The organism is Kitasatospora sp. NPDC088346 (assembly GCF_044740765.1).
In the GTDB taxonomy this organism is placed as follows: Bacteria; Actinomycetota; Actinomycetes; order Streptomycetales; family Streptomycetaceae; genus Kitasatospora.
Genome location: NZ_JBIURH010000003.1, coordinates 1 through 54,951 on the forward strand (window position 1 = coordinate 1; position 54,951 = coordinate 54,951).

Annotated in this window: 52 protein-coding genes, 1 tRNA gene and 1 pseudogene (1 of these 54 only partly in view); 22 read left to right on the forward strand and 32 right to left on the reverse strand. The window is 73.3% G+C overall.

The window, feature by feature from the left end; all coding sequences use genetic code 11:
- Window positions 1–218 precede the first annotated feature (218 nt).
- Window positions 219–1,391, reverse strand: a complete 1,173-nt coding sequence (locus tag ACIOFR_RS05925; protein ID WP_400992826.1) for an LCP family protein — start codon at window positions 1,389–1,391, stop codon at window positions 219–221.
- A 216-nt stretch (window positions 1,392–1,607) separates the two neighbouring features.
- On the opposite strand from ACIOFR_RS05925, the gene ACIOFR_RS05930 reads away from it, so the two are divergent.
- Together ACIOFR_RS05930 and ACIOFR_RS05935 are read left to right on the forward strand one after the other, a co-directional pair.
- Window positions 1,608–2,951, forward strand: a complete 1,344-nt coding sequence (locus ACIOFR_RS05930; protein WP_400992827.1) for a UDP-glucose dehydrogenase family protein — start codon at window positions 1,608–1,610, stop codon at window positions 2,949–2,951.
- Window positions 2,952–3,005: 54 nt separating this feature from the next.
- The gene (locus ACIOFR_RS05935) at window positions 3,006–3,413 is read left to right on the forward strand and encodes a CoA-binding protein (RefSeq protein WP_400992828.1); all 408 of its coding nucleotides are present in this window, start codon (window positions 3,006–3,008) and stop codon (window positions 3,411–3,413) included.
- On the opposite strand, the gene ACIOFR_RS05940 is transcribed toward ACIOFR_RS05935, so the two are convergent.
- From ACIOFR_RS05940 to ACIOFR_RS05955, 4 genes are read right to left on the reverse strand one after another with little or no spacing between them, the layout of a single operon-like run.
- The gene (locus ACIOFR_RS05940; RefSeq protein WP_400992829.1) at window positions 3,410–4,276 is read right to left on the reverse strand and encodes a MerR family transcriptional regulator; all 867 of its coding nucleotides are present in this window, start codon (window positions 4,274–4,276) and stop codon (window positions 3,410–3,412) included. The two genes, ACIOFR_RS05935 and ACIOFR_RS05940, sit on opposite strands and share 4 nt — an antisense overlap.
- Window positions 4,277–4,310: 34 nt before the next feature.
- Window positions 4,311–5,510 carry a dipeptidase gene (locus ACIOFR_RS05945; RefSeq protein ID WP_400992830.1) on the reverse strand — a complete coding sequence of 400 codons (1,200 nt, stop codon included), beginning with the start codon at window positions 5,508–5,510 and terminating at the stop codon, window positions 4,311–4,313.
- Window positions 5,511–5,545: 35 nt separating this feature from the next.
- A complete protein-coding gene (gene purE, locus ACIOFR_RS05950) occupies window positions 5,546–6,079 on the reverse strand; it encodes a 5-(carboxyamino)imidazole ribonucleotide mutase (RefSeq protein WP_400992832.1) in 534 nt (177 codons plus the stop codon).
- Window positions 6,076–7,215: a 5-(carboxyamino)imidazole ribonucleotide synthase gene (locus tag ACIOFR_RS05955; protein ID WP_400993248.1), complete on the reverse strand. Its 1,140-nt coding sequence runs from the start codon at window positions 7,213–7,215 to the stop codon at window positions 6,076–6,078. Before ACIOFR_RS05955 ends, purE begins: the two co-directional genes overlap by 4 nt.
- 236 nt (window positions 7,216–7,451) lie before the next feature.
- Between ACIOFR_RS05955 and ACIOFR_RS05960 the strand changes: the two genes are divergently transcribed.
- Window positions 7,452–7,985 carry a GtrA family protein gene (locus tag ACIOFR_RS05960; protein WP_400992833.1) on the forward strand — a complete coding sequence of 178 codons (534 nt, stop codon included), beginning with the start codon at window positions 7,452–7,454 and terminating at the stop codon, window positions 7,983–7,985.
- Between the two features lie 116 nt (window positions 7,986–8,101).
- On the opposite strand, the gene ACIOFR_RS05965 is transcribed toward ACIOFR_RS05960, so the two are convergent.
- Both ACIOFR_RS05965 and ACIOFR_RS05970 read right to left on the reverse strand, forming a co-directional pair.
- On the reverse strand, window positions 8,102–9,346 hold the full coding sequence (locus tag ACIOFR_RS05965; RefSeq protein WP_400992834.1) for an ATP-binding protein: 1,245 nt from the start codon (window positions 9,344–9,346) through the stop codon (window positions 8,102–8,104).
- A 15-nt stretch (window positions 9,347–9,361) separates the two neighbouring features.
- Entirely contained in the window at window positions 9,362–10,036 is a 675-nt protein-coding gene (locus ACIOFR_RS05970; RefSeq protein WP_033818466.1) for a response regulator transcription factor, read from the reverse strand.
- Between the two features lie 397 nt (window positions 10,037–10,433).
- Between ACIOFR_RS05970 and ACIOFR_RS05975 the strand changes: the two genes are divergently transcribed.
- Window positions 10,434–11,939 (forward strand): peptide MFS transporter, encoded by a 1,506-nt coding sequence (locus ACIOFR_RS05975; RefSeq protein ID WP_400992835.1) that lies wholly within the window; start codon window positions 10,434–10,436, stop codon window positions 11,937–11,939.
- A gap of 101 nt (window positions 11,940–12,040) precedes the next feature.
- On the opposite strand, the gene hutI is transcribed toward ACIOFR_RS05975, so the two are convergent.
- From hutI to ACIOFR_RS06005, 6 genes are all read right to left on the reverse strand, one after another.
- Entirely contained in the window at window positions 12,041–13,207 is a 1,167-nt protein-coding gene (gene hutI, locus ACIOFR_RS05980) for an imidazolonepropionase (RefSeq protein WP_400992836.1), read from the reverse strand.
- Between the two features lie 73 nt (window positions 13,208–13,280).
- Window positions 13,281–14,636 (reverse strand): formimidoylglutamate deiminase, encoded by a 1,356-nt coding sequence (locus ACIOFR_RS05985; protein WP_400992838.1) that lies wholly within the window; start codon window positions 14,634–14,636, stop codon window positions 13,281–13,283.
- Window positions 14,621–15,811, reverse strand: coding sequence for an allantoate amidohydrolase (locus ACIOFR_RS05990; RefSeq protein ID WP_400993251.1), 1,191 nt, complete (start codon window positions 15,809–15,811; stop codon window positions 14,621–14,623). Before ACIOFR_RS05990 ends, ACIOFR_RS05985 begins: the two co-directional genes overlap by 16 nt.
- Before the next feature lie 20 nt (window positions 15,812–15,831).
- Window positions 15,832–17,505 (reverse strand): urocanate hydratase, encoded by a 1,674-nt coding sequence (gene hutU / locus ACIOFR_RS05995; RefSeq protein WP_400992840.1) that lies wholly within the window; start codon window positions 17,503–17,505, stop codon window positions 15,832–15,834.
- A 301-nt stretch (window positions 17,506–17,806) separates the two neighbouring features.
- Complete coding sequence (locus ACIOFR_RS06000) at window positions 17,807–18,145, reverse strand: hypothetical protein (protein WP_400992841.1); 339 nt, start codon at window positions 18,143–18,145, stop codon at window positions 17,807–17,809.
- 172 nt (window positions 18,146–18,317) lie between these two features.
- On the reverse strand, window positions 18,318–19,187 hold the full coding sequence (locus ACIOFR_RS06005; protein WP_371497399.1) for a MurR/RpiR family transcriptional regulator: 870 nt from the start codon (window positions 19,185–19,187) through the stop codon (window positions 18,318–18,320).
- A gap of 207 nt (window positions 19,188–19,394) precedes the next feature.
- Between ACIOFR_RS06005 and ACIOFR_RS06010 the strand changes: the two genes are divergently transcribed.
- Window positions 19,395–19,790, forward strand: a complete 396-nt coding sequence (locus tag ACIOFR_RS06010; protein WP_400992843.1) for a hypothetical protein — start codon at window positions 19,395–19,397, stop codon at window positions 19,788–19,790.
- A 30-nt stretch (window positions 19,791–19,820) separates the two neighbouring features.
- Here ACIOFR_RS06010 and hutH read toward each other — a convergent pair whose 3' ends face one another.
- A complete protein-coding gene (gene hutH / locus ACIOFR_RS06015) occupies window positions 19,821–21,401 on the reverse strand; it encodes a histidine ammonia-lyase (protein ID WP_400992844.1) in 1,581 nt (526 codons plus the stop codon).
- Between the two features lie 133 nt (window positions 21,402–21,534).
- On the opposite strand from hutH, the gene fdhD reads away from it, so the two are divergent.
- Window positions 21,535–22,350 (forward strand): formate dehydrogenase accessory sulfurtransferase FdhD, encoded by an 816-nt coding sequence (fdhD, locus tag ACIOFR_RS06020; RefSeq protein WP_400992845.1) that lies wholly within the window; start codon window positions 21,535–21,537, stop codon window positions 22,348–22,350.
- Window positions 22,351–22,395: 45 nt separating this feature from the next.
- Here the strand turns inward: fdhD and ACIOFR_RS06025 are convergent, their stop codons facing one another.
- The 8 genes and pseudogenes from ACIOFR_RS06025 to ACIOFR_RS06060 form a co-directional block, all read right to left on the reverse strand.
- On the reverse strand, window positions 22,396–22,761 hold the full coding sequence (locus ACIOFR_RS06025; protein ID WP_400992846.1) for a hypothetical protein: 366 nt from the start codon (window positions 22,759–22,761) through the stop codon (window positions 22,396–22,398).
- Between the two features lie 135 nt (window positions 22,762–22,896).
- On the reverse strand, window positions 22,897–23,235 hold the full coding sequence (locus ACIOFR_RS06030; protein ID WP_400992847.1) for a hypothetical protein: 339 nt from the start codon (window positions 23,233–23,235) through the stop codon (window positions 22,897–22,899).
- Between the two features lie 127 nt (window positions 23,236–23,362).
- Window positions 23,363–23,629 carry a hypothetical protein gene (locus ACIOFR_RS06035; RefSeq protein ID WP_400992848.1) on the reverse strand — a complete coding sequence of 89 codons (267 nt, stop codon included), beginning with the start codon at window positions 23,627–23,629 and terminating at the stop codon, window positions 23,363–23,365.
- Window positions 23,626–23,802 carry a hypothetical protein gene (locus ACIOFR_RS06040; protein WP_400992849.1) on the reverse strand — a complete coding sequence of 59 codons (177 nt, stop codon included), beginning with the start codon at window positions 23,800–23,802 and terminating at the stop codon, window positions 23,626–23,628. Before ACIOFR_RS06040 ends, ACIOFR_RS06035 begins: the two co-directional genes overlap by 4 nt.
- Before the next feature lie 2 nt (window positions 23,803–23,804).
- Window positions 23,805–24,311 carry a MarR family winged helix-turn-helix transcriptional regulator gene (locus ACIOFR_RS06045; RefSeq protein WP_400992850.1) on the reverse strand — a complete coding sequence of 169 codons (507 nt, stop codon included), beginning with the start codon at window positions 24,309–24,311 and terminating at the stop codon, window positions 23,805–23,807.
- A 754-nt stretch (window positions 24,312–25,065) separates the two neighbouring features.
- A pseudogene (locus ACIOFR_RS06050) lies at window positions 25,066–26,283 on the reverse strand (diguanylate cyclase domain-containing protein); the annotation flags it as partial.
- A gap of 179 nt (window positions 26,284–26,462) precedes the next feature.
- On the reverse strand, window positions 26,463–27,581 hold the full coding sequence (locus ACIOFR_RS06055) for an adenylate/guanylate cyclase domain-containing protein (RefSeq protein WP_400992851.1): 1,119 nt from the start codon (window positions 27,579–27,581) through the stop codon (window positions 26,463–26,465).
- A 163-nt stretch (window positions 27,582–27,744) separates the two neighbouring features.
- Window positions 27,745–28,638 (reverse strand): biotin--[acetyl-CoA-carboxylase] ligase, encoded by an 894-nt coding sequence (locus ACIOFR_RS06060; protein WP_400992852.1) that lies wholly within the window; start codon window positions 28,636–28,638, stop codon window positions 27,745–27,747.
- A 295-nt stretch (window positions 28,639–28,933) separates the two neighbouring features.
- Here ACIOFR_RS06060 and ACIOFR_RS06065 point away from each other — a divergent pair, with 295 nt between their 5' ends.
- Both ACIOFR_RS06065 and ACIOFR_RS06070 read left to right on the forward strand, forming a co-directional pair.
- Window positions 28,934–30,514, forward strand: a complete 1,581-nt coding sequence (locus tag ACIOFR_RS06065) for an acyl-CoA carboxylase subunit beta (protein WP_400992853.1) — start codon at window positions 28,934–28,936, stop codon at window positions 30,512–30,514.
- A 24-nt stretch (window positions 30,515–30,538) separates the two neighbouring features.
- Window positions 30,539–30,757, forward strand: coding sequence for an acyl-CoA carboxylase subunit epsilon (locus tag ACIOFR_RS06070; RefSeq protein ID WP_400992854.1), 219 nt, complete (start codon window positions 30,539–30,541; stop codon window positions 30,755–30,757).
- A gap of 69 nt (window positions 30,758–30,826) precedes the next feature.
- Here the strand turns inward: ACIOFR_RS06070 and ACIOFR_RS06075 are convergent, their stop codons facing one another.
- Window positions 30,827–31,297, reverse strand: a complete 471-nt coding sequence (locus tag ACIOFR_RS06075) for a DoxX family protein (protein ID WP_400992855.1) — start codon at window positions 31,295–31,297, stop codon at window positions 30,827–30,829.
- 221 nt (window positions 31,298–31,518) lie between these two features.
- Here ACIOFR_RS06075 and mmpB point away from each other — a divergent pair, with 221 nt between their 5' ends.
- Together mmpB and ACIOFR_RS06085 are read left to right on the forward strand one after the other, a co-directional pair.
- A complete protein-coding gene (gene mmpB / locus ACIOFR_RS06080; protein ID WP_371497414.1) occupies window positions 31,519–31,644 on the forward strand; it encodes a morphogenic membrane protein MmpB in 126 nt (41 codons plus the stop codon).
- Window positions 31,645–31,686: 42 nt separating this feature from the next.
- A complete protein-coding gene (locus ACIOFR_RS06085; RefSeq protein WP_400992857.1) occupies window positions 31,687–32,286 on the forward strand; it encodes a nucleoside triphosphate pyrophosphatase in 600 nt (199 codons plus the stop codon).
- 36 nt (window positions 32,287–32,322) lie between these two features.
- On the opposite strand, the gene ACIOFR_RS06090 is transcribed toward ACIOFR_RS06085, so the two are convergent.
- Window positions 32,323–33,120, reverse strand: coding sequence for an alpha/beta hydrolase (locus ACIOFR_RS06090; protein WP_400992858.1), 798 nt, complete (start codon window positions 33,118–33,120; stop codon window positions 32,323–32,325).
- A gap of 266 nt (window positions 33,121–33,386) precedes the next feature.
- Here ACIOFR_RS06090 and ACIOFR_RS06095 point away from each other — a divergent pair, with 266 nt between their 5' ends.
- From ACIOFR_RS06095 to ACIOFR_RS06105, 3 genes are all read left to right on the forward strand, one after another.
- Entirely contained in the window at window positions 33,387–34,139 is a 753-nt protein-coding gene (locus tag ACIOFR_RS06095) for a hypothetical protein (protein ID WP_400992860.1), read from the forward strand.
- 228 nt (window positions 34,140–34,367) lie between these two features.
- Complete coding sequence (locus tag ACIOFR_RS06100) at window positions 34,368–36,140, forward strand: acetyl/propionyl/methylcrotonyl-CoA carboxylase subunit alpha (protein WP_400992861.1); 1,773 nt, start codon at window positions 34,368–34,370, stop codon at window positions 36,138–36,140.
- Window positions 36,141–36,424: 284 nt separating this feature from the next.
- Window positions 36,425–37,867, forward strand: a complete 1,443-nt coding sequence (locus tag ACIOFR_RS06105) for an amino acid permease (protein WP_400992862.1) — start codon at window positions 36,425–36,427, stop codon at window positions 37,865–37,867.
- Window positions 37,868–37,949: 82 nt separating this feature from the next.
- Here the strand turns inward: ACIOFR_RS06105 and ACIOFR_RS06110 are convergent, their stop codons facing one another.
- Entirely contained in the window at window positions 37,950–38,891 is a 942-nt protein-coding gene (locus ACIOFR_RS06110; protein ID WP_400993253.1) for a DeoR/GlpR family DNA-binding transcription regulator, read from the reverse strand.
- A 234-nt stretch (window positions 38,892–39,125) separates the two neighbouring features.
- The gene (locus ACIOFR_RS06115; RefSeq protein WP_400992863.1) at window positions 39,126–40,580 is read right to left on the reverse strand and encodes an NAD(P)H-quinone dehydrogenase; all 1,455 of its coding nucleotides are present in this window, start codon (window positions 40,578–40,580) and stop codon (window positions 39,126–39,128) included.
- A gap of 121 nt (window positions 40,581–40,701) precedes the next feature.
- On the opposite strand from ACIOFR_RS06115, the gene ACIOFR_RS06120 reads away from it, so the two are divergent.
- From ACIOFR_RS06120 to ACIOFR_RS06130, 3 genes are all read left to right on the forward strand, one after another.
- Window positions 40,702–41,139 (forward strand): gamma-glutamylcyclotransferase, encoded by a 438-nt coding sequence (locus tag ACIOFR_RS06120; RefSeq protein ID WP_400992864.1) that lies wholly within the window; start codon window positions 40,702–40,704, stop codon window positions 41,137–41,139.
- A gap of 240 nt (window positions 41,140–41,379) precedes the next feature.
- Window positions 41,380–42,219: a purine-nucleoside phosphorylase gene (locus ACIOFR_RS06125; protein WP_400992865.1), complete on the forward strand. Its 840-nt coding sequence runs from the start codon at window positions 41,380–41,382 to the stop codon at window positions 42,217–42,219.
- Between the two features lie 131 nt (window positions 42,220–42,350).
- Window positions 42,351–44,045: a phospho-sugar mutase gene (locus ACIOFR_RS06130; RefSeq protein WP_400992867.1), complete on the forward strand. Its 1,695-nt coding sequence runs from the start codon at window positions 42,351–42,353 to the stop codon at window positions 44,043–44,045.
- A gap of 120 nt (window positions 44,046–44,165) precedes the next feature.
- Here the strand turns inward: ACIOFR_RS06130 and ACIOFR_RS06135 are convergent, their stop codons facing one another.
- The 5 genes from ACIOFR_RS06135 to ACIOFR_RS06155 form a co-directional block, all read right to left on the reverse strand.
- On the reverse strand, window positions 44,166–44,870 hold the full coding sequence (locus ACIOFR_RS06135; protein WP_400992868.1) for a PH domain-containing protein: 705 nt from the start codon (window positions 44,868–44,870) through the stop codon (window positions 44,166–44,168).
- A 121-nt stretch (window positions 44,871–44,991) separates the two neighbouring features.
- Entirely contained in the window at window positions 44,992–45,729 is a 738-nt protein-coding gene (locus ACIOFR_RS06140) for an ABC transporter permease (protein WP_400992869.1), read from the reverse strand.
- Window positions 45,726–46,499 carry an ABC transporter ATP-binding protein gene (locus tag ACIOFR_RS06145; protein WP_400992870.1) on the reverse strand — a complete coding sequence of 258 codons (774 nt, stop codon included), beginning with the start codon at window positions 46,497–46,499 and terminating at the stop codon, window positions 45,726–45,728. Before ACIOFR_RS06145 ends, ACIOFR_RS06140 begins: the two co-directional genes overlap by 4 nt.
- A gap of 50 nt (window positions 46,500–46,549) precedes the next feature.
- A complete protein-coding gene (locus tag ACIOFR_RS06150; protein ID WP_400992872.1) occupies window positions 46,550–47,167 on the reverse strand; it encodes a TetR family transcriptional regulator in 618 nt (205 codons plus the stop codon).
- 104 nt (window positions 47,168–47,271) lie between these two features.
- Window positions 47,272–47,366 (reverse strand) — tRNA-Arg (locus tag ACIOFR_RS06155).
- 258 nt (window positions 47,367–47,624) lie between these two features.
- On the opposite strand from ACIOFR_RS06155, the gene deoC reads away from it, so the two are divergent.
- The 4 genes from deoC to ACIOFR_RS06175 all read left to right on the forward strand — a co-directional run bounded on the left by deoC (window position 47,625) and on the right by ACIOFR_RS06175 (window position 51,912).
- Window positions 47,625–48,611 carry a deoxyribose-phosphate aldolase gene (gene deoC, locus ACIOFR_RS06160; RefSeq protein ID WP_400993255.1) on the forward strand — a complete coding sequence of 329 codons (987 nt, stop codon included), beginning with the start codon at window positions 47,625–47,627 and terminating at the stop codon, window positions 48,609–48,611.
- Between the two features lie 5 nt (window positions 48,612–48,616).
- Window positions 48,617–50,110, forward strand: a complete 1,494-nt coding sequence (locus tag ACIOFR_RS06165; RefSeq protein ID WP_400992873.1) for an aldehyde dehydrogenase family protein — start codon at window positions 48,617–48,619, stop codon at window positions 50,108–50,110.
- The gene (locus ACIOFR_RS06170) at window positions 50,103–51,005 is read left to right on the forward strand and encodes an aldehyde dehydrogenase family protein (RefSeq protein WP_400992875.1); all 903 of its coding nucleotides are present in this window, start codon (window positions 50,103–50,105) and stop codon (window positions 51,003–51,005) included. The genes ACIOFR_RS06165 and ACIOFR_RS06170 overlap by 8 nt, the downstream gene beginning before the upstream one ends.
- A 265-nt stretch (window positions 51,006–51,270) precedes the next feature.
- Window positions 51,271–51,912, forward strand: coding sequence for an ATP-binding protein (locus ACIOFR_RS06175; protein WP_400992876.1), 642 nt, complete (start codon window positions 51,271–51,273; stop codon window positions 51,910–51,912).
- A 195-nt stretch (window positions 51,913–52,107) separates the two neighbouring features.
- On the opposite strand, the gene ACIOFR_RS06180 is transcribed toward ACIOFR_RS06175, so the two are convergent.
- Window positions 52,108–53,022, reverse strand: coding sequence for a SigE family RNA polymerase sigma factor (locus ACIOFR_RS06180; protein ID WP_400992877.1), 915 nt, complete (start codon window positions 53,020–53,022; stop codon window positions 52,108–52,110).
- A gap of 273 nt (window positions 53,023–53,295) precedes the next feature.
- On the opposite strand from ACIOFR_RS06180, the gene ACIOFR_RS06185 reads away from it, so the two are divergent.
- The gene (locus ACIOFR_RS06185; protein ID WP_371497439.1) at window positions 53,296–53,973 is read left to right on the forward strand and encodes a response regulator; all 678 of its coding nucleotides are present in this window, start codon (window positions 53,296–53,298) and stop codon (window positions 53,971–53,973) included.
- A 97-nt stretch (window positions 53,974–54,070) separates the two neighbouring features.
- A protein-coding gene (locus ACIOFR_RS06190; protein ID WP_400993257.1) for an ATP-binding protein crosses the window boundary here: on the forward strand, window positions 54,071–54,951 show its 5' portion. Its footprint extends 568 nt past the window's final position; 881 of the gene's 1,449 nt are visible here — the first part of the coding sequence; it begins with the start codon at window positions 54,071–54,073; the stop codon falls past the right edge of the window.

Here is a 54,951-nt window from a genome sequence, read left to right on the forward strand (position 1 = left end):
CCGCCGCGAACGGAGCGATCTTCGCCTCCGCCAACGAACGCACCGCCTCACGGAGCATCTCGTGCTCCTCGCTGAGCCGGAAGAGGTCGAAGTCCGAGCTGCCCGCCATGTGCCACACCCTTCGCGCGTTAACTACCGTTCAGTAGGGCCATCCTAGGCTCGCCCCGCGCGCGCCGTCGGGTGACGTGCGCGACACGGGCCGGCGCCCGGCGGACGGCTCAGCGGACGCTCTCGCCCAGCGTGTCGCTGGTGGTCCGGTGCTGCGCGAAGTACTCGTCCATCCGGTCGTTGCGGACGGCCTCCCAGAGGGTCGCGGAGGCGGCCTGGTCCAGCTTGACGACGTCCTGGCCGTCGATGCTGTCGAAGCCGCCGAAGGGCGCGTTCATGAACCGGACGTCGTCGGGCCGCACGCCGCGCAGGCTCCAGCCGAGGTCGTAGAGGTCGGTGTTGCTGAGCCGGTCGTCGACGCTCACCACGTCGCCGACGGCCTGGAGCAGGCCGGTGAGACGGCCGGGGTTGCCCAGGGTGCCGGCGTTCATGGTCTGGATCATGAGGGCGCGCAGGAAGTTCTGCTGGCGCTTGGTGCGGTCGAGGTCCCCGTTGGGCAGGCCGTGCCGCTCACGGACGTACAGCAGGGCCTCGTCGCCGCTCATGTGGTGGGTGCCCTTGAGCCACTCGCGGGCGTCGCCCTTGGCCTCGATGGTCTGCGGGATGGTGATGTCGACGCCGCCGACGGCGTCGGTGAGCTTCCGGAAGCCGTTCCAGTCGATCACCGCGACGTGGTCGATCCGGATGCCGGTGAGCTTCTGCACCGTGTCCACCATCAGTGGCGGGCCGCCCCAGGAGTACGCCGCGTTGATCTTCGCCATGCCGTGGCCGGGCACCGCCACCCAGGTGTCCCGGGCTATCGAGACCAGCGAGACGCTCCCGCGGTCCGCCGACAGGTGCATCAGCATCATCGTGTCGCTGCGGCTCGCCCCCTCCCTCCAGGCCGGAGCCTTGGCCTGGCCGCCGGTGGTGGGCACGTCGGAGCGGGCGTCCAGGCCGACCAGCAGGAAGGTCAGGCCCGCGCCCGGTACGGGCTGGGGCTGGGCGGACTCCGGGACGCTCGGGAAGGCGCCGGGGATCCGCTCCACGGACGACGCGTAGTGCTCGGCCGTCCAGTAGATGCCCCCGATGCCCCCGCCGACCAGCACCAGCAGGGCGGTCAGCGTCCAGATCAGCACCCGCCTGGTCCGCCGGCGGCGCCTGCCGCGCCCCTCGTCGGCGGCCTCGTCGGCGGCCCCGTCGGTCCCGTCCCCGGGCCGGCCGTCCACCCCGTCCCGCTCGTCGAACAGGCTCAGCGACTCGGGTCGCCCGCCCGCCCCGTCCTCGTGCTCCCGCGCGTTCATGCGCGCATTCTGTCGTTCCGGCCGCGGGCGCGGGATTGAAACGGGAGTTCCCACCGTGACCGGTACGTGCGGGTGCTCCCCCCGTTACCCACCGCAGTCGCAACCGCTTCGGGGGACCGGCCCACGGGCCGCCGTCCGGCGGATACCATCGGTGCCTGCGGCCCCGGGCTCACCCGACCCGGCACGGCCAGAGTCCCGACCACAAAGGGGAAGCACGTGGCCCTCCGTCTCACGGTGATCGGTACCGGCTACCTCGGTGCAACGCACGCGGCCTGCATGGCCGAGCTGGGCTTCGAGGTCCTCGGGCTGGACATCGACCCGGAGAAGGTGGCGGCGCTCAAGGCCGGCCGGGTGCCGATGTACGAGCCCGGGCTGGCGGAGCTGCTGGTCAAGCACGTGCCCGGGCACGAGGGCTCGACCGGCCGGCTGCGGTTCACCGACTCGCCCCAGGAGGTCGCCGAGTTCGGCGACGTGCACTTCATCTGCGTCAACACCCCGCAGAAGAAGGGCGAGTTCGCGGCCGACATGTCGTACGTGGACGCGGCGCTGGACTCGATCGCCCCGCACCTGACCCGGCCGACCCTGGTGGTCGGCAAGTCCACCGTGCCGGTCGGCAGCGCCAACCGGCTGGCCGAGCGGCTGGCCGCGCTCGCCCCCGCCGGGTCCGACGCCGAGCTGGCGTGGAACCCGGAGTTCCTGCGCGAGGGCTACGCCGTCGGCGACACCCTCCACCCGGACCGGCTGGTGGTCGGCGTACGCAGCGAGCGGGCCGAGCAGCTGCTGCGCGAGGTGTACGCGACGCCGATCGCCGAGGGCGTGCCCTTCGTGGTGACCGACTTCCCGACCGCCGAGCTGGTCAAGGCGGCCGCGAACTCCTTCCTGGCCACCAAGATCTCCTTCATCAACGCGATGGCCGAGGTCTGCGAGAGCGCCGGCGCGGACGTCGTCCAGCTCAGCCGGGCCCTGGCCCACGACGAGCGGATCGGCGGCAAGTTCCTCAACGCCGGCCTCGGCTTCGGCGGCGGCTGCCTGCCCAAGGACATCCGAGCCTTCATGGCCCGCGCCGGGGAGCTGGGCGCCGACCAGGCCCTGACCTTCCTGCGCGAGGTCGACTCGATCAACATGCGGCGCCGCTCCCGGATGGTGGAGCTGGCCCGCGAGCAGTGCGGCGGCGGCTTCCTCGGCCGCCGGGTCGCGGTGCTGGGCGCGGCCTTCAAGCCGAACTCGGACGACATCCGGGACTCCCCCGCGCTCAACGTGGCCGGCCAGATCCAGCTGCAGGGCGCCCAGGTCACGGTCTACGACCCGAAGGCGATGGACAACGCCCGCAAGATGTTCCCCAGCCTGGCGTACGCGGCGACACCGCTGGAGGCCGCGGAGGGCGCGCACGTGGTGCTGCACCTGACGGAGTGGCAGGAGTTCCGCGAGCTGGACCCGGAGGTGCTCGGCACGGTGGTCGCCGAGCGCCGGATACTGGACGGCCGCAACATCCTGGACGTGCCGCGCTGGCGGGCCGCCGGATGGACGTACCGGGCGATGGGCCGCCCCGGCGCGGAGTAGCCCTCCGCGCCCCCGCCCGGAATGCGCCGCCGGCTCGCGCCGTTGGAGTGCGACATGAGCTACGGAGACCGGGAAACGGTTCGCAGGATCCTCCAGGACGCGGGCGACACCTGGGCGGTGGTCGGCCTGTCCACCAACACCCGCCGGGCCGCGTACGGCGTCGCGCAGGTGCTCCAGCGGGCCGGCAAGCGGGTGGTGCCGGTGCACCCCAACGCGGAGACGGTGCTCGGGGAGCAGGGGTACGCCACCCTCGCCGACATCCCGTTCGAGGTCGACGTGGTGGACGTGTTCGTGAACAGCCGCCTGGCCGGCGAGGTCGCCGACCAGGCGGTGGCGGTGGGCGCCAGGGCGGTCTGGTTCCAGCTGGACGTGGTGGACGAGGACGCCTACGCCCGTACCACCGGCGCCGGACTGGACATGGTCATGGACCGCTGCCCGGCGATCGAGCTGCCGCAGCTCTAGGCCTCGCCGGGGACCTGGGCGGAGACCTTCGCCGTGAGCGGGCCGGCGAGTGGGACGGCGATGTCGCAGACCGGGGCGTCCCCGGCGGCCTCGGCCCAGTCCGCGAAGTAGACCTCGCGGGGCGCGCCGGTCACCTCGCGGCCCTGCTCCCGGGCCCACTGGAAGACCGCGTCGTAGGCCGTCAGGATCTGCGGGTAGACCACCTGGGCCTTGGTGACGGTCGTGTAGGCCTGGTGGTGGGCGGGCTCGACCCGGTACGGGACGGTGATCTCCGCGGCCCGGTCCCGGTCGACCGGGACGCAGAGCTCCACCGGCCCGTCGCTGTCCTCGTTGACCTCGCCGTGGTAGACGACGAAGGGGGCCCCGGCCGTCCCGCCGTAGGCCTCGGCCGCCGCGAACAGGCGGTCGCACGCCGCCGGGATCCAGACCGGCAGGTCCTCCGGCCCCGCGTGCCGCTGCTCGGTGAGCACCAGCTGCTCCGGCACCTCTCGCTGCTGGATGTCGAACATGTCCAGAATCCCTTCGCCGCCTGACAGTTGGATGCGGAGGTAGGCCGCCAACTCGCGCTGCGCGGCGATCCGTCGCTCGACCGCGGCCCAGTACTCGGCCACCAGCCGGGCGCCCTCGGCGCCCGGTGCGGCCAGTACCTCGGCGACCGCGGCCAGCGGCATGTCCAGCCCGCGCAGCAGCCTGATCCGCCGGGCGTCGACCAGCCGGCTCTCGCGGTACGAGCGGTAGCCGGTGACCGGGTCCACCCGGTCGGGCCGCAGCACGCCCTGGCTGTCGTACAGCCGCAGGGCCTTCTGCGACAGCCGGGAGCGCCGCGCGAACGCGCCGATGCCGAGGGTTGCGTCCTCCTCCATGTCCTCCACCGTCCTGTCTGCCCCAGGGGGAGGGTCAACCGCGGCCGTCGAGCTGCCCGACGGTGGCCCAGGAGGGGCCGCGGAAGGTGAGCTGGAGGTCGGTGGCGACGTCCTCGGCCTGCCGCAGCACCCGGACGGCGTTGTGCCAGGTGAGCTTGGAGAGGTCGGCCTCCGACCAGCCGCGGCCGAGCAGCTCCGCGATCAGGTTGGGGTAGCCCGCGACGTCGTCCAGCCCCTGCGGCAGGAAGGCGGTGCCGTCGAAGTCGCCGCCGATCCCGAGGTGGTCGATCCCGGCCACCTCCCGCATGTGGTCCAGGTGGTCGGCGACGACGGCGACGGTGGCGACCGGCTGCGGGTGGGCGGCCTCGTACGCGCGCTGGACGGCCATCGCCTCCGGGGTGGTCTCCAGCGGGTGCACGCCGTGCGCGCGCAGGTTCTCGTCCGCGGCGGCGGTCCACTCGATCGCGGCGGGCAGGACGAACTTCGGCACGAAGGTGGCCATCGCCAGGCCGCCGTTGGCGGGCAGCTGGGCCAGGACGTCGTCCGGGACGTTGCGCGGGTGGTCACAGACGGCGCGCGAGGAGGAGTGCGAGAAGATCACCGGCGCCTCGGAGACCCGGAGCGCGGCCCGCATGGTGTCCGGCGAGACGTGCGAGAGGTCGACCAGCATGCCGAGCCGGTTCATCTCCCGGACGACCTCCTCGCCGAACGCGGTCAGCCCGCCGGCGGCCGGGACGTCGGTGGCGGAGTCCGCCCACGGCACGTTGTCGTTGTGGGTCAGCGTCATGTACCGCACGCCCAGCTCGTACATCATCCGCAGGGTGCCGAGCGAGCAGTTGATGGAGTGGCCGCCCTCGGCGCCGATCAGCGAGGCGATCCGGCCCCGGCGCCGGGCGTTCTCCATGTCGTCGGCGGTGAGGGCGAGCTGCAGCACCGCCGGGTAGCGCGCCACCATCGTCCGGACGAAGTCGATCTGTTCCAGGGTGGCGCTGACGGCCTGGTCCCCGGCGTAGTCGGAACGCACGAAGACCGACCAGAACTGCGCACCGACCCCGCCCGCGCGCAGCCGGGCGAAGTCGGTGTGCAGCCGGCCGCTCTGGTCGGCCGTCAGGTCGATGGCGTCGAGGTCGTACCCGGCCTGGGCGCGCATCGCCCAGGGGAGGTCGTTGTGACCGTCCACCACGGGGGTGTCGCGGAGGACGGCACGGGCGCGATCCAGCAGTTCGGGAGTCATCCCCCTGTTGTATCGCGGACGATCCGCCCCAGGTGCTACTTGCCGAAGCCGAACGACGAGGAGCCGGCGACCTTGGCGCGCAGCTTCTTGCCCTTCTCGGTGGCCTGGTTGTTCAGTTCGACCTGGAACTCGACCATCTTCTCGGCCAGTTCGGGATCGAACGCGGCGAGCATCCGGACCGCCAGCAGGCCGGCGTTGCGGGCACCGGCGACCGAGACGGTGGCCACCGGCACGCCGGCCGGCATCTGGACGATCGACAGCAGGCTGTCCATGCCGTCCAGGTAGCGCAGCGGCACCGGCACGCCGATCACCGGCAGCGGGGTGACGGAGGCCAGCATGCCCGGGAGGTGGGCAGCGCCGCCGGCACCGGCGATGATCGCCTTCAGCCCGCGCCCGTGCGCCCGCTCGCCGTAGGCCACCATCTCGCGCGGCATCCGGTGCGCCGAGACCACGTCGACCTCGTACGGGACCTCGAACTCGTCGAGGGCCTGGGCCGCGGCCTCCATCACGGGCCAGTCGGAGTCCGAGCCCATGACGATGCCGACGACGGGACCAGTGGGGTTGGTCATTCGGTGATCGTTCCTCGCAGGTAGGCGGCCGCATGGCGGGCGCGCTCGCGGACGTCGTCGAGGTCGTCCCCGAAGACGTTGACGTGGCCGACCTTGCGGCCGGGCTTGACGTCCTTCCCGTACATGTGGATCTTCAGGCCCGGGTCACGGGCCATGCAGTGCAGGAAGGCGTGGTACATGTCGGGGTAGTCCCCGCCGAGGACGTTGACCATGACCGTCCACCGGGCCCGCGGGCGCGGGTCGCCCAGCGGCAGGTCGAGGACGGCCCGCAGGTGGTTCTCGAACTGCGAGGTGACGGCGCCGTCCTGGGTCCAGTGGCCCGAGTTGTGCGGGCGCATGGCCAGCTCGTTGACCAGGATCCGGCCGTCGCGGGTCTGGAACAGCTCGACCGCGAGGTGGCCGGTGATGTCCAGCTCGCCCGCGATCCGCAGGGCCAGCGCCTGGGCCTCGCCGGCCAGCTCCGGGTCCAGGTCGGGGGCCGGGGCGGTCACCTCGGCGCAGACGCCGTCCTCCTGGACGCTCTCCACCACGGGGTAGGCCACCGCCTGGCCGCTGGGCGAGCGGACCACGTTCGCCGCCAGCTCGCGCAGGAAGTCGACCTTCTCCTCGGCCAGCACGGGCACCCCGGCGAGGAACGGCGCGGCGGCCGCGGACTCGTCGTCGACGACCCAGACGCCCTTCCCGTCGTAGCCGCCGCGGACGGTCTTCAGGACCACCGGGTAGCCGGCGCCCTCCTCGGCGAACGCGGTGACGTCGGCCGGGTCGGCGACCAGCCGGTGACGCGGGCAGGGCACCCCGATGGAGTCCAGCTTCGCCCGCATCACGCCCTTGTCCTGGGCGTTCACCAGCGCGTCGGGGCCCGGGCGGACGGCGATGCCGTCGGCCTGGAGGGCACGCAGGTGCTCGGTGGGCACGTGCTCGTGGTCGAAGGTGACCACGTCGCAGCCCGCCGCGAACCGGCGCAGCGTTTCGAGGTCGCGGTAGTCACCGAGCACCACGTCGGAGACCACCTGCGCGGCGGAGTCCTGGGGGGTGTCGGCGAGGAGCCGGAACCGGATGCCGAGCGGGATGCCCGCCTGGTGCGCCATCCGGGCCAGCTGGCCGCCGCCGATCATGCCGACCACTGGAAAATTCACATTACCCGCGAGAGTCACGCCGCCCAGGATATCCGGGCCGGTCGGGACGGGTGCACAGCCGGGCGCCGGGAGGGCCGGGGCACCGGGGGTGGGGACGGCCGGGTGTGGAGCGAGTAGCCTGGATGGCCGGACCCCGAGAAGCACAATCCGATCATGTGTGTATACGAGGGGACCGCCCGCGTCCGACCGACGCGAGCACGGCACCCTCGCACGCGAGCACATGGAGACAGCCGGGTATGACGATCACCACCGCACCCAAGCCATCCCTGACGCAGCGACTGCAGGGGATCTCGGGCGAGATGATCAAGTTCGGCGTGGTCGGCCTGAGCGGCGTCGCCGTCAACTTCGTCGTGTTCTGGATCTGCATCAACGGTCTCGGCCTGGCCTCGCTGCGCTCCAACATCGCCGCCACCCTGATCGCCATCGCGACCAACTACCTCGGCTACCGCTACTGGCTCTACCGCGACCGCGACGCGGCCTCGCGCAAGCGCGAGATCACGCTCTTCCTGCTGTTCAGCGGCATCGGCATGCTGATCGAGACCGGGATCCTCGGGTTCTCCGTCTACGTCCTCGGCCTCACCACGCACCCGGAGCAGCTCGCCGCGAAGGTCGTCGGCCTCGGCGCCGGCACGGTGTTCCGCTTCATCTCGTACCGCACCTGGGTCTTCAAGGCCCTCCCCGAGCTCACCGAGCCCGAACCGGCCGTGGTCACCGAGGCCGAGCGGCTGCTGACCACCGAGCAGCCCGCGTACGTCGAGCAGCGCTCGTAGCGGCGGTCCGTCAACCCGGAGCCGGGACGCCACCCACCCGTTCGGCTGATAGGCCGGCCACCCGGGCCCCTCCGCACGGCGCCATCCACGCTCGTACGGCTCCGCCCCACACTGCGCTAGTCGGTCGTACGGCTCCGCCCCACGAACAGCGCGAACACCGGCGGCTGGAGGGACAGCAGTTCCAGCCGGCCGCCGTCCGCCTCCGCGAGGTCGCGGGCGACGGCGAGGCCGATGCCGGTGGAGTTGCGGCCGCTGACCGCCCGTTCGAAGACCCGGTTGCCGAGTTCGGCCGGGACGCCCGGGCCCTCGTCCTGGACCTCGGCGACGATCGAGCTGCCGGAGCGGCGGACCCGCAGGGTGATGGTGCCGGCGCCGTGCATCAGGGAGTTCTCGATCAGGGTGGCCAGCACCTGGGCGACGGTGCCGGGGGTGCCGGTGACGTGCGCGCCGCGGATGCCCTCGATGACCAACCGCCGACCGCTGTCCCGCAGCGGCGGCCCCCACTCCTCCAGCTGCTGCTTGACGACCTCGTCGAGCGGGAAGCCGACCGCGGTCGGGCTGCTGCGGTCGCGCTGGTTGGTGAGCAGGCGCTGCACCACGTCGGTGAGCCGTTCGACCTGCTGGAGGCCGATGGCCGCCTCCTCCCGGACGGTGGCGGGTTCCTCGGCGAGCGCGGTGATCTCCTCCAGCCGCATGGAGAGCGCGGTGAGCGGCGTGCGCAGCTGGTGGGAGGCGTCGGCGGCGAGCCGGCGTTCGGCGGTGAGCATCCGGGCGATGCGTTCGGCGCTGGCGTCGAGGACCTCGGCGATCCGGTCGAGCTCGGGGACGCCGTAGCGTCGGTCGCGCGGGCGCGGGTCGCCGGAGCCGAGCCGTTCGGCGGTCTCGGCGAGGTCGGTGAGCGGACGGGCCAGCCGCTTGGCCTGCCAGACGGCGAGCGCGACGGCGGCCTGGACGGCGAGCAGGGCGACCACACCGAGCAGCAGCAGCATGTTGCCGATCTCGTGGTCGACCTCCTCGCGGGACTGCATCACGGTGACCGTCTCGCCGCTGGCCCCGACCTCGGCGGCGCTGAGGGTGGGGCCCTTCACCGGGCGTCCGGCCGCGATGAGCGGCTGGCCCGGGATGTCGACCAGGACGAAGGATCCCTCGGTGACCTGGGCGGCGAACTTCTCGCCGGTCACCGGCTCCCCCGCGGCCAGCCTGCTCTCGACCAGGCCGAGCACCCGGACGGCCTCCGCGTCCACGCGGTCGTTGGCCGCACTGACGATGCTCTGCTTCTCGATCAGTGCCAGCGGTACGCAGAACACCGCGACCACCACCAGGACGACGCCCAGCAGCGAATTGATCATCCTGCGCTTCACGCCGGGCGGCCTCTGTCAGTTCTTCTCGAAGCGGAAGCCCACACCGCGGACGGTGGCGATGTAGCGCGGGTTGGCCGCGTCGTCGCCGAGCTTCTTGCGCAGCCAGGAGATGTGCATGTCGAGGGTCTTGGTCGAGGTCCACCAGGTGGTGTCCCAGACCTGACGCATGATCTCCTCGCGGGTGACCACCCGGCCGGCGTCCCGGACCAGCACCCGGAGCAGTTCGAACTCCTTGGCGGAGAGGGTGAGCTCCTCCTCGCCGAGCCAGGCCCGGTGCGACTCGATGTCGATCTTCACGCCGTGTGCACCGGTGGTGAGCTGGTCCACGTTGCCGCGGCGCAGCAGGGCCCGGACCCGGGCGAGCAGTTCGGCGAGCCGGAACGGCTTGGTGACGTAGTCGTCGGCGCCCGCGTCGAGGCCGACCACGGTGTCCACCTCGTCGGCGCGCGCGGTGAGCACCAGGACCGGGAAGCTCTTGCCGTCGGCGCGCAGCCGGCGGCAGACCTCCAGGCCGTCCATCTCGGGCAGGCCCAGGTCCAGGACGATCAGGTCGACCTCCTCGGTCAGCCCGGCGCCCAGCGCGGCGGGGCCGTCCTCTCGGACCAGCACCTCGTAGCCCTCCCGGCGCAGGGCGCGGGCCAGCGGTTCGGAGATTGCCGGGTCGTCCTCGGCCAGCAGCACACAGGTCATGGGCTGATGGTAGACCGCCGCGGGCCCCTTGATCAGGGTGCGTACGGCCCCTTGACCTCCGCATGACCTGCGAGCGGGACGACCGCGGGCGGGGCCGCGCGGGCGCTGTGAACTAGTTCACAGAGCGTGATCATCGGCTCGGGGCCGCCATGGTTTCGAAGGCTCGGTCAGGCGCCCCCCTTCGGCGAAGATTTCCGCGTGCTACCTTCGCTTCAAAGGACATTTTGCGCTCAGGCCAATGAATTCACACCCAAGAGCCTCTTGCACTTTGCTTGCGCGTTACCCGCCGTGTCATATTTGTCCGTCCATGTCATGGAATACCGCCACGTACAGTGGTTTGGTCCCCGTCCGCCTCCACCCCCCTTGGCGGACGAAGTCAGGCAAGGAACCCCTACACATGGCGTCTACCACCCTGGATGCCGGCATACAGTCGGCCCCTCCCAGCGGCAAGACCTTCCTCGGGCACCCCCGGGGACTCGCCACTCTCTTCATGAGCGAGATGTGGGAGCGCTTCAGCTACTACGGCATGCGCGCCCTGCTGGTCCTCTACATGACGGCCGCCACCACCGACGGCGGCCTGGGCATGAAGGTGGCCGTCGCCGCCGCGGTCTACAGCGTCTACACCGCGATGGTCTACCTGCTGGCCCTGCCCGGCGGCTGGATCGCCGACCGCTTCCTCGGCGCCCGCAAGACCGTCGCCGTCGGCGGCACGATCATCATGGCCGGACACTTCATGCTGGCCGTACCGGCCACCGTGTCCTTCTTCGCGGGCCTCGGCCTGATCGCCATCGGTTCCGGCCTGCTGAAGGCCAACATCTCGACGATGGTCGGCCATCTCTACGACGGGCCGAACGACCCGCGCCGCGACGGTGGCTTCACGATCTTCTACATGGGCATCAACCTCGGTGCCTTCGCCGCGCCGCTGGTCATCGGCACCGTGGGCCAGAGCGTCAACTGGCACCTCGGCTTCGCCCTCGCCGGCGTCGGCATGGCGCTGGGCCTCGGCCAGTTCCTGCTCGGCACCCGTCACCTGAGCGCCCGCAGCGACGTGGTGTCCTCGCCGATCTCGGCCGCCGAGAAGCGCGACGTGTTCCGCAAGGCCGGCCTCTGGCTGGCGCTGGCCGTGGTCTTCTACGCCGTCGTCGCGCTGACCGGCAGCTTCACCATCGACTGGGTGATCTGGCCGCTGTCGATCGCGGGCATCGCGCTCCCGGTCTTCGTCTTCGGCAAGGTGAAGCGGGACAAGGACCTCAGCTCGGACGAGCAGTCCAAGATGAGCGGCTACATCTGGTTCTTCATCGCGGCCGCCGTGTTCTGGATGATCTACGACCAGTCCGGCTCGACGCTGAGCGTCTTCGCGGACGACAGCACCGCCTCCACGCTGTTCGGCTTCGACTTCCCGTCCAGCTGGTTCCAGTCGCTCAACCCGCTCTACATCATGGCGCTGGCCCCGGTCTTCGCCTGGCTGTGGGTGGCCCTGGCCCGCCGGGGCAAGAACCCCAGCACCACGATGAAGTTCGCGATCGGCCTGCTGATGGTCGGCGCGTCCTTCCTGGTGATGATGCTGGCGATGGCGGCCGCCGCGGGCGGCACCAAGGTCACGCCGCTCTGGCTGGCGCTGGTCTACCTGGTGCAGACCGTCGGTGAGCTCACGCTCTCCCCGGTCGGCCTGTCCGTCACCACCAAGCTGGCCCCGGCCAAGTACGCCAGCCAGATGATGGGTGTCTGGTTCCTCGCCGTCACGGCGGGCGACTGCGTGGCCGCGATCTTCCAGCTGGTCCTGGGCGACGCGACCGGCAGCACCTGGTACTTCGCGGTCCAGGGCGTGCTGGCGATCATCGCCGGCATCGGGCTGGCGCTGTACCGCAGGAAGGTCGTCAGGCTCATGGGCGACGTGCACTGACGCACCGCGCGCGACGCGCGACGCACCACGACGAGGGGCCGGTACCCGCCGAGGCGGACACCGGCCCTTCGCCGTACCCGGCCCGAGGGGCCGGACGCCGGTCAGAACTCCCGCGCGCCCGCCCGCCAGACGGCGGCGGTGAGCGGCACGCCCGGCCGGTAGGCCAGGTGGACGTGCGAGGGCGCCTCCAGCAGCAGCAGGTCGGCCCGGGCGCCCAGGGTGATGACGCCCACGTCGCTGCGGCGCAGCGCCTTGGCGCCGCCGGCGGTGGCGGCGTGCACGGCCTCGTCCGGGGTCATCCCCATCTCGCGGACGGCCACCGCGATGCAGAAGGCCATCGAGCTGGTGAAGCTGGAGCCCGGGTTGCAGTCCGTGGACAGCGCAACGGTGGCGCCCGCGTCGAGCAGGCGGCGCGCGTTCGGGTAGGCGGCGCGGGTGGAGAACTCCGCGCCGGGCAGCAGCGTGGCCACCGTCTCCGAGCCGGCCAGCGCGGCGACGTCCTCGTCGGTGAGGTGGGTGCAGTGGTCGGCCGAGGCGGCGCCCAGTTCGACCGCCAGCTGCACGCCCGGCCCGTACGAGAGCTGGTTGGCGTGCACCCGCGGGATCAGTCCGCGCTTGGCTCCGGCGGTGAGGACGGCGCGGGCCTGGTCGCCGTCGAAGGCGCCCCGCTCGCAGAAGACGTCGACCCAGCGGGCGTGCGGCGCGCAGGCGTCCAGCATCTCGCCGGTGACCAGGTCGACGTAGCCGGCCGGGTCGTCGGCGAACTCGGGCGCGACCACGTGGGCGCCGAGGTAGGTGGTCTCGGGGGTGTGCGAGGCGGCGATCCGCAGCGCCCGGGCCTCGTCGGCGACGGTCAGGCCGTAGCCGGACTTGCACTCGACGGTGGTGGTGCCCTGGTGCAGGGCCTCGCGCAGGAAGCGGACCAGGTTGGCGTCCAGTTCCGCGTCGGTGGCCGCACGGGTGGCGGCGACCGTGGTGCGGATGCCGCCGGCACTGTAGGCCTGGCCGGACATCCGGGCGTTGAACTCGGCGGTGCGGTCGCCCGCGAAGACCAGGTGGGCGTGCGAGTCGACGAAGCCCGGCAGCAGCGCGCGGTGCCTGGCGTCGAACCGCTCGTCGGCGGCGGGCGCGGCGGCGGCCGGGCCCACCCAGGCGATCCGGCTGCCCTCGACGACCACGGCGGCGTCCTGGAGCAGGCCCAGCGGGCCCTGTCCGAGCGCGGGGTCGTTGGTCACCAGGGTGCCGACGTCGGTGATCAGGAGGCTCAAGGGGACCCTTTCACTTCGGGACCCGGGAACGGGCCCCACCAGATCAGCCCTGGTGGGGCCCGCTCCCGGGAGTCTATGACTGCAGGGCGTCGATCGAGTCACGCAGGGCGGCCGGAACGTCGGCGACCAGTTGGTGCACGCCGTCCTTGACGATGTGCCGGCCGCCGACCACCACGTGCCGCACGTCGGCGGCGGAGGCCGCGAAGACCGCGGTCTCCGCGCCCAGCGCGGGCCCGGGCCCGGCCGTCCGGACGCTGTCCAGCGCGACGGCGGTGAGGTCAGCGAGCGAGCCGGCCTCGATCCGGCCGGCCTCCGGCCAGCCGAGCGAGGCGTGGCCGTCCTCGGTGCCGGCCCTGAGCAGCGCGTTGGCCGTCCAGTGCCCGCGGGTGCGGGTGCGCAGGCGCTCGTCCAGCTCCAGGGCGCGGGCCTCCTCGAACGGGTCGATGACCGCGTGGCTGTCGCTGCCCAGGCTGATCGGACAGCCCGCGCTCGCCAGCCGGCGGGCCGGCCCGATGCCGTCCGCGAGGTCCCGTTCGGTGGTGGGACACATGCAGATGGTGGTGGTGGAGTCCGAGAGCAGCCGGATGTCGTCGTCGCTCAGGTGGGTGGCGTGCACGGCGGAGGTGCGCGGGCCGAGCACGCCGTGGTCGGCGAGCAGCCGGGTCGGGGTGACGCCGTGCGCCGTGAGGCAGGCGTCGTTCTCGGCGGTCTGCTCGGAGAGGTGGACGTGCAGCGGTGCCTTGCGCATCGCCGCCCAGTGCGCGACGGTGCTCAGCTGCTCGGCCGGGACGGCCCGCACGGAGTGGACGGCGGCGCCGATCCGGGCGTGCTCGGTGGCCTTCAGCGCGTCGGCGCGGGCCGCCCAGGCGTCCGCGTCGCCGTCGCTGAACCGCAGCTGCGGCTTGGTCGGCTCGGCGCCGAAGCCGGCCGAGACGTAGCAGGTGTCCAGCAGGGTGATCCGGATGCCGGCCCGCAGCGCCGCCTCGATGAGCGCGTCGCCCATCGCGTTCGGGTCGTCGTACCGGCCGCCGCCCGGGGCGTGGTGCAGGTAGTGGAACTCACCGACGGCGGTGATGCCGGCCAGCGCCATCTCCGCGTAGACCGCGGTGGCCAGCGCCAGGTAGCTGTCCGGGTCGAGCGCACCGGCGAACCGGTACATGGTGTCCCGCCAGGTCCAGAAGGTGCCGGAGCCGACCTGGACGGTGCCGCGCAGCGCGCGGTGGAAGGCGTGCGAGTGCGCGTTGGCCTGGCCGGGGAGGACCAGTCCGCCGAGCCGCACCGCCCCGGGCGGGCAGGGCCCGCTGTCCGGGGTGACCTTGGCGATCCGCCCGCCCGGACCGACCGTGATCAGCACCTGCTGCTCGACGACCGGTCCGTTGGCGTGCGGCAGCCAGGCGTACTCCGCCCAGTACGTCACCGCTGCTGACATGCGAGGTCCTCCAGTACGTCGGCGAGAGCGGCCACGCCGGCGAGGCAGTCGCGCTCCTCGGCGTGCTCGGCCGGGGAGTGCGAGACGCCGCTCGGGTTACGTACGAACAGCATGGCGGTCGGGATCGCCGATGCCAGGATTCCGGCGTCGTGTCCCGCACCGGTCGGCAGGACGGGTACCCCGCCGAGGCCCTTGGCGAGCCGGTCGCGCAGCGGGCCGTCGAAGTCGACCACCGGCGTGTACGACTCCCGGGTCAGCTCGACCCGGACGCCGTCGTGCGTGCCGCGCGCGTCGGCGGCCTGCCGGATCTCCTCGACCAGCTCGGTCAGGGTCGCCTCGTCGGCGGCCCGGGAGTCCAGCCAGCCGCGGATCAGCGAGGCGATCGCGTTGGTGCCGTTGGGCTCGACGGCGACCTTGCCGAAGGTGGCCAGGGCGCCGGCCAGCTCGGCCTTCTCGCGGGCGGAGAGCACGGTGCTCGCGAAGGTGAGCATCGGGTCCCGGCGGTCCTCGATCCGGGTGGTGCCGGCGTGGTTGGCCTCACCGTGGAAGTCGAAGCGCCAGCGGCCGTGCGGCCAGATCGCGCTGGCCACGCCGACCGGGTGCTCGGCGGTCAGGGAGCGGCCCTGTTCGACGTGCAGTTCGACGTAGGCGCCGACCCGGGCGAGCCGCTCGTGGTCCGAGCCGATCGCGGCCGGGTCGTAGCCGGCCCGCTCCATCGCGTCGGGCAGCCGGACGCCGTCGGCGTCGCGCAGCGCGTACGCCGACTCCTTGGAGAGCACGCCGGCGGTGAGCCGGGAGCCGATGCAGGCCACGCCGAACCGGGCGCCCTCCTCGTCGCCGAAGTTGACGATGGCCAGCGGCTTGTCGAACTCGGCTCCGCGCGCCCGGAGTTCGTCCAGGGCGGCGAAGGCGGAGACCACGCCGAGCGGGCCGTCGAAGGCGCCGCCGTCGGGGACGGAGTCCAGGTGCGAGCCGGTGACGATCGCGCCGCCGGCGCTCGGGTCGCCGAGCCACGCCCACTGGTTGCCGTTGCGGTCCAGCTCGTAGGCCAGGCCGCGGGCGCGGGCCTGCTCCTCGAACCAGACCCGGCACTCGGCGTCGGCGGTGTTCCAGGCGAAGCGGCGGTACCCGCCGGAGGAGGCGGAGCGGCCCACGGGGAGCAGCTCCGCCCACATCCGGCGGAAGGAGTCCTCGGTCACAGCTCGTTCATGGGGACGCGCACCCCGCGCTCGTCCGCGACCTCGACCGCGCGGTCGTAGCCGGCGTCGACGTGCCGGATGACGCCCATGCCCGGGTCGTTGGTGAGCACCCGGCGGATCTTCTCGCCCGCGAGCGCGGTGCCGTCGGCGACCGTGACCTGGCCGGCGTGGATCGAGCGGCCGATGCCGACGCCGCCGCCGTGGTGGATGGAGACCCAGGACGCGCCGGAGGCGACGTTGACCATGGCGTTGATCAGCGGCCAGTCGGCGATCGCGTCCGAGCCGTCCAGCATGGCCTCGGTCTCGCGGTACGGGGAGGCGACCGAGCCGCAGTCCAGGTGGTCGCGGCCGATCACCAGCGGGGCGGACAGCTCACCGCTGGCGACCATGTCGTTGAAGCGCGCGCCGGCCTTGTCCCGCTCGCCGTAGCCGAGCCAGCAGATCCGCGCCGGCAGGCCCTGGAAGTGCACCTTCTCCTGGGCCATCTTGATCCAGCGGTGCAGCGACTCGTTCTCCGGGAAGAGGTCGAGCACGGCCTTGTCGGTCTTGTAGATGTCCTGCGCGTCGCCGGACAGGGCCGCCCAGCGGAACGGGCCCTTGCCCTCGCAGAAAAGCGGGCGGATGTACGCCGGGACGAAGCCGGGGAAGGCGAACGCGCGGTCGTAGCCGGCCAGCTGGGCCTCGCCGCGGATCGAGTTGCCGTAGTCGAAGACCTCGGCGCCCTTGTCCAGGAAGCCGACCATCGCCTCGACGTGCTTGGCCATCGACTCGCGCGAGCGCTGGGTGAACTCGGCCGGCTTGGCGGCCGCGTAGTCGGCCATGTCGTCGAAGTCGACGCCGACCGGCAGGTAGCTCAGCGGGTCGTGGGCGCTGGTCTGGTCGGTGACGATGTCGATCGGGGCGTCCATCGCGAGCAGCTGCGGGAAGATCTCCGCGGCGTTGCCGAGCAGGCCGATGGAGAGCGGCTGCCGCTTGTCGCGGGCGGCGGTGGCGAGCTCCAGCGCGTGGTCGAGGTTCTTGGCCTCGACGTCCAGGTAGCGGTGCTCGATCCGGCGGGCGATCCGGGACGGGTCGCAGTCGACGCAGATCGCCACGCCGCCGTTCATGGTGACGGCCAGCGGCTGGGCGCCGCCCATGCCGCCGAGGCCGGCGGTGAGGGTGATGGTGCCTTCGAGGGTGTTGTTGAACTTCTTGGCCGCGACGGCGCCGAAGGTCTCGTAGGTGCCCTGGAGGATGCCCTGGGTGCCGATGTAGATCCAGGACCCGGCGGTCATCTGGCCGTACATGGTGAGCCCGAGGCTCTCCAGCCGGCGGAACTCCTCCCAGTTGGCCCAGTCGCCCACCAGGTTGGAGTTGGCGATCAGCACCCGCGGCGCCCACTCGTGGGTCTGCATCACGCCGACCGGGCGGCCGGACTGGACCAGCATGGTCTCGTCCTGCTTCAGGGTCTGCAGGGTGCGGACCATGGCGTCGTACGAGCGCCAGTCGCGGGCCGCCTTGCCGGTGCCGCCGTAGACGACCAGCTTGGACGGGTGCTCGGCCACCTCGGGGTCGAGGTTGTTCATGAGCATCCGCAGGGCTGCCTCCTGCTGCCACCCCTGCGTGGTCAGGTTCGTCCCGCGCGCCGCGCGGACCTCGCGCGGACCACTGCCCGTCTGCTGCTGCACCATGCTGCCGGCCTCCCTGCGGATGGATTCATTCAATGTGTGTTGCTCTGAATATATCCAATCATCCGCCCGCCCACCAGACCATCGCGCCAACGATCACCGTCGGGGGTCCGCCGGTCGTCGCCGGGGGCACGGGCACGCGGGTCGCACCACGGGGACGCACGGGGTCCACCGCCGGCGTCCCGGCACGGGAACGGCGCGGGAACGGCAGGGCGGCGGCACGGGGGGACGGTCCGGCGGGGCCGGGCGGGCGGCGCGGCGGGGCAGGGGGCGCGCCGGGACGGGAGAGGGCGCGCGAAGGGGCTCAGGCGGCCGCGTCGCCGTCCCAGTCGATGCCGATCTCGGCCAGCCAGCGGCGGTCGTCCGCACCGAGGGCCTCGGCCCGGGCGGGCTGGCCGGGCCGGGCCGGCGGCTCGGCCGGCCGGGGTGCCCGGGGGATCTCGCGGATCGGGCCGAGCCCGTACCGCTCGGCGGCGCCGGCCGCGGCGTCGGGGTCGATCACCCCGACGTGCACCGCCGTCTCGTCCCCCGCCTCCAGGACGACCAGGTCGGGCTCCGGCGGCTGCTTGAGCGAGATGCGGCGGCCGCAGCTCGGGCAGGACCACTCGTCCGCCCCCGAGGCGAGTCGGCCGGTCAGTCTCATCTGGTGGATCGGGCCCATGGCTGACACCCCCGTCCGGCCCTGGCGCCAGGGCCTGCTGGAGGGATGCCCGCTGGAGGGCGCCGGGCAACCCGTCGACGCCAAGCTGTGCCCATCGCGGAAGCGGGCTCCCCCGGGCCGCGCCCGTTGCGGGCGGTACCCGCTCCGGCGGCGCCTACTCCAGGAACAGCCCGCGGGCCGCCGCGGACTGCTCGATCGCCTCCAACCGGGCCTCCGCGCCCGGGAGTTCGTCGCACATGGTCTGCAGCAGCACCCGGCCGAGCATCATCGGCCCGCAGGCGGTGTCGAAGACCAGGTTGGTCCCGACCGCGACCGGCAACAGCAGGTCGGAGAGCTTGGCGACCGGCGCGAAGGCGCTGTCGGCGACGGTGAGCACGGTCAGCCCGCAGTCCCGTGCGACCACCAGGGCGTCCATCAGCTCGCGCGGGTAGCGCGGCAGCGCGAAGCACAGCAGGGCGGACGCGCCGGCGAAGGCGGCCTGCTCGATCCGGTCCGCCAGCATCGAACCGCCCTCGTCGAGCAGCCGGATGTCGGGGTGCACCTTGGCGGCGAAGTAGGCGAAGCCGCGGGCCTGCGCGGAGGCCGCCCGAAGACCGAGCACCGGCAGCGGCCGGGAGGCCGCCAGCAGGCGGGCCGCGCGGACGATCGGCTCCGGGTCCGCGAGCAGCGCGGCCAGGTGCCGCAGGTGCTCGATCTCGGCCAGGACGGCCTGCTGGTGCTCGTTGCGGACGGCGTCGGCCGGGGTCTCGGGCGCGGCGGGTTCGCCCGCGCCGAGCTCGCGCAGCTGCTTGCGCAGCGCCGGGTAGCCGTCGTAGCCGAGGGCGACCGCGAAGCGGGTGACCGAGGGCTGGCTGACGCCGGCCAGCTCGGCGACCTCGACGCTGGACAGGAACGGCGCCTCGTTGGCGTGCCGGACCAGGGAGTGGGCGATCCGGCGCTGCGTCGGCGTCAGCCGGTGGCCCTCGAAGAGCTGGAGCAGGCGGGCGGACGGCCCCACGGCGCCGTTCTCCTCCGGGGCTGTCATCAGCGGTACCTCCGAGCTCGGGTTGGGCGTCCACCGCTGGCCGCGGCGGCTGGGACGACTGTGGCGCAGTCCCGGCAGGTGGGCAATGGTGTTTCGGAGTTCGGGACGGTCCGATTCTCGGGGTGACCCTGATTTCTCCCTGAACCGCCCCCGAGATCCCGCGCCCCGGGTGGTCCCGCGTCCACCCGGCCCTCGATCATCGAGTCCATGGACACTTCCCAGGACGAGCTGCGCCGCGACCTCGACGCCGCCGTGCAGACCCGCAAGGAGCTGGGCCGCGAGTACGAGTCGGAGATCGTCGACTCCTTCCTGGCCCGGATCGACTCCCGGCTGGACGCCCGGGTCGAGCAGCGGGTCGCCGACCGGCTCGACCGTGCGGGCGGGGGCCCGAACGCCATCCGGGGGCGCGGCTCCCGGATGGCGCTGAGCATCGTCTCGCTGGTGATGGGCATCCCGCTGACCGCCATCGCGTCCGAGAGCGCCGGGCCCACCGGCCTGATCGTCTGCTGGGTCGGGATCGTCGGGGTCAACGTCGCGTCCGCCCTGGGCGACCGCCGCCGGGAACGGGAACCGTCCCGCGGCGCCCGGAGCGAGTGGACCTGACGGCCGCACCCGCTCCGGGGCCCGCGGTCATCAGGCCAGCGGGCCGGTGACCTTCTCGACCGCGGCCACCAGCTCGCCGGAGGCGACCAGCACGTGCGCGGCCTCCAGGTCGGGCGACAGGAAGCGGTCCCGGCCGGGGCCCTGCACGCCGGCCCCGCGGGCGGCGGCGATCGCGGCGGCGGTGGCGGGCGCGAGCGGGCCGCTGCCGCCGTCCGCCCGGATCTCCAGCGCGCGGGCCGAGGCCAGCAGCTCGACGGCCAGCACCCGGGCGAGGTTGTCCACGGCCAGCCGCAGCTTGCGCGCCGCCGACCAGCCCATCGACACGTGGTCCTCCTGCATCGCGGAGGACGGGATCGAGTCGACCGAGGCCGGGACGGCGAGCCGCTTGTTCTCGCTGACCAGGGCGGCCTGGGTGTACTGGGCGATCATCAGGCCGGAGTCCACGCCCGGGTCGTCGGCGAGGAAGGCCGGCAGGCCGTGCGAGCGGGCCTTGTCGAGCAGCCGGTCGGTGCGGCGCTCGGAGACCGAGGCCAGGTCGGCGGTGGCGATGGCGAGGAAGTCCAGCACGTACGCGACCGGGGCGCCGTGGAAGTTGCCGTTGGACTCGACCCGGCCGTCGGGCAGCACGACCGGGTTGTCGACCGAGGCGGCCAGCTCGCGGGAGGCGACCAGCTGGGCGTGCGCGAGGGTGTCGCGGCCGGCGCCGGCCACCTGCGGGGCACAGCGGATCGAGTAGGCGTCCTGGACTCGCGGGGCGTCGTCCTGGTGGTGGCCGGTGAGGCCGGAGCCCTTGAGCACGGCGAGCATGTTGGCGGCGCTGAGCGCCTGGCCCGGGTGCGGGCGGATCGCCGAGTGCAGCTCAGGGGCGAGCACCCGGTCGGTGCCGAGCAGCGCCTCCAGGCTCATCGCGGCGGTGATGTCGGCGGTGGTGAACAGGCGGGAGAGGTCGGCGATGGCCATCACCAGCATGCCGAGCATGCCGTCGGTGCCGTTGATGAGGGCCAGGCCCTCCTTCTCCAGCAGCTCGACCGGCTCGATGCCGGCAGCGGCGAGCAGCTCGCCGGCCGGGTGCTCGGCGCCGTCCGGGCCGTACGCGACACCCTCGCCCATCAGCACCAGGGCGCAGTGCGAGAGCGGCGCGAGGTCGCCGGAGCAGCCGAGCGAGCCGAACTCGCGGACGACCGGGGTGATGCCGGCGTTGAGGATGGCGGCCATGGTCTCGGCGACCAGCGGGCGCACACCGGTCCGGCCGGAGGCCAGGGTCTTCATCCGCAGGAACATCAGCGCGCGGACCACCTCGCGCTCCACCGCCGGGCCCATGCCGGCGGCGTGCGAGCGGACCAGCGAGCGCTGCAGCTGGGCGCGGAGCTCGGGACTGATGTGCCGGACGGCGAGCGCGCCGAACCCGGTCGACACGCCGTAGACCGGGCGCGGTTCGGCGGCGAGGGCCTCGATCGTGGCGCGGGCGGCGGCCATCTCGGCCTGCGCGTCGGGTCCGATCTCGACCCGGGCGTTGCCGCGCGCGACGGCGAGCACGTCCTCGGCACTGACGTCGGCCTTGCCGACCTGGATCACGGGCGCATCGGCAGCCACAGCACTGTGCATATCCATATGCACAATGACATCAGGTGAATGAGGATATGACAACCGGCGACCCGGCAGCTGTTCGATCCGGCCCCGGATTTCCGACCCGCGCCGGCCGTGACGCAAGCTGGGGCAGGACCACGAGCGGAGGTGTCGGGCGATGGCGCGGGCGACGGTACGGCGGCGGGTGGTGCGGTTGCGGGGCGCAGAACAGTCCGTACGGCCGGACGCCTTGGCGGCCGAGGAGCCGCTGGAGATCAGACTCGGCGGCGACCCCCTCACGGTGACCATGCGCACCCCGGGGCACGACTTCGACCTGGTGGCCGGCTTCCTGGTCGGCGAGGGCCTGGTGCACCGCGGCGAGCAGTTGGCCGCCCTGCGCTACTGCGCCGGGACGGACGCGGACGGCGCCAACACGTACAACGTGGTGGACGCGACGGTGCGCGGCGCCGCCGTCCCGCTCTCCGCCCACCGCAACCTGCTCACCACCAGCGCCTGCGGGCTGTGTGGACGGGACACCGTCGAGGCCGTCCGCACCCACAGCCACTGGCCGGTCGGCCAGGACCCCCTGACGGTGCACCAGGATGTCCTGTACGGGCTGCCGGACACGCTGCGGGCCGCCCAGCGCACCTTCGAGTCCACCGGCGGCCTGCACGCGGCCGGCCTGTTCGACGCGTCCGGCCGGCTGCTCTGCGCCCGCGAGGACGTCGGGCGGCACAACGCCGTCGACAAGGTGATCGGCTGGGCGCTGCGGGAGGGGCGGCTGCCGCTGACGGGGCATCTGCTGCTGGTCAGCGGCCGGGCCTCGTTCGAGCTGACCCAGAAGGCCGCGCTGGCGGGCATACCGCTGCTGGCCGCCGTCTCCGCGCCGTCCTCGCTCGCGGTGGACCTGGCCGAGGAGCTCGGCCTGACCCTGATCGGCTTCCTGCGCGGCCCGGGCGCGAACGTGTACAGCCGCGCCGACCGGATCGGCTGAGCCCGGGCCCCGCGCCGGCCCGGGGGCGGTCCGGGTGCGGTCCGGTCAGCTCCGGCGGCGCGAGCGCCGGAGCAGCCAGACGGCCAGCAGGAGCAGCGGGACGGCGATCAGCAGCACCAGCACGATCAGGGCGACGCCGAGGATGCCGGAGAACAGGCCGCCCTTCTTCTTTTTCTTGAGCTTGCTCTTGGCCAGCTCGGTGCCGGACGCCTTCGCGGGAGCGGGGGCGTCCGCCCGGCCGGCCGGGGCGTTCCCCGGTCGTTCCGTCCCGGACCGTCCCGGCACGGCCTGCGCGGACTGCGCGGCCGCGTGGTGCGGCGGCGCCGCACTCGCCGGACCGGCCGCGAGGGCGCCGCCGCCGAGGGCCAGCGCCGCGGTCAGGGCCAGACCCGCCCAGCGTGTTCGAATCACGTCAACCTCCCGGGGTCGCGGCCGAGGGCTCGGCCTGCCCCGGCTCGGCTTCCTCGGGAACCGGGACCGCAAACGTCCCGGGCGCCGCCGGCCCGGCGGCTCGGGAACAGAAGCGGCTCGGGAGCAGCGGCGAGCTCAGGAGCGGCGGCCGCTGCGGCGGACCAGCCAGACCACCAGCACGATGGCGAGGATCACCAGGATCGCCACGACGACGAGCCCGATCAGGCCGCCCTTGGACTTCTTCTTCTTGCTCTTGCTCTTGCTCTTGGCCAGCTCCGTCCGGTTCGCGGCCTTCTGCGCGACGGGCGCCTGGGCCTGCGACTGCCCGCCGTGAGCGCCCGCCGCCGCGGGTGCCTGCTGGACGGCCGAGACGGCGGCCGTACGCGGTGCGGCCGAGGCCGTGCCCGCGCTCAGCGTGGCGCCGCCGGCCGCGAGCGCCAGGGCGAGCAGTGCCCCCGCCAGACGTGTTCTCATCTGTCCCACCTCGTTCCCGCCCGGCCCCGGTGGCCCTGCGACGGCCTCAGAGTGGCATGCGGGCCCACCGCGCGACAGGGGTGCGGTACCGCCCGTTCCCCAGCTGTGACGGTGTAACGGCGCCGGGTCACCCGGCCAGCTCGGCGTCGGCCCGGGCGGTGACGGCGGTCAGCACCCGGGCCGCCGCCGCCAGGTCCTCGGCCGGCAGGCCGCCGTAGAGGCGCGCGGTGAGCTCGCCCACCGCGGCCCTGATCGCCTCGTGGCGGGCACGGCCGGCGTCGGTGAGCCCGAGCCGGCCGCCCTCGCCGGACGGCTCCGCCAGCAGCCCGGCGGTCGTCAGCTCGGCGAGGACGGCGAGCGCGGCCGCGGCGTCGATCTTCAGGGTGGCGGTCATCCTGGCGACCAGCGCGTCCCGCTCGGCGGCGCCGCCACGGTCCGCCGTGGCGTTGAGCGCCACCGACTGGTGGAAGTGGTGCCGGTCGCGGCGAGCCGGGTCTCCAGCAGGGCGCGGGTGGCGTGGTGGGCGAGGCCGATGACCTGGCCGTTGAGGGTCGGGGCGGTGGGCATGGCTACTCCTCGGTCGGAACGTCGGTCGGGCTGCCGTCGGACGGCACGTCCGGGGGCGCGTCGAGCGGCACGGCGAGCAGCGCCGTCAGCTCGTCGACCAGCACCCGGGCGCGGGCGCCGTCCCGGCCGCCGAGCGGCGCCAGCAGCCGGTCGAGCAACGGGTGGACGACGGCGATCGCACGGCCGGTGACCTCCCGCCCCTCGGCCGTGAGCGCGAGCTGGACGGCCCGGGTGTCGGTCGGGTCCGGGCTGCGCTCGACCAGGCCGGCCGCCTCCAGGGCGCGGGCCAGCTTGGAGACGTACAGCGGTTCGAGGCCGGTGTGGTCGGCCAGCCGGCGCTGGCTGGGGCGGGCGCCGGAGCGTCCCATCCCGGACAGGCTGGCCAGCAGCGAGTACTGCGCGTGGGTCAGCCCCAGCGGGGCGAGGGCGCGGTCGACCGCCACCCGCCACTTCGTAGACAGGCGCCAGACCAGGAAGCCGGGCGTGGGGCCCGCCGGGGTTTCACTCATACCGAATACGGTACATGGATATTAAGTACATGGCTACTATTTGGCGGCGCCTCGGCACGGCGGTCGGGCCGGAGCGGGGCGGGACCCAGCAGGGCGGGGCTCGGCAAGGCGGGACTCGGCAGGGCAGGCCTCGGCAAGGCGGGGCTCGGCAGGAAGCGCCTCAGCCGGGCGGCGGGGAGGCCGGCCCCGAGAGGGCCACGGCGACCAGGGCGCGCAACGCGGCCGTGATCTGGCCGAGCGGCAGGGTGGACTCGTCGGCGAAGAGCTCGACCAACCAGCCGCCCGCCGGGTTCCCGCCCCCCGCCGCGACCATCCCCTTGTAGCCGCTGACCACCATCATGGCCTCCTCCGCCGGGTCGTTGCCGGGCGCGCCGGCCCGCAGCGAGAACGCCCCGCCGCGCACCGCCCGCCGGGTGGTCGGGTAGTGGCCGAGGTCGAAGACGGCGTCCGGGGCCTCGATCTGGGCGCGCTGGGTCTGCGCCTTGTTCCCGCTGGGCCCGCTGGTCATCCGGTAGACGGCGTGCTGCGCCGTGCGCATCAGCTGGGAGCCCGGCGGGACGTACGAGACCCACCAGCCGACGGCGTTCAGCAGCCGGGCGGAGGTCTCGGCGACGGTGGTCAGCCGGGCCAGGGTGTCGGCGGGGTGGCTGCTGCGGCGGGTGGAGCCCTGGTCCAGGGCCGCGAGGACGGCCGCGAGCAGCTGGCCCGGGTCCGCGCTGTGCGCCGCTCCCCGGAAGCGGCGGCGGTCGTGGTTGCCCATCCGGCCGGCGCCGGCGCCCGGGCCCGCCTTGCGGCCGTCGGCGCGGTGGTGCGGATCGGCGGCGTCGGCGAGCAGGACCACCGGGTCCGGGGCGAGACCGGGGCCGTGGCTGCGGCCGGCCACCACCGGGTGGGCGGCGCGGGCCGCCTTGGCCCGGTACTGGGCGGCGTCGGCGAGCCGGAAGAGCCGGTCCGGGGTGCTGACCGGGCCGATCGAGTCACCGGTGGAGGCGACCCCGCAGGCCACCCCCTCGCCCTCGGTCAGCTCCAGCGCCTTGGTGCACAGGTCCTCGGCGACGGCCACCACCTCGTCGGCCTTCTGCCCCTCGGCGAGCAGGCAGAACTCGTCGCCGCCGAGCCGGGCGGCCAGGCTGCCGGGGAGCCGCGCGGCGGAGAGCGAGAGCTGGTGGGCGAACCGTTCCAGCAGGCGGTCGCCCATCTCGTGCCCGAGCTGGTCGTTCACCCGCTTGAGGCCGTTGACGTCGCAGACCACCAGGCTGACCACGGTGTTGTCCCGGTTGTGGGCCTTCAGCGCGCTCTCCAACCGGGCGTCGACCGCACGGCGGTTGGCCAGGCCGGTGAGCGCGTCGGTGAAGGCCAGCCGGCGCAGGTCCGCGACCCGCTCGGTCTGGGCCAGGCCGGCCGAGATCTGGGCGGCCAGCAGCGTGGCGTAGTCGGTGTCGGCATCGGTGAAGACCGGCAGGCCGACCGCCCGCGCGAGGTACAGCTCGCCCCAGGCCTGGCCGTGCAGCACGATCGGGGCGACCAGGCAGCACGCCCGGCCCCGACGGCGCAGCCCGGCGGCCCGCTCCTGGCAGAATGCACCGGCGCCGGGGTGGGCGTACGCGCTGTGCGGGGGGTGGTCGTCGGCGGTCTGCACCCAGGCCCGGGGCAGCCGGCCGGTGGTCCACTGCTCCTCCAGGTAGGTGACGATCTCCGGGAAGTCGTGCACCGGGTAGGACTCGTCCTCGGGGAGCTCCTCCTCCCCGGCCGCCAGCTCGCCGTGGTTGACCAGCACCCGCAGCCGGCCCGACTCGCGGTCCCAGACCGAGACGGCGGCCATGGTGGCGGCGAGCGCGTCGGTGGCGCGGACGGCGGCGGCGCGGACGGCCTCCAGCGGGGTGAGCGCGCCGGACATGTCCTGCGCCAGTCCGACCACCGCCCGCAGCCGCAGGTCCGGGGTGGAGGCCGCGGCGGACCCGTCGTCGCTCATCATCGCCTCGCCACTCACGGATCGCCCCATCCCTCGCCGCGGATCCACACCTGGACCAAGCCTATGGCGGTTTGAGAACGCTATGCCCGATTTGTCAAGGTCAACCCGGCAAGATCCGCCGGACGGGGCCGGATGGCTGACGACCGGCCGGCCGGCTTCTCCCCAGCCGTGGGCAGGACCTAGCCGAGGCGGCCGGGCCGGGAGAGCAGCCAGGGCTCGACCAGGCCGAGCCCGCGGACCGGCCGGCGCCACATCGGCTGGAGGTGGAAGCGGTGGTCGCCGTCGCCGTGCGGGCCCTCGTCCGGGTCGCCGTCGGGCGCCGGGGGGGCGACCGCACCGAGCAGTTCCAGCGCGGCGGCCAGCTCGCCGTCGACCAGCACCGCGTCCCGGGGCGCGATCGAGGTGAGCCGGCTGGCCAGGTTGACGGTGGTTCCGAAGACGTCGCCCATCCGGGAGGTGACGGTGCCGAAGGCCATCCCCACCCGCAGCGCGGGCATGGTGTCCTCCTTGGCGAGCGTCTCGACCAGGCTGAGCGCGATCTCGGCGGCGGTGGCGGGGTCCTCGGAGACGTAGAGGATCTCGTCGCCCAGGGTCTTGATGACCCGGCCGCCCTGACCGGCGATCAGGTCGGAGCAGGTGTTCTCGAACGTCTCCACCAGCTCGCCGAGCTCCTCCTCCTCCAGCCGGCGGGAGAGGCGGGTGAAGCCGACCAGGTCGGCGAAGCCCACGGCGAGGCGTCCGCTGGTGATCTCGGTGTCCTCGGCGGCCTGCACCACCCGGCCGGTGACGGCCGCGAGCTGGCGGCGCCAGACGTACACCAGGAACTGCTCCAGCTCCGGCAGCAGCAACTCGACCAGGGGGTACGCGACGTCGGCCCGGGTCATGCCGGGTTCGACGGCCTGGGTGAGGTTCTCCAGGAAGGTGTCCATCTGCCAGCCGGCCAGCCGGGCCGTGGTCTGGCCGGTCGACCGGGCGACCTGGATCGCCATCGGCTCGCTGAGCAGCCCGGACTCGACGAGTCCGGCCAGCCGGCGCAGCGCGATCACGTCGTTGTCGGTGAGCGCCCGGGACTGGCCGATGTCCGGGAAGCCCATCGCCCGCCAGAAGCGGGTGGCCAGCTCCATCGGCACGTCGGCGGCGCGGGCCGCCTGGTACGGGGTGTAACGGCGGGGCGCGTCCAGGATCAGCCGCTCCAGGTCGAGGGCGACCGTCGGGTCGTCGTCGTCCTGCTGGCCGCCACCGCCGCCGCTCGCCTCTGCCACCGATCCGTCCCCGTGCGGTCGCCGCACTTGCCTCATGTCCTGCCTGTCCAAGGGCGCACGACCACCGCGCGGGTAGTGGCGCGCCTCACACCGCTGCCAGGTGGAATGGTCGCACGGAAATGCAGGGCATGTCTCCTGAGCTGTGCCGACGGCCCGGCCGCGGGCCGGGCCGGGGCGCCCATCGGCTCTGGTCAGCCGGTCAGGACGGCTCGGGGCGCACGTGCACCACGTCACCCGCGGCGACGGAGTGGCGCTCGCCGTCGGGCGTGCGCACCACCAGCCGGCCGTCACCGTCCACGGCCACCGCCTCGCCGTGCAGTTCACGCTCGCCCGGCAGCTGCACCAGGACGGGCCGGCCCAGGGTGGTGCAACGTTCGGTGTAGGCCGGCAGCAGGCCGCTGGCGTGCGGGTCGCCGGCCGCGGCCACCCAGGCGGCGTACAGCTCGGCGAGCTCGCGCAGCAGGGCCCGCAGCAGGGTCTGCCGGTCGGTGACGGCGGCGCCGGCCAGGGCCAGCGAGGTGGCCGCGGGCACCGGCAGCTCGGACTCGCGCAGCGAGACGTTGACGCCGAGGCCGACCACCACCGCGCCGTCGGCGAGCTCGGTGAGGATGCCGCCGACCTTGCGTTCGACGCCGTCGACGGTGACCAGCAGGTCGTTCGGCCACTTCAGGCCGGTCTCCACCTCGCCCACCCGGGCGAGGACGGTGGCGGCGGCGACCCCGGTGAGGACGGGCAGCCAGCCGTACCGCTCGACCGGCACCCCGGTGGGCCTGAGCAGCACGGACAGGAAGAGGCCGGACCGGGCGGGCGCCGTCCACCGCCGGTCCAGCCGGCCGCGGCCGGCGGTCTGCTCCTCGGCGATCAGCACGGTGCCCTCGGGTGCCCCCTCCTTTGCCCGGGCGGCCAGGTCGGAGTTGGTGGAACCGGTGTCGGTCACCACGTCGAGGGCGGTCCACAGCCCGCCCGGCAGGACGAGGTCGCGGCGCAGGACGGCGGCGTCCAGCGGGGGGCGGTCGAGGTCGGTCCAGGGGGAGGGTCCGTCGTGGCCGAAGCCACGCAGTCCGCTGCGGCGGGGAGGAGTGGGCTCGGTCACCGGGCCAGCGTACCGACGGAGTGTCAACCTGGCGCCGAGGACGCGGGCCGCGCGTCGGGGGCGGCCCGGGCCCGTCCGGTCCCGTCCGTGGCCGGCCGCCCGGCGTCCACCGACCGGCCTCCGGCCGTAAGCCGCCCCATCATCGCGCAGAACGCCACCGGACACACTGTGTCGCCTGCCATAACCGGATCGGCCCGGCGCTGGCTACGCTACTCAACGGTAGTTCGCAGCGCCGCCCTGCCCGGAACCCACCCCTGCGTCAGGCCGCGGCCCATGGACCAGGGAGAGCCACCGGATGACCGAGGCCCCGTACGACCCGCACACCACCGCCGGCAAGCTGGCGGACCTGCGGCGCAGGCTGGACGAGGCGGTGCACTCAGGCTCCGCCGCGGCCGTCGAGAAGCAGCACGCCAAGGGCAAGCTGACGGCCCGTGAGCGGATCGTCGAGCTGCTGGACGAGGACTCCTTCGTGGAGTTCGACGAGTTCGCGCGGCACCGCTCGACCAACTTCGGGCAGGAGAAGAACCGCCCGTACGGCGACGGCGTGGTGACCGGGTACGGCACCGTCGACGGTCGCCAGGTGGCGGTCTTCGCCCAGGACTTCACGGTCTTCGGCGGCTCGCTGGGCGAGGTCTTCGGCGAGAAGATCGTCAAGGTGATGGACTTCGCGCTGAAGACCGGCTGCCCGATGATCGGCATCAACGACTCCGGCGGCGCCCGGATCCAGGAGGGCGTCGTCTCGCTCGGCCTGTACGGCGAGATCTTCCGCCGCAACGTGCACGCCTCCGGGGTCATCCCGCAGATCTCGCTGATCATGGGCCCCTGCGCGGGCGGCGCGGTGTACTCCCCCGCCGTCACCGACTTCGTGGTGATGGCCGACCAGACCTCCCACATGTTCATCACCGGCCCCGACGTGATCAAGACGGTCACCGGCGAGGACGTCGGCATGGAGGAGCTGGGCGGCGCCCGCACCCACAACACCAAGTCGGGCAACGCCCACTACCTGGCCGCGGACGAGAAGGAGGCCATCGAGTACGTCAAGAACCTGCTGTCGTACCTGCCCTCCAACAACCTCTCCGACCCGCCGGTCGTCCCCGAGCAGGCCGACCTCTCGCTCAGCGACGAGGACCTGGCGCTCGACACCCTGGTGCCCGACTCGGCCAACCAGCCGTACGACATGCACACCGTGATCGAGCACATCGTCGACGACGGCGAGTTCCTGGAGGTCCAGGGGCTGTACGCGGGCAACATCCTGACCGGCTTCGCCCGGGTCGAGGGCCACCCCGTGGGCATCGTCGGCAACCAGCCGATGAACCTGGCCGGCTGCCTGGACATCGCGGCCAGCGAGAAGGCCGCCCGCTTCGTGCGCACCTGCGACGCCTTCAACATCCCGGTGCTGACCTTCGTCGACGTGCCCGGCTTCCTGCCCGGCACCGGCCAGGAGTGGGACGGCATCATCCGGCGCGGCGCCAAGCTGATCTACGCCTACGCCGAGGCCACCGTGCCGCTGATCACCGTGATCACCCGCAAGGCCTTCGGCGGCGCCTACGACGTGATGGGCTCCAAGCACCTGGGCGCAGACCTCAACCTCGCCTGGCCGACGGCGCAGATCGCCGTGATGGGCGCCCAGGGCGCCGTCAACATCCTGCACCGGCGCGAGATCGCCGCCGCGGAGGACGTCGAGGCCAAGCGGGCCGAGCTGCTCGCCTCGTACGAGGACACCCTGCTCAACCCGTACCTGGCCGCCGAGCGCGGCTACGTGGACGCGGTGATCGCCCCCAGCGAGACCCGCCGGCACATCGTGCGCGGGCTGCGCGCCCTGCGCGGCAAGCGCGAGACGCTGCCGCCCAAGAAGCACGGCAACATTCCGCTGTAGGCCCCGAAGGGAGAGGATGGACCCATGCCCCCGATCCATGTGCTGCACGGGCAGCCGACCCCCGAGGAGCTGGCCACCGTCCTGGCGGTGGTCTCAGCCCGGGCCGCCGCCGCGCAGGCCGCCGCCGAGGCGGCCCGCACGGCGGGCGGCCCGGCCTCCCCGTGGAACGACAACGCCCGGCGCCTGCGCCCTGCCCTGCGGCCGGGCGCGCACGCCTGGCGCACCTCCGGGTGGGCCCGCTGACCGGCGCGCCCACCCGCGTACCGCCGCGCCGAAGGGCCCCCGAGCCGGGGTCCTTCGGCCGCTGCGGGCTCAGACGGCCGCGGTGGCCGGCTCCTCGGCCGCCACGGCCGGCGCGTTCCGGCGCCTGAGCACCGGGCCCAGCAGGGAGCCCAGCGCGAAGCTGCCGGGGCCGGCGAAGGCGATCAGCAGGAAGACCCAGGAGTACAGCGCGGCGGTCTCACCGCCGTTCTCGATCGGCCACAGCGCCTGCTCCTGGTGGACGTCGAAGTAGGCGAACGCCATCGAACCGGAGCACAGCAGGGCGGCCGTCCGGGTGCCGAGCCCGACCAGCACCAGGCTGCCCGCGACCAGCTCGATCAGCCCGGCGTAGAAGCCCGGCCAGGCCCAGGTGTCGACCGTGGCCCCGTCACCGACACCGCCCAGCACGCCGAACAGCTTCGCCGCACCGTGGCAGACGAAGAGCAGGCCGACCACGATTCTGAACAGGCCGAGGACGTGCGGCCGGACGGTCTCGACGGCCTCGCGCGGGACGAAGGGCATGGGGGGACTCCTCGCTCGGGGGATGAACCAGGGCACACTTAGGTTTGCCTAAGCTAAGTGGAGCCCGCAATCCTGCGGCCGGGGAATTCACACGTCCGTGACAAAAAGTCACACCGACGGCACACCAGGTGAGGCGCCCCGCCCCGACGTGTACGAAGAACCCCCGCGAACTGAGTACGGGTACTCAGGCGACCCGTCGGGCCGCGGCGCAAGCTGATGATGTGCTCTGGTCAGACCCCGGCGACGAGCCCTCGCCCGAAGCCCGCCGAGTGCAGCGGATGCTGCACCGGGCCGGCCTGCTGCTCGCCGTCGTCACCGTCCTCGCGGCCCTGCTGCTGATGCTCTGACCGGGCGCCCGCGGCGACCCCGCGACCCCCTAGGCTGACCGCATGACCGATCGCCGCACGCTGGTACTCGCCTCCGCCTCCCCCGCCCGCCTCGGGCTGCTGCGCCAGGCGGGCCTCGACCCGCAGGTCGTGGTGAGCGGCGTCGACGAGGACGCCCTGAGCGCCCCGACCCCGGCCGAACTCGCGCTGGTCCTGGCCGAGGCGAAGGCCAAGGCGGTGGCCACCGGCCTGACCGGCGGCGAGCTGGTGATCGGCTGCGACTCCGTGCTGGAGCTGGACGGCCTGGCCCTCGGCAAGCCCGCCGACGCCGCCGAGGCGCTGCAGCGCTGGCAGTCGATGCGCGGCCGCTCGGGCGTGCTGCAGACCGGCCACTGCGTGATCGACACCGCCACCGGCCGGCAGGCCTCGGCCACCGCCTCGACCACCGTGCGCTTCGGCAGCCCCGACGACGCGGAGGTCGCCGCCTACATCGCGAGCGGCGAACCGCTGCACGTGGCGGGGGCGTTCACCCTGGGCGGCCGCTCCGCGCCGTTCGTCGAGGGCATCGACGGCGACCCCGGCAACGTGATCGGCCTGTCGCTGCCGCTGCTGCGGCGCCTGCTCGCGGAGCTGGACGTCCGGATCACCGACCTCTGGGTCTGACCCACCCACCCGGCCGGCCCGCAGGTCAGCCCGCGGTCAGCCCTTCACGCCCGCCGCGGTCAGCCCTTCGGTCGGCCCGCGGGGGGGCGCATAGGTGGCCAGGAAGGCCTGCACGTCGGGCAACGCGCCGTCCCTGAGCACCTGTGCGCCGTGGTTCGCGCCGGGGTAGATCCGGAGCTGCTTGTCGGCCGGGGCCGCCGCCGCGTGCAGGCTCCTCGCGTCGGCGGCGAAGGTGCCGTCGTGCTCCTCGACGGCGAACAGCACGGGCACCGTCAGCCGTTTCACGGCGGTGGCCGCGTTGTCGGCCCCGAAGGACTCCGGGCCGCTCAGCGACACCACCGCGGCCACCGGCAGCGGGCCGGGCAGCGCGGCGGCCACCAGCGAGCCGGTGCCGCCCTTGGACGCGCCGATCAGGACCAGCCCGGTGATCCCCCGGGACTTCAGGTAGCCGGCGGCGGACTCGATGCCGGTCGCGACGTCCCCGTTGGCGGTGAAGGGCAGGACGGCGTAGCCGGCCCCGGTGAAGCCGTCCAGGTAGGGCACCCAGTCGCAGAGGCTGCCGCCGTTCTGGTGCGAGAGCACGATCGCCACCCGGGCGCCGCCGGCGTCGGAGTCCCGGTAGTAGGCGTCCACGCCGCCGACCCCGCTCGGGATGGTCACCGCGCCCTTGGCGCCCTGCTCCTTCGTCAGGCACCCGTAGGTGACCGGCGAGGCTCCGGCCGAGGGCGCGCCCACCGCGCCGCCGGAGCCGCCGGAGCCGCCCGGGGAGCCGCAGCCCGCGAGCAGCAGGACGGCCGCCGCCAGGCCGGCCGCGGACGTGGTGAGGCGCTTCATGGTTCCCCCGTGAATCCGCTGAACCCGTTGAATCCGCTGCCCGCACCCCGGCGGGCCGTGCCGTGCAGGCTAGGGAGCGGGGCGATGGAGCGTCAATGGTCTGGACCATTACGGTTGGGGCACGAGCCGTCCGGAGCACACCCGTCCGGTTTCCCGTTGCGGATACGGACAGAACCGGCCCCGTACATCTGTCGCAGTGACCCACCGACCCGGGGCCGCCCGCGCCGCTAGGCTGGCGCAGCCGTGGACGGGAAGGAGGCGCAGGAATGACGGACAGCGTGCTGAACGTGGTGCTCGGCCTGGTCGCCAGCGCCATCAGCGCCGGCCTCGGCTGGCTCGCGCAGAGCGTGCGGCGCCGGCGCCGGCTCGGCCGGGTGCGGGAGTTCTTCGGGATGCCCGGCGGCACCGAGTGCCTGCTGGTGGTCAATCACCACGCCGCCTCGCAGAGCTCCAAGAGCGTGTCGCGCAACGACGTGTACGCCCTGATGGAGCTGTCCGCGCTGGTCAAGGAGTGCGGCGCGCGGGCCGAGATCGTGGCGCACGACCAGGTCCGGCAGGGGCTCGGCGGCAAGTCGGAGTTCTGCCTCGGCGGCCCGGCCAGCAACGACCGCACCGCGGCCCACCTGGCCTCCTGGCTGCCCGGTGTCGACTTCGCGGTGCAGGACCCGGACGGCCCGTTCGGCGACACCACCATCAAGGTGGGGGACCACGAGTTCGCCTTCGTACACCCGGACGCGGCGCCCGGCGGGCAGACGTACGTCCTGCTGGCCCGGCTGCACCCACAGCCCGGCAGCCGCCCGGTGTTCCTGATAGCCGGCCAGACCGCGACCTCCAACCACGCGGCGGTGCGCCACCTGGTGGCCAACCACCGCGCCCTGGCCCGCCGCCACGGCAAGGACGGCACCTTCGCACTCGTCCTGCGCGTGGTCAACGCCCGGGCGTACGGCCCGGACGTGGTCGAGCTGGCCGCGGACGTCACCGCGGACGCGACCACCCGGACGACCCCGGTGGCCGCCTGACCCACCCTCATGTGGCCAAGACCACATCCGCCACCGCGCGGCTCCAGCCGCCCGCGGGCCATGCTCTACGGGCCCGCGTAACGTCGCCACCAGCGAGGTGTCCCGTTCCGTGAGCAGATGATCACGGAACCGCGTCACGCTCCGCGTGGGCTAGCTCACCACCTGGGGCTACTCGCCGGTACGACCATGCAATCCCTAGACTCAACGAGGTTCAAGAAGGGAGCCACAGTGCGCAAGGTGCTCATCGCCAACCGCGGAGAAATCGCCGTCCGGGTCGCCCGGGCCTGCCGGGACTCCGGTATCGCCAGCGTCGCCGTGTACGCCGAGCCGGACCGGGACGCGCTGCACGTCCGCGCGGCCGACGAGGCCTACGCGCTCGGCGGCGACACCCCGGCCACCAGCTACCTGGACATCGCCAAGGTCCTCAAGGCGGCCGCGGACTCGGGGGCGGACGCCGTCCACCCGGGCTACGGCTTCCTGTCCGAGAACGCCGAGTTCGCCCAGGCCGTCCTCGACGCCGGCCTCACCTGGATCGGCCCGCCGCCGCAGGCCATCCGCGACCTCGGTGACAAGGTCACCGCCCGGCACGTGGCCCAGCGGGCCGGCGCGCCGCTGGTCGCGGGCACCCCGGAGCCGGTCGGCGGCGCCGACGAGGTCGTCGAGTTCGCCCGGGAGCACGGCCTGCCGGTCGCCATCAAGGCGGCCTTCGGCGGTGGCGGCCGCGGCCTGAAGGTCGCCCGCACCCTGGAGGAGATCCCGGAGCTGTTCGAGTCGGCGGTCCGCGAGGCGGTCGCCGCCTTCGGCCGCGGCGAGTGCTTCGTCGAGCAGTACCTGGACAACCCGCGGCACGTCGAGACCCAGTGCCTGGCCGACCAGCACGGCAACGTGGTGATCGTCTCGACCCGTGACTGCTCGCTCCAGCGGCGCCACCAGAAGCTGGTCGAGGAGGCCCCCGCGCCGTTCCTCACCGCCGAGCAGAACGCCGAGCTGTACCGCGCGTCCAAGGCGATCCTGCGCGAGGCCGGCTACGTCGGCGCCGGCACCTGCGAGTTCCTGGTCTCCCAGGACGGGCTGATCTCGTTCCTGGAGGTCAACACCCGCCTGCAGGTCGAGCACCCGGTCTCCGAGGAGGTCACCGGCATCGACCTGGTCCGCGAGATGTTCCGGATCGCGGACGGCGAGGAGCTCGGCTACGACGACCCGGAGATCCGCGGTCACTCGATCGAGTTCCGGATCAACGGCGAGGACCCGGGCCGCAACTTCCTGCCGGCCCCCGGCACCGTGACGCTGTTCGCCCCGCCGACCGGCCCGGGCGTCCGGCTGGACGCAGGCGTGGAGACCGGCTCGGTCATCGGCCCGGCCTGGGACTCGCTGCTGGCCAAGCTGATCGTCACCGGCGCCACCCGCAAGCAGGCGCTGGAGCGTTCCGCCCGCGCCCTGGCGGAGTTCAAGGTGGAGGGCATGGCCACCGCCATCCCGTTCCACCAGGCGGTCGTCACCGACCCGGCGTTCGCGCCCGAGGTGCACGGCAGCGACGAGGCGTTCACGGTCTACACCCGCTGGATCGAGACCGACTTCGCCAACACCATCCCGGCCTTCACCGGCGCGGGCGGGGAGGCCGAGGAGGCGGACCAGCGGGAGACCGTGGTGGTCGAGGTCGGCGGCAAGCGGATCGAGGTCTCGCTGCCCTCCTCGCTGGGCGTCTCCGCCGCTCCGGCGGCGGGCGGTGCCGCGGCGAAGACCAAGCGCCGCGCCGGTGCCAAGAAGGCCGGCTCGGCGGTCAGCGGTGACACCCTGGCCTCGCCGATGCAGGGCACCATCGTCAAGGTCGCCGTGACGGAGGGCCAGACGGTCGCCGAGGGCGAGCTGATCGTCGTCCTGGAGGCGATGAAGATGGAGCAGCCGCTCAACGCGCACAAGGCCGGCACCGTCGTCGGCCTCAAGGCCGAGGTGGGCGCCAGCGTCAGCAGCGGCGCCGCGCTCTGCGAGATCAAGGACTGACCCCCGGTCAGTGCCGTGCACCGGCCCGTGCGCCCCTGTGGGGGTGCGCGGGCCGGTCCGCGTTCCGGGCACCGCCGGGGCGCGGGGTTCTGACAGTCGATGACGAGGTCACGACAGTGACTCGACGGTGTGACGAGTGCGGGGTACTCGTCGGTATTCGGTGATGGGGATTCCGATACCCGGACGTAGCCGCTAGTTTGCCCGGATCGCGTGATTCCGTCCCCACATCCCTCCGGCAGCAGTGGCCGAGGGTCCGGCCTCACGCGGGGAAGGCACTACCTCCTATGAGCGCGGACACCACCCAGCGCACCAGGACCGGCCCCGAGGCCACCGACGGCAACCCCGGCGGCAACCTCCAGGCCGGACTCAAGAACCGCCACCTGTCGATGATCGCCATCGGCGGCGTCATCGGCGCCGGCCTGTTCGTCGGCTCCGGCGCCGGCATCGCCTCGACCGGCCCCGGCATCCTGCTCTCCTACGCCCTGGCCGGCGTGCTGGTCGTCATGGTGATGCGGATGCTCGGCGAGATGGCCGCCGCAGACCCGCAGAGCGGCTCCTTCTCCGCGTACGCGGACCGGGCGCTGGGCCGCTGGGCCGGCTTCTCGATCGGCTGGCTGTACTGGTTCTTCTGGGTCGTCGTGCTGGCCGTGGAGGCCACCGCCGGCGCCAAGATCCTCAACGGCTGGATGCCCGGCGTCCCGCAGTGGGCCTTCGCCCTGCTGGTGATGGCCGTGCTCACCGCGACCAACCTCTTCTCGGTCGCCTCGTACGGCGAGTTCGAGTTCTGGTTCGCCGGCATCAAGGTGGTGGCCATCGCGGCCTTCATCGTGATCGGCACGCTGGCCGTGTTCGGCCTGCTGCCCGGTACGCACGCGGTCGGCACCACCAACCTGGTCGGCCACAACGGCGGCTTCCTGCCGCACGGCGTCGGCGCGGTCTTCACCGGCATGCTGACCGTGGTCTTCGCCTTCATGGGCAGCGAGATCGTCACCCTGGCCGCCGGCGAGTCCGCCGACCCGGAGAAGGCCGTCAGCAAGGCCACCAACAGCGTCATCTGGCGGATCGGGATCTTCTACCTGGGCTCGATCGCCATCGTGGTCACCCTGCTGCCCTGGGACTCGGCCGCCGTCAAGGGCAGCCCGTACGTGGCGGTGCTGGAGCACGTCGGCATCCCCGGCGCGGGCCGGGTGATGGACGTCATCGTCCTGACCGCCGTGCTGTCCTGCCTCAACTCCGGCCTGTACACGGCCTCCCGGATGGCCTTCTCGCTCGGCCGCCGGGGCGACGCGCCCGCCGCGTTCGCCAAGGTCAGCAGCCGGGGCGTGCCGACCACGGCGACCCTGGCGTCGGTGGTCTTCGGCTTCGTCGCGGTGTTCTTCAACTACACCTCGCCGAACACCGTGTTCCAGTTCCTGCTGAACTCCTCGGGCGCGGTCGCGCTGTTCGTCTGGGTCGTGATCTGCCTGTCCCAGCTGCGGATGCGGAAGATCATCGAGCGTGAGTCGCCGGAGCGGCTGACCGTGCGGATGTGGCTCTACCCGTACCTGACCTGGGCCACCATCGGCCTGATCGGCTTCGTGATGGTCTACATGTTCACCACCGAGGACGGCCGCAAGCAGATGTACCTGTCCCTGGTCGCGGCGGCGATCGTGCTGGCCGCCGCGCCGATCGTGCAGCGCCGCCGGGCCGGCCGCGAGCTGGCCGCGGAGGCCGCGAGCGGCTCCTGAGCCGCCGACCGGTGCCCGCCCACCGGTGCCCGCCCCGGGTCGCCCCCGGGCGGGCCCGGGGGCGCGGCGACACCCGGGGTCCTCAGCGGACCCTGGGGCCGCCCAGCTCGGCGAGCCGGGTGGGCAGCTGACCCGGCGGTCCGCTGTGCGCCCCGGGCCGCCGCTGGCCCGGCAGAGGGGCTCCGCCTGGCGGCGGGGCGACCCGGCGCGGCACGGCGGGGCCGGGCAGCGACTGGTGGCGGTCCTGGCCACCGTGGACCGTCGAATCGGCCGGCAGCCCGGTCGGGGCGACCGAGATCCGCACCCCGCAGTCGGCCAGCGCGCTCAGCTCGCAGGCGGTCGCGTCCTCGGCGGCGGACTGCTCGTCCGTCACCAGGTGCGTGATCGCCTCGGTCGGCACCGTCTGGAACATGGTGTCCGAGCCGAGCTTGGTGTGGTCCGCCAGCACGATCACCTCGGCGGCGGCCTGGACCAGGGCGCGGTCGACGCTGGCGGAGAGCATGTTGGTGGTGGACAGGCCGCGCTCGGCGGTCAGGCCGCTGCCGGAGATGAAGGCCTTGGAGACCCGCAGCCCGTGCAGGGACTGCTCGGCCCCACTGCCCACGAGGGCGTAGTTAGAGCCCCGCAGGGTGCCACCGGTCATCACCACCTCCACCCGGTTGGCGTGCGCGAGCGCCTGGGCGACCAGCAGGGAGTTGGTGACCACCGTCAGGCCCGGCACCCGGGCCAGCCGGCGGGCCAGTTCCTGCGTGGTGGTGCCCGCGCCGACCACCACCGCGTCGCCCTCCTCGACCAGGCCCGCGGCCAGGTCGGCGATGGCGCTCTTCTCGGCGGCGGCGAGATGGGTCTTCTGCGGATAGCCGGGCTCCCGGCTGAAGCCGCCGGGGAGCACCGCGCCGCCGTGCCGGCGGTCGAGCAGCCCTTCGGCCTCCAGCGCCCGGACGTCCCGGCGGACGGTGACTTCGGAGGTCTGGACGACGCGGGCCAGTTCCCGGAGCGAGACCGCTCCGTTGGCGCGCACCATCTCAAGGATCAACTGGCGACGTTCTGCTGCAAACACAGAACCGACGGTAACTGAATGACCGTCTGCTTTCAGGCGTTTGCAGCTGGTAACGGGAATTGCTCACGTCGGCCCAGCGCGCGACCGTACAATGTGCGCCGCTGTTCGCCGGCGCACGCGCTCCACCGCGCGGGTGGGACCTGCCGGGAACGGCGGAGGCGGCCACCACCGGCGGCCGCCCCAACTGGACTGCGTGGATCAGGAGTCCGAGTTCTCCCGCTTGCGGATGTGCAGCTGCCGGGCGGCCTCCGCGGTGGATCCGGAGAGCGACGGGTAGACGGTGAACGCGCTGGCCACCTGTTCGACCGTCAAGTTGTTGTCCACCGCGAGCGAGATCGAGTGAATGAGCTCGCTGGCGCGCGGCGAGACCACCACACCGCCCACCACGATGCCGGTGCCCGGGCGGCAGAACAGCTTCACGAAGCCGTCCCGGATGCCCTGCATCTTGGCCCGCGGGTTGCCCCGCAGCGGCAGCTTGACCTCGACGGCGTCCATCTTCCCGCAGGAGACGTCGGCGGCGGTGTAGCCGACCGTCGCGATCTCCGGGTCGGTGAAGACGTTGGAGGCCACCGTCTTGAGGTTCAGCGGCTGCACCGCGTCGCCGAGCGCGTGGTACATCGCGATCCGGCCCTGCATGGCGGCGACCGAGGCGAGCATGAAGACGCCGGTGCAGTCGCCGGCCGCGTACACGCCCGGGGCCGAGGTCCGGGAGACCCGGTCCACCGCGATCTGACCCCAGTCGTTGAGCTTGACCCCCGCCTCCTCCAGGCCCATGTCGGAGGTGTTGGGGATCGAGCCGACCGCCATCAGGCAGTGCGTGCCCGTGATCACCCGGCCGTCCGCCAGCGTCACCTCGACCTGGTCGCCGACGCGCTTGGCGGTCTCCGCACGGGAGCGGCTCATCACGTTCATGCCGCGCCGGCGGAAGACCTCCTCAAGCACCTCGGCGGCGTCCGGGTCCTCACCGGGCAGCACCCGGTCGCGGGAGGAGACCAGGGTGACCCGGGAGCCGAGCGCCTGGTAGGCACCGGCGAACTCGGCGCCGGTGACACCGGAACCGACCACGATCAGCTCCTGCGGCAGCTCCTCCAGGTCGTAGACCTGCGTCCAGCTGAGGATCCGCTCGCCGTCCGGCTGCGCCTCGGGCAGCTCGCGCGGGCGCACCCCGGTGGCGATCAGCACGGCGTCGGCGCGCACGGACTCCGTGCTGCCGTCCTCGCGGTCGACCAGGACCTCGCGGGAGCCGTCCGCCCCCTGGCCGCCGGCGCCCAGCCGGCCGCGGCCGCGCAGCACGGTGACCCCGGCCCGGGTGACGGCCTGGGTGATGTCGTGGGACTGCGCGATCGCCAACCGCTTCACCCGTCGGTTGACCTTGCCGAGGTCCACGCCGACCACCCGGGCCGCGCGCTCCAGCGGCGGGGTGTCGTCGGCGACGATGATGCCGAGCTCCTCGTAGGAGCTGTCGAAGGTGGTCATCACCTCGGCCGTGGCGATCAGCGTCTTGGACGGCACGCAGTCCGTGAGCACCGCCGATCCACCCAGACCGTCGCGGTCGACGACGGTCACCTCCGCGCCGAGCTGGGCGGCCACCAGGGCCGCCTCGTATCCGCCGGGTCCGCCACCGATGATCACGATCCGAGTCACGTGACCCATTCTCCCGCATGCCGGAACCGACGCCACGCCGGGGGCGTTGAATCCACCCCGCGCGCGCCGGATGTGACGGTGGCCACTCCCCGGCCGTGACCCGGGGGCGATCTCCCGTAGGCTGACGACCATGTCGCTCTACGCCGCGTACGCCACCAACCTCGACGCCCGGCAGATGAGCCGGCGCGCCCCGCACTCCCCGCTGCGCGGCACCGGCTGGCTGCCCGGCTGGCGGCTGACCTTCGGCGGTGAGCACCTCGGCTGGGAGGGCTCGCTGGCCACCGTCGTCGAGGACGAGAAGGACCAGGTCTTCGTCTCGCTGTACGACGTGGCGCCGATGGACGAGGAGGGGCTGGACCGCTGGGAGGGCGTCCAGCTGGGCATCTACCGCAAGATCCGGCTCCGGGCGCAGAGCCTGGACGGCGAGGTGCCGGTCTGGACGTACGTGCTGAACGACTACGAGGGCGGCCTGCCCGCCGCGCGCTACCTCGGCCTGATCGCGGACGCCGCGGAGAGCGCCGGAGCGCCGGACGACTACGTGTCGGACCTCCGCCGGCGCCCCTGCTAGGTCCTGCCCGCCCATCCGCGTCGAAGCGGCGCGCGGCCGGAGCGGTCGGACGGGCCCGGCACCGCCCGCCGGCGGCTCGGCCCCGTGGGGCCCGTCCCCCGCGGCGGGTCGGAGGTTGCTCCAGTCGCAGGGGCCGCGATCCGGCCCCGACCTGTCGCTTTAGGTCATCCGGGTAACGATCCGGCAAGCCTTGGCGCGTTTGTCTACGCGCGTAGGCGATTCGCGTCTATTCTCGGTGCTGTGAACGCATCTCCTCAGTCGGTCGTCTCTGCCGACCCCTACGCCGCCGCCCAGGACGCCGCCGAGCGCCTGCGCGAGCTGACCGGTGCCGAGCGCCACGACGTCGCCCTGGTGATGGGCTCCGGCTGGGTGCCGGCCGCCGACGCGCTGGGTGAGACCGTGGCCGAGTTCCCGGTCACCGAGCTCCCCGGCTTCCCCGCCCCTTCGGTCGCCGGCCACGCCGGCAAGATCCGCTCCGTCCGGATCCCGGGCAGCGAGGGCTCGGCCGACAAGCGCGCCCTGATCTTCCTGGGCCGCAACCACTACTACGAGGGCCACGGCGTGGCCACCGTGGTGCACGGCGTCCGCACCGCCGCCGCCGCCGGCTGCGGGATCGTGGTACTGACCAACGGCTGCGGCGGCCTCCGCCAGGGCTGGGTCCCCGGCCAGCCGGTGCTGATCAGCGACCACATCAACCTCACCGCGGACTCGCCGATCGTCGGCGCCAACTTCGTGGACCTCACCGACCTCTACTCGAAGCGGCTGCGCGAGCTGTGCCGCGAGGTCGACCCGAGCCTGGACGAGGCCGTGTACGTGCAGTTCCGCGGCCCGCACTACGAGACCCCGGCCGAGGTCAACATGGCCCGGGTGATCGGCGGCGAGCTGGTCGGCATGTCGACCACCCTGGAGGCCATCGCGGCCCGCGAGGCCGGCGCCGAGGTGCTGGGCATCTCCCTGGTCACCAACCTGGCCGCGGGTATGACGGGCGAGCCGCTGAACCACGCGGAGGTCCTGGAGGCCGGCAAGGCCTCGGCCGAGCGGATGGGCGCGCTGCTGGGGAAGGTCCTTGAGCGGATCTGAGCGTCCGCTGACGCAGAATCAGTAGGCAGGGGCCGTCGAGCCGGTGCCGGATGACAGGTCGAGGTACCTGCCGTCCGGCACCGGCCCGGCGGCCCCCCATTCACATCAACCCCCAGAGGAGCAGGCACCCCATGCCCCAGGCGCCCACCACCGACCTCATGGCCCGAGTCCGGGCCTGGCTCGCCGAGGACCCGGACCCGCAGACCCGCGAGGAGCTCTCCGCGCTGCTGGCCGCCGCCGAGGGCCCCGACGCCGAGTCCGGCGAACGGATCGCGTGGTCGCAGCTCAGCGAGCGGTTCGCCGACCGCCTGCAGTTCGGCACCGCCGGCCTGCGCGGGGAGCTCGGTGCCGGCCCGATGCGGATGAACCGCGCCGTGGTGATCCGGGCCGCCGCCGGCCTGGCCGCCTACGTCCGCAAGGAGCAGCTCGGCGACCTGGTGGTCATCGGCTACGACGCCCGCCACAAGTCGTACGACTTCGCGCTCGACACCGCCGCGGTGATGGTCGGCGCCGGCCTGCGCGCCGCCCTGCTGCCGCGCCCGCTGCCGACCCCCGTGCTGGCCTTCGCCATCCAGCACCTGGGCGCCGCCGCCGGCGTCACCGTCACGGCCAGCCACAACCCGCCGCAGGACAACGGTTACAAGGTCTACCTCGGCGACGGTTCGCAGATCGTGCCGCCCGCCGACCTCGGCATCGCCGCCGAGATCGACGCCATCGGCTCGCTCGCCGAGGTCCCGCGCGCCGAGTCCGGCTGGGAGGTGCTCGGCGAGGACGTGATCGAGGCGTACCTGGCCCGCGCCGTCTCCACCGTCGACCCGAGCAGCCCGCGCGACCTGGACGTGGTCTACACCCCGATGCACGGCGTCGGCCGGGACGTCCTGGTGTCCGCGTTCAAGCTCGCGGGCTTCCCCGCGCCGACCGTGGTCGCCGAACAGGCCGAGCCGGACCCGGACTTCCCCACCGTGGCCTTCCCCAACCCGGAGGAGCCGGGCGCGATGGACCTCGCGTTCCGCACCGCCGCCGAGGTCCGCCCGGACATCGTGATCGCCAACGACCCCGACGCCGACCGCTGCGCGGTGGCCGTGCCCGAGCAGGGCAACGGCGGCTGGCGGATGCTCCGCGGCGACGACGTGGGCGCGCTGCTGGGCTCCGCGCTGGTCGCCAAGCACGCCGAGGGCACCTTCGCCACCACCATCGTCTCCTCCACCCTGCTCGGCAGCATCGCCGCCGCGGCCGGGCTCGACTACACCGAGACGCTGACCGGCTTCAAGTGGATCGCCCGGGCCGACGGCCTGCGCTACGGCTACGAGGAGGCGCTGGGCTACTGCGTCGACCCGGACGGCGTCCGCGACAAGGACGGCATCACCGCCGCCCTGCTGGTCGCCGAGCTGGCCGCGACCCTCAAGCAGAGCGGCCGCACCCTCACCGACCTGCTGGACGACCTGGCGCTGGAGCACGGCCTGCACGCGACCGACCAGCTCTCGGCCCGGGTGGAGGACCTGTCGCTGATCGCCGCCGCGATGCAGCGCCTGCGCGAGCAGCCGCCGACGGTCCTGGCCGGTCTGCTGGTCACCCGGGCCGACGACCTGTCGGCCGGCTCCGCCGACCTGCCGCCCACCGACGGCCTGCGCTACTACCTGGAGGGCGAGGGCGTGCGCTCCGCCCGGATCGTGGTCCGTCCGTCCGGCACCGAGCCCAAGATCAAGTGCTATCTGGAGGTCGTCCTGCCGGTGGCCGACGCCTCCGCGCTCGCCGACACCCGCGAGCGGGCCGCGGCCCTGCTCGACGCGGTCAAGCGCGACCTGGCCGCCGCGGCCGGCATCTGACGGCATCGGACGGCCTCTGACGGCGTCGACGCGCGAGGGCGTTCTCCCGGCTGCCACCTGGTGAACGCCCTCCTGCTGTCCGCCGCCGGGGCGGCCCTGCGGCGGACCGGCGAGCGGGGGTCAGCCGACGGCGATCAGCGTCACCAGGGCGACCAGCCCGGCGAGGGTCGGCGCGATGATCCACCAGCACCAGCGGACGTCGACCGGTCCGGCCGCGTCGGGGCGGGAGGCGTTGCGCTCGGCCAGCTCCTGGAGCGAGTCGACCACCTGGTCGGACCACGCGCGGGTCGGGTCCGGCTCCGCCCCCGTCCGGGCGGCCCGGCCGGCCAGCGGGTTGGCGTTGCGGCCCCCGGTCGTCCGCGGGTTGCCGCCGGAGATCACCGGGTCCCCCGCGGCGGCGGCCCGGGCCGCCTGCCGGTTGGCCCGCTTGCGCTGGCGCAGCGACACCGGCACGGCCCAGACCTGGTACTTCCTGCCGCCGGCGAACAGTTCGACCGAGTAGCCGGCGCGCAGCCCCTCGACGGCGGCCCAGGGGGCCTCGACGGTGCGCAGCGGGTTGCGGACGAGCAGCCGGCGCTCGTTCGCGTAGACCACCGGCCGCAGGGTGTAGGCGATCACCGGGAAGGCGAAGACCGGGGCGGCGGCGAGCGCGATCCACGGGGTCCTGCCGGTGCCACTGATGACGGCGTCACCGATCAGCCAGCCGGCCACGGCGAGCAGCATGACGCCGGAGATGATGCCGGGCACGGAACGGTAGCTCCGGTCGGCGTACTGCGGCTCGGGGGCGGCGGAGCCCGGGTGGGGCGTGCCGTCGGATTCGGTCATGGGGGCGATTCTGCACCATGGGTGCCGTGAATCCCTAGGGTCGCAACCGCCCGGATCTGCGGATTCCGGTGCGGTGCCACGTCCGCTTGCGCTGCGGTGCCGCGTCCGTCGCCGGCCGTTCTCAGGCGGTCCGGCGCCTGAGGGTGGCCGCGCCGAGCCCGAGGGCCAGCAGCGCGGCGCCGGCGATGACCGCGAGGTCGACCAGGACGTCGCCGCCGACCCCGGGAGTCGCGGTGAGCCGGTTCATGGCGTCCACGGCGTAGGAGAGCGGCAACGCGTCGGAGACCCAGCGCAGCACGGTGGCCATCGAGTCGCGGGGCACGAAGAGGCCGCAGAGCAGCAGTTGCGGCAGCAGGACGGCGGGCAGGAACTGGACGGCCTGGAACTCGGTGGCCGCGAAGGCCGAGACCAGCAGCCCGAGGGCCATCCCCAGCAGCCCGTCGCCGAGCGCGACCGCGAAGATCAGCCAGGTAGGGCCGGCCACCCGCACCCCGAGCGGTCCGAGCGCGAGCGCGGAGGCCAGCGCCGCCTGGACGAGGGCGACCGTGCCGAACGCCAGGCCGTAGCCGAGCAGCAGGTCGAGCCGGCCCATCGGCATGGTGAGCAGGCGTTCCAGCGTGCCGGTGGTGCGCTCGCGGAGCATGGCGACCGAGGTGACCAGGAACATCACCAGCAGCGGGAAGATCCCGAGCAGCGCGGGGCCGATCCGGTCGAAGGCGCCCGGCCGGCCGTCGTACATGTACTTCAGCAGGGTCAGCAGCACGCAGGGGACGACCAGCAGCATCGCGATGGTGCGCGGGTCGTGGCGCAGCTGTCCGAGGACCCGTTGGGCGGTGGCGAGGGTGCGCCGGAGGTTCATCGGGGGATCTCCACGGGTGCGGCCTGGACGAGTCGGAGGAAGGCGGCGTCGATGTCGGCCGCACCGGTGGCCCGGAGCAGCTCGGCGGGGGTGTCGTGGGCGAGGAGCCGACCGTCGCGCATCAGCAGCAGGCGGTCGCAGCGGGTGGCCTCGTCCATGACGTGGCTGGAGACCAGCAGGGTGGCGCCGCGGTCGGCGAGGGTGCGGAAGAGCTGCCAGAGGTCCTGCCGCAGCACCGGGTCGAGGCCGACGGTGGGCTCGTCCAGGATCAGCAGTTCGGGGGTGCCGAGCAGGGCGGCGGCCAGCGAGACCCGGGCCTTCTGGCCGCCGGAGAGCCGCGCGGCCAGGTCGTCCTCGTGGCCGCCGAGGCCGACCAGGGCGGTCACCCGGGCCGGGTCCCCGGCGGGGGCGCCGAGCACGGCGGCGAAGTAGCGGAGGTTCTCGGCGACGGTGAGGTCGCCGTAGACCGAGGGCGCCTGGGTGACGTACCCGACGCGGTGGCGCAGCGCGGCGCTGCCGGCCGGGAGGCCGAGCACCCGTACCTCGCCGGCGTCGGTGCGCTGCACCCCGACGACCGAACGCAGCAGGGTGGTCTTCCCGCAGCCGCTCGGGCCGAGCAGCCCGGTGATCGAGCCGCGCGGGACGTCGACGTCGAGGCCGTGCAGGACGGCGCGGCCGCCCCGGCGGACGGTGAGGCCGGTGATCCGGATCGCGGGATCCGCGGGGCCGGCGGGGTCCCCGGGGTTCGTGGCCGCCATGTAATTCATCATGCGATGAGTTTTACGGGACAGGGGACGGCCGTCAAGGGGGCGCGGCACGCTCAGTTCCCGGAGAGGTACCCCTGCACGGTGCGGGCCAGCAGCGGGGCCACCTCGGCGGGCGCGGCCGAGGCCAGCGGCTCCACACCGATCACGTACCGCGCCATGGCCAGCCCGACGATCTGGGACATCATCAGCTCGATCCGCAACTCCGCCTGCGGGATGCCCAGTTCGACGGCCGCGGGGGCCACCACCTCGGTGGCCATGAAGCCCCGCATCAGCAGCGCCACCTGCTCGTTGGTGGCGGCGGTCCGCAGCAGAGCGAGCATCCGGTCCCGGGTCTCGGGCTGTTCCCAGAGCTGGAGGACGAAGCCCGCCACCCGCTCCCCGACCGTGGCCCGGTCCCCCGCCAGCACCTGCCCGACCACCACCCGGGGGTCGATCGGCACCTCCAGCGCGGCCAGGAAGAGCCGGTCCTTGCTCCCGAAGTAGTGGTGCAGCAGCGCGGCGTCCACCCCGGCAGCCCGGGCGATCGCCCGCATGCTCGCCTTCTCGTACCCGCGCGCGGCGAACTCGGCGCGCGCCGCCTCCAGCACCGTACGGCGGGTGTCGGCGCCGCCGGGCCGGCGCCCGGTCTTCTTGCGGGGCGCGGGGGGCTGCGGCTGCTCTGCGGAGGTCACCCGATCATTGTCACCGGACGGGCCACGGCACCCCGCGCCCGCCGGAACGGGCACCGCCCTCGCGGCCCGCGCGGCAGCCACCGCCGCAACACCGGCGACCTGGGCGGAGAGGGCAGGATTCGAACCTGCGAAGGCGGGCGAAACCACCCGACCGGAACCGAAGCCCCGGCCCCCGATCAACCACTCCGGGCACCTCTCCCTGTTCCCGGCCCGGTCTCCCGCGCCGTTCACGAGTACTACGTTGCCAGTCCGCCCTGACGCCGCGCTGATCGCCCGCTGACGCCGCTCCACCGGCCCCGCCGGCCCCCACCGCCCCAGGCCCGCCCCGGCCTGTCGCCGACCCACCGCCGGGCGGCCCCCGGCGGAGCGTCGACATTCAGGACAGATCTCGGTCCCGCATCGAAAGCCACCTCCCCTAGCGCCTGACTACGCGCGTAGATATGCTGGTCTGGTGACTATGTCCACTCTTGCAGCCAACGCCCCCGACGCTGCGGGCAGCGGTCTCGCAGACGTCGCCGCGTCCGAGGCATCGCTCCGCCGCTTCCTGCACGGCCTGCCCGGTGTCGACCAGGTCGGCCTGGAGGCCCGCGCCGCGTCCCTCGGCACCCGTTCGATCAAGACCACGGCCAAGGCCCGCGGCATCGATCTGGCCATCTCGATGATCGACCTGACCACGCTCGAAGGCGCGGACACGGTCGGCAAGGTGCGCTCGCTCTGCATCAAGGGCCGCAACCCCGACCCCACCGACCCGAGCACCCCGCAGGTGGCCGCGATCTGCGTCTACCCGGACATGGTCGCCACCGCCAAGGCCGCCCTGGCCGGCACGCCGATCCAGGTCGCCTCGGTCGCCACCGCCTTCCCGGCGGGCCGCGCCGCGCTGCCCGTGAAGCTGGCCGACACCGCCGACGCGGTCGCCGCCGGCGCCGACGAGATCGACATGGTGATCGACCGGGGTGCCTTCCTCTCCGGCCGCTACCTGGACGTCTTCAACGAGATCGTCGCGGTCAAGGAGGCGTGCAGGCGCGCCGACGGCAGCTACGCCCACCTGAAGGTGATCTTCGAGACCGGCGAGCTCCAGACGTACGACAACGTGCGCCGGGCCTCCTGGCTCGCGATGCTGGCCGGCGCCGACTTCATCAAGACCTCCACCGGCAAGGTCGCCGTCAACGCGACCCCTCCGGTGACCCTGCTGATGCTGGAGGCGGTCCGCGACTTCCGCGCGGCGACCGGCGTCCAGATCGGCGTGAAGCCGGCCGGTGGCATCAAGACCACCAAGGACGCCATGAAGTACCTCGTCATGGTCAACGAGACCCTCGGTGACGACTGGCTGACCCCGCACTGGTTCCGCTTCGGCGCCTCCAGCCTGCTCAACGACCTGCTGATGCAGCGTCAGAAGCTGACCACCGGCCGGTACTCCGGTCCCGACTACGTGACGGTGGACTGACCCTCATGGCCAAGAACAAGAAGATCGAAGAGCCCCAGCTCCAGGCTGCCGCCGCCCCCGCGGCCGGCCTGTTCGACTACGCCCCGGCGCCGGAGTCCCCGGCCGCCGCGGGTGACATCGCCACCTCCTACGGCCACTTCATCGGCGGCGAGTTCGTCGACTCGACCGGCAGCGAGGCGCTGAAGACCGTCAACCCGGCCACCGAGCAGGTGCTGGCCGAGTTCGCGCACGGCACCGACGAGGACGTGGACCGCGCCGTCGCCGCCGCCCGCAAGGCGTTCACGGACTGGTCCGCGCTGCCCGGCAGCGAGCGCGCCAAGTACCTGTTCCGGATCGCCCGGATCATCCAGGAGCGCTCCCGCGAGCTGGCCGTGCTGGAGTCGATCGACAACGGCAAGCCGATCCGCGAGACCCGCGACGTCGACCTGCCGCTGGTCGCCGCGCACTTCTTCTACTACGCGGGCTGGGCCGACAAGCTGGACTTCGCCGGCTACGGCGCCAACCCGCGCCCGCTGGGCGTGGCCGGCCAGGTCATCCCGTGGAACTTCCCGCTGCTGATGCTGGCGTGGAAGATCGCCCCGGCGCTGGCGACCGGCAACACGGTCGTGCTCAAGCCGGCCGAGACCACCCCGCTGACCGCGCTGCGCTTCGCCGAGATCTGCCGCCAGGCCGGTCTGCCCAAGGGCGTCGTCAACATCGTCACCGGTGACGGCCGCACCGGCGCCGCGCTGACCGCGCACCCGGACGTCAACAAGGTGGCCTTCACCGGCTCCACCCCGGTCGGCCGGGCGATCGCCAAGCAGCTGGCCGGCAGCCGCAAGAAGCTGTCGCTGGAGCTCGGCGGCAAGGCCGCCAACATCGTCTTCGACGACGCGCCGATCGACCAGGCCGTCGAGGGCATCGTCAACGGCATCTTCTTCAACCAGGGCCACGTCTGCTGCGCGGGCTCGCGCCTGCTGGTCCAGGAGTCGATCCAGGACGAGCTGCTGGACGCCCTCAAGCGCCGGATGGACACCCTGCGGGTCGGCGACCCGCTGGACAAGAACACCGACGTCGGCGCCATCAACTCGGCCGCGCAGCTGGCCCGGATCACCGAGCTGACCGCCGCCGGCGAGGCCGAGGGCGCCGAGCGCTGGTCGCCCTCCTGCGACCTGCCGGGCACCGGTTTCTGGTTCCGCCCGACGCTGTTCACCGGCGTCTCCCAGGCCCACCGGATCGCCCGCGAGGAGATCTTCGGCCCGGTCCTGTCGGTGCTGACCTTCCGCACCCCCGCCGAGGCGGTCGAGAAGGCCAACAACACCCCGTACGGCCTGTCGGCCGGCATCTGGACCGAGAAGGGCTCGCGGATCCTGTGGACCGCTTCCCGTCTGCGGGCCGGCGTGGTGTGGGCCAACACCTTCAACAAGTTCGACCCGACCTCGCCGTTCGGCGGCTACAAGGAGTCGGGCTACGGCCGCGAGGGTGGCCGGCACGGTCTGGAGGCCTACCTCGATGTCTGACATCTCCCTGCGTCTTGACGTCCTCAAGACCTACAAGCTGTACGTCGGCGGGAAGTTCCCGCGCTCCGAGAGCGGGCGGGTGTACGAGGTGAGCGACAGCAAGGGCCAGTGGCTCGGCAACGCCCCGCTGGGCACCCGCAAGGACACCCGGGACGCCGTGCTGGCGGCCCGCGCCGCCGTGAAGGGCTGGTCCGGCGCCACCGCGTACAACCGCGGCCAGGTGCTGTACCGGGTCGCCGAGATGCTCCAGGGCCGCCGCGAGCAGTTCGCCGCCGAGGTGGCCGCCGCCGAGGGCGTCGGTGCCAAGAAGGCCGCCGCGCTGGTGGACGCCGCGATCGACCGCTGGGTCTGGTACGCGGGCTGGACGGACAAGATCGCCCAGATCGCGGGCGGCGCCAACCCGGTCGCCGGGCCGTTCTTCAACCTCTCCACCCCGGAGCCGAGCGGCGTGATCGGCGTCGTCGCCCCGCAGAGCGGGTACGGGCACTCGCTGCTCGGCCTGGTCGAGGTGATCGCCCCGGCGATCGCCGCGGGCAACACCGTGGTGGTCGCGGCCGCCGCGGACGCCCCGATGCCGGCCCTCTCGCTCGGCGAGGTGCTGGCCACCTCGGACCTGCCCGGCGGTGTCGTCAACATCATCTCGGGGAAGACCGCGGACATCGCGCCGACCCTGGCCACCCACCAGGACGTCAACGGGCTGGACCTGGCCGGAGCGATCGCCGCCGAAGGTCCCGGCGCGGCGGCGGCACTGGAAGCCGGTGCCGCGGATACCCTGAAGCGAGTGATCCGCCCGGTGCTCGACCCGTCCACCCAGGACTGGACCCAGGCGCCCGGCACCGAGCGGCTGCTGTCGTTCCTCGAGACGAAGACGGTCTGGCACCCGATGGGTATCTGACCCTCCGCAGCCCCGGAGACAACTCCACAGACCGGCCGTCCCCAGTGCCCCTACCCCCCCGGGGGCCCGGACGTGCCGATGACGGACCCGCACTTCTCCCCCCTAGTGCGGGTCCGTCCACGTCTGCGGCCACCCGACCGCGGAGCCGTACCGCCCCCGCGTCGCCCGGAGCCGCCCCGCCCGGAGCCCGCCCCGCGCCCGGTGTGACCGAAGCCGCTGCCGACGGGTTACGGTCGGGCGCCCCGATGCGTCAGACTGGTGTCCCGTGAGTGACTTGCTGCTGAATGCCCAGCCGACGCCCGGCGCCCGCGTGATCCTCCTGTCGGGCCCCTCCGGATCGGGGAAGTCCTCGCTCGCCGAGCGCAGCGGCCTGCCCGTGCTCCAGCTCGACGACTTCTACAAGGACGGGGACGACCCCACCCTGCCGCTCTTCCCGGACGGCGGGACGGACTGGGACTCCCCGCTCTCCTGGCACCGCGAGCAGGCCATGGCCGCGATCCGGCAGCTGGTCGCCACCGGCCGTGCCGAGGTGCCGGTCTACTCGATCCCCGCCAACGGCCGGGACGGCAGCCGCACCCTGGACCTGGGCGGTGCGTCCGCCTTCATCGCCGAGGGCATCTTCGCCGCCGAACTGACCGGCCAGTGCGCCGCGGAGGAGCTGCTGGGCGACGCCCTGTGCCTGCGCAACCGCCCGCTGACCACCGCCTGGCGGCGCTTTCGCCGGGACGTCCGCGAGGGCCGCAAGTCCGTCCCGTACCTGCTGCGGCGCGGCTGGCGGCTGATGCGGGCCGAGCGCGGCATCGTGGCGCGGCAGGTCGAGCTCGGGGCCGCCGCCTGCGCCGGCCCCGAGGCCACCCGCCGGGTCCGCGCGGTCACCGAGCGGCAGCCGGTCGCCGCCGTCGCCTGACGGCCCCGCCGGCCCCGGCCCGGCCCTACCCGGCGTCCGCACAGCACAGCACGGACGGGCCCGGTGCCTCTCCCCGGCACCGGGCCCGTCCGTGCTCGGACCTGCGGGTCCCCCGTCGGCGGCCACTCCCCCGAGTCGGCCACCACGTCTCCGCGGTCCTGCCCCGTCCCCCGACGGGTGTCCTCGTCGCCGCGGTCAGGCCACCAGCTCGCCGAAGGCGAGGCAGGCGTCACCGCTGCGGTTGAGCTGGTCGTCGTCGCGCAGCCGGCGCAGCGCGCGCCAGATGCTGCTCTTCACCGTGCCGACGCTGATGCCGAGGATGTCGGCGATCTCCGGGTCGGTCCGGCCCTCGTAGTAGCGCAGCACCAGCATGGTGCGCTGGTTCTCCGGCAGCTTGGCCAGCGCCTGCCAGAGCACGGTGCGCAGCTCGGTGCCGCCCATCGCGTCGGTGTCGCCGACCGTCTCCGGCAGCTCCTCGGTCGGGTACTCGTTGACCTTGCGGCGGCGCCAGGCGGAGATGTGCAGGTTGGTCATGGTGCGCCGGAGGTAGCCCCCGAGCGCGGCCTTGTCGGTGATCCGGTCCCAGGCGCGGTAGGTGCTGAAGAGCGCGCTCTGCAGCAGGTCCTCGGCCTCGAAGCGGTCGCCGGTCAGGTGGTAGGCGGTGGCGAACAGGGACGCGCGGCGCTCCTGCACGTACGCGGTGAACTCGGCGGTGCGGTCACCGGCCGGCTGCTGCTCCGGCGCGGCGGACTCCCCGGCCGCCGGCGCCAGGTGCAGCAGCGTCGTGCCCGGAGTCCTGCGGTCGTCCGGCTCCCCCGAGCCGGACCCCCCGACCGCGGACCCGCTGCCACCCGGGCGCACCGGGAGGATTCCCCGGAGCGTCAGCGTGGCACCGGAGTCGGTCGCACTCCCCATGCGACCGATCCCGTGCAGTTCCCCCCTGCCCGCGCCCACCGGGCGGCGGGCTCCGGCGCTGTGTGCGCACCCCCGTACGATCACGGCGCCGGACGTCTCGTCGGTCCGCACCTCGTACCGGGTCCGCGGGGCCGCGCCGGATGAGTGCGCGGTGCGGACGGCCCCGGTGGTGCGGGTCTTCAGCGTTGCGGTCATCGTGCGCCCCCATGGTCGGTACGTGCGGGTCCTTGTCGCCGCCGTCCGCCCCGGTCGGTGACCTGGTGCGTTCTTCGGCGACAAGGAAAATCCTGCCAACCGCTCGTCATCGCGGTGTCCGCCGACTGTCACAGGGCTGTCACAGCGGAACGGGCTTTCGCGCGTTCCTCCGCCACACCGCCGTGGACGCGTGAAGCAACGATTCCGGTTCCACCGGGCATCGACCGGTACCTGGTGGGTGAATCGGCGGGCCGGGTGGGCCAGAATGAGGCCGTGCCTTTCCTGCTTCTGATCGAGGACGACGACGCCATCCGGACCGGCCTCGAACTCGCCCTCACCCGCCAGGGTCACCGTGTGGCCGCCGCCGCCTCGGGCGAGGACGGCCTGAAGCTCTTCAAGGAGCAGCGGCCGGACCTCATCGTGCTGGACGTGATGCTGCCGGGCATCGACGGCTTCGAGGTCTGCCGCCGGATCCGGCGCACCGACCAGTTGCCGATCATCCTGCTCACCGCCCGCTCCGACGACATCGACGTGGTGGTCGGCCTGGAGTCCGGGGCGGACGACTACGTGGTCAAGCCGGTCCAGCCCCGGGTGCTGGACGCCCGGATCCGGGCCGTGCTGCGCCGCGGCGAGCGGGAGAACTCCGACTCCGCCAGCTACGGCGGCCTGGTGATCGACCGCTCCGCGATGACGGTCACCAAGGACGGGGAGGACCTCCAGCTCACCCCGACCGAACTGCGGCTGCTGCTCGAACTGAGCCGCCGGCCCGGTCAGGCGCTCTCCCGCCAGCAGCTGCTGCGGCTGGTCTGGGAGCACGACTACCTGGGAGACTCCCGGCTGGTGGACGCCTGTGTGCAGCGGCTGAGGGCGAAGGTGGAGGATGTGCCTTCGGCTCCGACGCTGATCCGCACCGTGCGCGGCGTGGGCTACCGGCTCGACCCGCCGGCGTAGCCCGCCCGATCCGACCCGTCTGCGAGAACTGTTGACTGACCCTCAGACCCAGCGGCCCCGCCCCCGCGCGCGCTTCCGCTCGGGCCCGTGGCGCCGCCTGCGCTCGTTGCGGGTGCGGCTGATCGCGGTGTTCGCCGCGGTCGCGCTGATCACCGCGGTCTCCGCGTCCGGCATCGCCTACTGGCTGAACCGGGACGCGGTGCTCAAGCGCGCCCAGGACACCGCGCTGAACGACTTCCGGGTCTCGGTGACCCGCAACGTCTCCGCACTGCCGCAGAACGCGAGCTGCCCCGAACTGGTCGACCTGGCCAACCAGGTGGCCGGCTCCGGCCTCAACTACGACGTGCTGGTGGTCGACGAGAGCCGGCCGGACTGCCTGGCCTCCTCCGACCCGACCCGCTTCACCCTGGCCAGGGTCCCGCAGACGCTGCAGGCCACCGTCGGCGTGCCGCGCGCGGCGGGCCCGGGCGGCGGCAGCGGCGGCTACCACCTGTACTGGCAGCGGGTGAACCTGGACGCGCCGTACCTGATCGGCGGGTCCAAGGTCGTCGAGACGCCGCTGACCGCCTACATGTTCAAGTCGCTGGACACCGAACGGGCCGACCTCAACACCCTCGGCTGGTCGCTGGCGATCGCCACCCTGCTCGCGCTGATCGGTTCGGCGCTGCTCGCCCAGGCCGCCTCGGCGACCGTGCTGCGCCCGGTGAAACGCCTCGGCGAGGCCGCCCGGCGGCTCGGCGAGGGCAAGCTCGACACCCGGCTGGAGGTCGAGGGCGGCGACGAACTCGCCGACCTGGCCAGGACGTTCAACCGGACCGCCGAGTCGCTGTCCGACCAGGTCGCGGAGTTGAGCGCGCGCGAGGCGCAGAGCCGCCGGTTCGTCGCCGACATGTCGCACGAACTGCGCACCCCGCTCACCGCGATGACCGCCGTCACCGACATCCTGGAGGACGAGGCCGACGCGCTGGACCCGATGAT

Coding starts and splice junctions, on each gene's coding strand:
- ACIOFR_RS05925 (WP_400992826.1), bottom strand. CDS start 1,391: ATGAACGCGCGGGAGCACGAGGACGGGGCGGGCGGGCGACCCGAGTCG.
- ACIOFR_RS05935 (WP_400992828.1), top strand. CDS start 3,006: ATGAGCTACGGAGACCGGGAAACGGTTCGCAGGATCCTCCAGGACGCG.
- ACIOFR_RS05940 (WP_400992829.1), bottom strand. CDS start 4,276: ATGGAGGAGGACGCAACCCTCGGCATCGGCGCGTTCGCGCGGCGCTCC.
- ACIOFR_RS05945 (WP_400992830.1), bottom strand. CDS start 5,510: ATGACTCCCGAACTGCTGGATCGCGCCCGTGCCGTCCTCCGCGACACC.
- purE (WP_400992832.1), bottom strand. CDS start 6,079: ATGACCAACCCCACTGGTCCCGTCGTCGGCATCGTCATGGGCTCGGAC.
- ACIOFR_RS05960 (WP_400992833.1), top strand. CDS start 7,452: ATGACGATCACCACCGCACCCAAGCCATCCCTGACGCAGCGACTGCAG.
- ACIOFR_RS05970 (WP_033818466.1), bottom strand. CDS start 10,036: ATGACCTGTGTGCTGCTGGCCGAGGACGACCCGGCAATCTCCGAACCG.
- ACIOFR_RS05975 (WP_400992835.1), top strand. CDS start 10,434: ATGGCGTCTACCACCCTGGATGCCGGCATACAGTCGGCCCCTCCCAGC.
- ACIOFR_RS05985 (WP_400992838.1), bottom strand. CDS start 14,636: ATGTCAGCAGCGGTGACGTACTGGGCGGAGTACGCCTGGCTGCCGCAC.
- ACIOFR_RS05990 (WP_400993251.1), bottom strand. CDS start 15,811: ATGTGGGCGGAGCTGCTCCCCGTGGGCCGCTCCGCCTCCTCCGGCGGG.
- hutU (WP_400992840.1), bottom strand. CDS start 17,505: ATGGTGCAGCAGCAGACGGGCAGTGGTCCGCGCGAGGTCCGCGCGGCG.
- ACIOFR_RS06000 (WP_400992841.1), bottom strand. CDS start 18,145: ATGAGACTGACCGGCCGACTCGCCTCGGGGGCGGACGAGTGGTCCTGC.
- ACIOFR_RS06005 (WP_371497399.1), bottom strand. CDS start 19,187: ATGACAGCCCCGGAGGAGAACGGCGCCGTGGGGCCGTCCGCCCGCCTG.
- ACIOFR_RS06010 (WP_400992843.1), top strand. CDS start 19,395: ATGGACACTTCCCAGGACGAGCTGCGCCGCGACCTCGACGCCGCCGTG.
- hutH (WP_400992844.1), bottom strand. CDS start 21,401: ATGGATATGCACAGTGCTGTGGCTGCCGATGCGCCCGTGATCCAGGTC.
- fdhD (WP_400992845.1), top strand. CDS start 21,535: ATGGCGCGGGCGACGGTACGGCGGCGGGTGGTGCGGTTGCGGGGCGCA.
- ACIOFR_RS06030 (WP_400992847.1), bottom strand. CDS start 23,235: ATGAGAACACGTCTGGCGGGGGCACTGCTCGCCCTGGCGCTCGCGGCC.
- ACIOFR_RS06035 (WP_400992848.1), bottom strand. CDS start 23,629: ATGACCGCCACCCTGAAGATCGACGCCGCGGCCGCGCTCGCCGTCCTC.
- ACIOFR_RS06040 (WP_400992849.1), bottom strand. CDS start 23,802: ATGCCCACCGCCCCGACCCTCAACGGCCAGGTCATCGGCCTCGCCCAC.
- ACIOFR_RS06045 (WP_400992850.1), bottom strand. CDS start 24,311: ATGAGTGAAACCCCGGCGGGCCCCACGCCCGGCTTCCTGGTCTGGCGC.
- ACIOFR_RS06055 (WP_400992851.1), bottom strand. CDS start 27,581: ATGAGGCAAGTGCGGCGACCGCACGGGGACGGATCGGTGGCAGAGGCG.
- ACIOFR_RS06065 (WP_400992853.1), top strand. CDS start 28,934: ATGACCGAGGCCCCGTACGACCCGCACACCACCGCCGGCAAGCTGGCG.
- ACIOFR_RS06070 (WP_400992854.1), top strand. CDS start 30,539: ATGCCCCCGATCCATGTGCTGCACGGGCAGCCGACCCCCGAGGAGCTG.
- ACIOFR_RS06075 (WP_400992855.1), bottom strand. CDS start 31,297: ATGCCCTTCGTCCCGCGCGAGGCCGTCGAGACCGTCCGGCCGCACGTC.
- ACIOFR_RS06085 (WP_400992857.1), top strand. CDS start 31,687: ATGACCGATCGCCGCACGCTGGTACTCGCCTCCGCCTCCCCCGCCCGC.
- ACIOFR_RS06090 (WP_400992858.1), bottom strand. CDS start 33,120: ATGAAGCGCCTCACCACGTCCGCGGCCGGCCTGGCGGCGGCCGTCCTG.
- ACIOFR_RS06095 (WP_400992860.1), top strand. CDS start 33,387: ATGACGGACAGCGTGCTGAACGTGGTGCTCGGCCTGGTCGCCAGCGCC.
- ACIOFR_RS06105 (WP_400992862.1), top strand. CDS start 36,425: ATGAGCGCGGACACCACCCAGCGCACCAGGACCGGCCCCGAGGCCACC.
- ACIOFR_RS06110 (WP_400993253.1), bottom strand. CDS start 38,891: ATGGTGCGCGCCAACGGAGCGGTCTCGCTCCGGGAACTGGCCCGCGTC.
- ACIOFR_RS06115 (WP_400992863.1), bottom strand. CDS start 40,580: ATGGGTCACGTGACTCGGATCGTGATCATCGGTGGCGGACCCGGCGGA.
- ACIOFR_RS06120 (WP_400992864.1), top strand. CDS start 40,702: ATGTCGCTCTACGCCGCGTACGCCACCAACCTCGACGCCCGGCAGATG.
- ACIOFR_RS06130 (WP_400992867.1), top strand. CDS start 42,351: ATGCCCCAGGCGCCCACCACCGACCTCATGGCCCGAGTCCGGGCCTGG.
- ACIOFR_RS06135 (WP_400992868.1), bottom strand. CDS start 44,870: ATGACCGAATCCGACGGCACGCCCCACCCGGGCTCCGCCGCCCCCGAG.
- ACIOFR_RS06140 (WP_400992869.1), bottom strand. CDS start 45,729: ATGAACCTCCGGCGCACCCTCGCCACCGCCCAACGGGTCCTCGGACAG.
- ACIOFR_RS06145 (WP_400992870.1), bottom strand. CDS start 46,499: ATGATGAATTACATGGCGGCCACGAACCCCGGGGACCCCGCCGGCCCC.
- deoC (WP_400993255.1), top strand. CDS start 47,625: ATGTCCACTCTTGCAGCCAACGCCCCCGACGCTGCGGGCAGCGGTCTC.
- ACIOFR_RS06165 (WP_400992873.1), top strand. CDS start 48,617: ATGGCCAAGAACAAGAAGATCGAAGAGCCCCAGCTCCAGGCTGCCGCC.
- ACIOFR_RS06170 (WP_400992875.1), top strand. CDS start 50,103: ATGTCTGACATCTCCCTGCGTCTTGACGTCCTCAAGACCTACAAGCTG.
- ACIOFR_RS06180 (WP_400992877.1), bottom strand. CDS start 53,022: ATGACCGCAACGCTGAAGACCCGCACCACCGGGGCCGTCCGCACCGCG.